The organism is Microbacterium sp. TNHR37B (assembly GCF_001620065.1).
In the GTDB taxonomy this organism is placed as follows: Bacteria; Actinomycetota; Actinomycetes; order Actinomycetales; family Microbacteriaceae; genus Microbacterium.
Genome location: NZ_LQGV01000001.1, coordinates 570,163 through 626,005 on the forward strand (window position 1 = coordinate 570,163; position 55,843 = coordinate 626,005).

Genomic DNA, 55,843 nt, shown 5'->3' on the forward strand with positions numbered 1-55,843 from the left:
TGCGCAACATCGGCGCCGAGACCGAGTCCACGACCGTCCGCACGACGCTTGCTCAGCTCCAGCTCGCGGCGAATTCGTACGTGGCACCCGCCGTCCGGGACACGTCGCGTCGGAAGGTCGCCGACGGCCTCTGGTCGCTCGCGCAGGCGGCAGCCCCCGGCAGTGACAGCCAGCTCCAGTTCGTCACGGCGTTCGCGTCGGCCGCGTCGACGGCTGAGCACTGGGATCGTGTCCGCGCGCTGCGAGCCGGCGAGCTCGTCCTCGACGGTCTCGCCGTCGACGACGATCTCTCCTGGGCTCTTCTGGTGTCCCTGGCAGCCGGTGGGGTCGCCAGCGCCGCGGAGATCGACGCGGCGCGAGCGGCAGACAACACCGCCAAGGGGGGCGAGTTCGCCGCGCAGGCGCACGCCGCACTTCCCACCGTGGAAGCCAAGCGGATCGCGTGGGCTTCGCTCATCGAGTCCAACGACCTCCCGAACACCGTCGTCCGCTCGGCGGCGCTGGGCTTCATCCACCCCGCCGGAACCGATGCACTCGCCGCGTTCGTCGACGACTACTTCGAGATGCTCCTCCCGATCTGGTCGACGCGGACGTATCAGATCGCGAACTATCTGATCACGGGGCTCTACCCCGCGCCGCTGGCCAACAGCGAGCTCCGCGACGCGACTCGAGGCTGGCTCGACAGTCACCGTGATGCACCCCCCGCGCTTCGACGCCTCGTGGCCGAGAACCTGGCCGGCGTCGATCGTGCTCTCGCGGTGCAGGAGCGCGACGCCCAGTAGGCGGACTCCCCCGCGGGCCGGCCTCCTCCTTCGGGCGGACGCCGGCCCGCGGCATCCGGTACCCCGGGCGGATGTGCGCCGAACGCCCGCTCAGTACCGTCGAAGCATGATCGTTGCAGAAGGCCTCACGAAGAGGTTCGGAGACAAGAACGCGGTGTCCGACGTCTCCTTCACCGTCCAGCCGGGGAAAGTCACGGGCTTCCTCGGCCCGAACGGTGCCGGGAAGTCGACCACCATGCGCATGATCGTCGGTCTCGACCGACCGACCGCGGGCCAGGTGACCGTCAACGGACACCCCTACCGCTCCTCGCGCGCACCGCTCACCGAGGTGGGCGTGCTCCTCGACGCCAAGGCGGTGCACACGGGACGGAGCGCGCAGGCGCACCTCCGGGCGATCGCCGCCACACACGGCATCGGGAAGAGCCGCGTCGATGAGGTGATCGAGCTCGCCGGTATCGGCTCGGTGTCCCGCAAGCGGGCCGGCAAGTTCTCGCTCGGCATGGGCCAGCGGCTGGGGATCGCGGCGGCCCTGCTCGGCGACCCGCACACCCTCATCCTCGATGAACCGGTGAACGGACTCGACCCGGAAGGCGTTCGCTGGGTGCGCCAGTTCGTCCGGTATCAGGCCTCGCAGGGGCGCACGGTGCTGCTATCCAGCCACCTCATGAGCGAGATGTCCCTGACCGCCGACCACGTGATCGTACTCGGCCGGGGACGGGTGCTCGCCGACGCGCCGCTGGCGGAGCTGGTCTCGGCGTGGACGGCGACCACGGTGCGCGTGCGCACGCCGCGTCCGAGCGAGCTCGTCGATGTTCTGGCGGGCGCGGGCGTCAGCGTCACGGCCGCGGAGACAGGCGTCCTCGACATCGAGGGCACCTCGGCCGCCGTGATCGGCGACGCTGCTGCCGCCGCGGGCATCCCCCTCCATGAACTGACCCCGACGACGGGCTCGCTGGAGGACGCCTATCTGGCGCTCACCGGCGAATCCGTCGAGTACCGCTCCAAGGAGATCTCATGACCGCCCCCACCCTCGAGGCCACCGCGGCTCCGGCCCCGCGTACGGCGACGCCCGCGGCGCACCTCACCTTCGCGCGGGTCCTGCGCGCGGAGACCATCAAGCTCGTCTCGCTGCGTTCCACGTGGTGGTCGATCGGGATCACCGCCGCGATGTCGGTCGGGATCTCGGCCCTCATGGCAACGGCCTCGAGGGACTTCCCCTCCGGGTTCCCGCCGGTCATGGCGATCACCGCCCCCATGCAGTTCACGATGCTGTTGGCGGGCATCCTCGGTGCGATCTCGGTGACCGGCGAGTACTCGACCGGCATGATCCGTTCCACCCTCACCGCCGTGCCTCGCCGTGGCGAGGTTCTGGCGGCGAAGGCCGTCGTGGTCGGGGGCTTCCTCGCGATCGCGTCGGCGATCATCTTCGGCGCCGCGGTCCTGGCGACCGCTCCGCTCCTGGCCTCGCCCATCGACTGGGCCGAGCCCGCCCAGTCGATCGTGCCGATCGCCTACAGCGTCATGTCGATGACCGTGTTCGCGCTGATCGGCGTGGGCTTCGGGTTCATCCTCCGAAGCGGCGCGGGAGCCATCGCGGCAACGGTGGGCCTGCTGTTCGTCCTTCCCATCGTCGTCGATCTGTTCCGTCTCTTCGGCCCGGCGTGGGCCTGGGTCGCCGACCTCGGCAAGCATCTCCCGATGAGCGCCGCGCAGGTGCTGACAGTCCCGGGCACGACGGACCCCGCGACTGCGGTCCTCACGCTCGCCGGCTGGGCGGCCGTGTGCCTCGGCGGCGCATGGGCCGTCCTCCGCGTCCGCGACGCGTAGAGTCGGGGCCGTGTCACCACGCAGCCGCAGCTCGTCCTCCGTCATGGACGACGAGCTGCGGCTGCCGCGTGTTCCCGGCGTCATCCGTCGGTTCTGGGCGCGACATCCGCTTCTCGCCGACATTCTGGTCGCCCTGATCTGCCTCGCGCTCAACCTGGTTCCCGCCGCGACGTTCCGGGTCCCGGCGGAGGCCGGCCGTGGACCGTCTCCGGCGGCGCTCGTGCTCGTCCCGCTGACGATCTGTGCCTGTCTCTTGCTCCTGCGTCGCCGTCAGTGGCCGACCATCGTGTTCATGGGCGCCCTCGTCCTCGACGTCGCCTTCCTTCTCGCGGGGACCGGCACCGGCTCCATGCTCGGTCTCGTGACGAGCTACTCGCTCGCGGTCTACCGATCGACGCGCGCCGCGTGGATGGGATTCGGTATCGGGGTCAGCGCGCTGGGAGTCGTGGCGTTCTGGCTCGGCTTCGCGGGACTCGTCGCGCCCTCAAACGGCGCGAACTCGGTCGTCGGCACCGGCGGCATGCTCCTGATCGGCACGCTGATCGGAGTCAATGTCGGAAACCGCAAGCGCTACGTCGAGGCGATCATCGCGCGCTCCCGCCAGCTCCTCGTCGAACGCGATCAACAGGCACAGCTGGCTGCCAGCGCAGAGCGATCGCGCATCGCGCGAGAGATGCACGACATCGTCTCCCACTCCCTGACGGTGATCGTCGCGCTGTCCGAGGGGGCGACGGCCACCCGAGACCAGGACCGCGCGCGGGCGGCGACTGCTCAGGTGGCCGACACCGCCCGGGCGGCGCTCCTGGAGATGCGAGCGATGCTCGGGGTCCTGCGCGATGACAGCGCGTCCGCTCCGCTCAGCCCGGTGGGTGACGACGCCGTCGCGACCGTCGTCGAGTCGGCGCGCGCAGCGGGCTATCCCGTCGTGATCCGGCAGGAATCGACCGCCGGCACGATCGCCGACCTACCGCGGTCGCTGCGGCTCGCCGTCGCGCGCATCGTCCAGGAGGGCGTCACGAACGCGATGCGGCACGCACCGGCCGCGCGGCGGATCGATGTTCTCCTTCAGATCGGTGCGCGTGAGGTCGTGGTGGAGGTGCGCAACGACGGCGTGGTGGGCCCGCCGTCCACCGGCGGGTATGGCCTCCGAGGGCTGCGGGAGCGCGTCGACCATGTCGGCGGCGAACTCGATGTCGGTCCGCTGTCCCCCAGCGGCTGGCGCGTCCGAGCTCGCCTGCCCGTCGACGTCGATCGTGCGCGTCCCGAACCCACCGACCTGCCGTCCCCCGAGGAGACACCGTGAGCAGCCCCATCCGTATCCTGTTGGTCGACGATCAGGAGTTGATCCGCGTCGGTTTCCGACTCGTCTTGGAAGCGGAGACCGACATCGAGGTGGTAGGAGAGGCCGCGGATGGACGGGAGGGCGTCGAAGCAGCCGTCCGTCTCGCCCCAGACGTCGTGCTGATGGATGTGCGGATGCCTCACATGGACGGGATCGAGGCGACGGCGAGGCTTCGAGACCTCCGTCCGGAGACGCGCGTGCTGGTGCTGACGACGTTCGATCTCGACGAGTATGCCTTCGGGGCGCTCGAGGCCGGCGCGAGCGGCTTCCTCCTCAAGGACGCACAGCGGGCGGAGCTGCTGGCCGCCGTGCGCGCGGTCCACCGCGGCGACGCCGTTCTGGCGCCGCGGGTGACCCGGCGCGTGATCGAGCAGTTGGCGCCCCGCGTGACGCCTCCTGCGGGGCCAGACCCGTCTGCCTCGCTCACGGAACGCGAACGCGACGTGTATCTCGCGATGGCGCGCGGGCGGACGAATGTCGAGATCGCCGAAGAGCTCTTCCTCGGCGAGTCCACCGTCAAGACGCATGTGGGGCGGGTCCTCGCCAAACTCGGCGCACGGGACCGCATCCACGCCGTCATCCTCGCCCACCGCTGGGGCCACGTCGAACAGAGCGCGGACTGAGCGCAGACTCCGCGGTCCCCGGGCAACGCTGAGGCGGCGCTCGTTAGGATCGAAGGGTGATGTTGGTTCCCTGGGAGGCGGGCGACCCCGCGCAGTGGTCATGGCCGTGGTGGCTGCGGACGTTCGGCGATATCGGCGTGAAGCTCCTCGTGATCGCCGCCATCATCGTCGGGGCATTGGTCGTGTCCTGGCTCCTGCGCGTCGTCATCAGACGCGTCGTCAATCGCATCGTCACCGGCGCGAAGTCGAAGGCCAAGGTGACCGACACACAGGCGCTCGATCGGTCGCCACTGGCCGCCGTCCGCCTGGTGCAGCGCACGCGCACGCTCGGGTCGATCCTCCAGAACATCGTCAACGTCGCCCTGGTGATCATCGCTGCACTCCTGATCGTGAACGCGATCGATCAGAACGTGCTCGGCTCGTTCGCGCTGCTGTCGGCGGCGATCGGCGCCGGTCTCGGTTTCGGGGCGCAGAACATCGTGAAGGACGTCCTGAACGGCATCTTCATCGTCGCCGAGGACCAGATCGGGATCGGCGACGTCGTCGATCTCGGTCTCGCGACGGGCATCGTCGAGTACGTGAGCGTGCGCATCACGCATGTCCGTGATGTGAACGGAACGCTCTGGTATGTGCGCAACGGTGAGATCACGCGAATCGGGAACATGTCGCAAGGGTGGTCGCGCGTCATCATCGATCTCGCGGTCCCGGTCGACGTCGTCATCGAAGACGTCGAGACCGCGATGCTCGAGACGGCGAAGAGTCTGGCGAAGGATCCCAAGTGGCGCACCCGGGTCATCGAGCAGCCGGAGGTGTGGGGCCTGGAGTCCGTCAGCGGCGACGCGCTCGTCATCCGGCTGGTCATGAAGACGCGCGCCAACGCGAAAGACGACGTGGCCCGCGAACTGCGGATGCGCCTCAAGCGGCGGATGGACGAGATGGGCATCACGCTGCCGCAGATGAACTCCATCATGCTCAGCGGACTGGAAGGGGCGCAGCGCGTGCGCGGCGCCAACCCTCCGCGGACGAAGCCCACCCCGGTCACCCCTGCCGACGACTCTGTCGCCCGACCGGTGTGGAAACCCAAGCGCAAGCCGCGTTCCTCGGGGTCCGAGGGCGACGGCAAGGGCGGTTCTTTGACCGACGGAGCACCGTCGTGAGCGACGCGACGCGCAGCTTCTACGAGGAGATCGGCCCGGACGCGTTCCGGCGGCTCGTCGACGCCTTCTACCGCGAGGTCGCCGCCGACGAGGTCCTCAAGCCGATGTATCCGGAAGAGGACCTCGGGCCGGCGAACGAACGCTTGCGGATGTTCCTCGAGCAGTACTGGGGCGGCCCGTCGACCTACAGCGAGAGACGCGGCCACCCGCGTCTGCGTATGCGGCATGCGGCGTTCCACGTGAATCCCGACGCCCGTGACCGCTGGCTGCGGGCCATGCGCGTCGCGCTGGACGAGGCGGAGCTCTCTCCCCTTCAGGACGCGACGATGTGGGACTACCTGGAACGGGCCGCTCACGCGATGGTGAACACGTTCGAGCCCTCCGGTATCGCGCCCGAGCGCCCGGCGTCCCGCCCCGGGCTCCCCCTTCATCCCCGATCCCCCGCGGCGCCCTGACGGCGACCGCTGAACACAGTCCCCTCGCGACGAAGGAGTCGACGGATGAACGCACGCACGACGCATCGGACCGATGTCCTCATCGTGGGCTGGGGGCTGGCCGGACTCGTCGCCGCCACCGAAGCGGTGGCGGCCGGCAAGCGGGTGGTGATCGTGGATCAGGAGCCGCGCACGAATCTCGGCGGTCAGGCGTTCTGGTCGTTCGGAGGCCTCTTCCTGGTGGACTCGCCGGAACAGCGCCGCCTGGGGATCTCCGACTCGATCGACCTCGCCCGGCAGGACTGGTTCGCCACGGCCGGCTTCGACCGGGAGGAGGACCGCTGGCCGCGAGAGTGGGCCGAGGCATACCTCCACTTCGCTCACCACGAGAAGCGGGCATGGCTGCGTGAGAAGGGGGTGAGATTCTTCCCCGTGGTCGGCTGGGCGGAGCGCGGAGGCTACACGGCGCTCGGTCCGGGCAACTCCGTTCCCCGCTTCCACATCACCTGGGGAACGGGGCCGGGGGTGATCGCGCCGTTCATCGCGGAGATCGCACGTGCGGAAGCGGCCGGAACCGTCACGATCCTCCCCCGCCACCGCGTCACGGCGCTCTCGACGCACGACGGTGTCGTCACCGGCGCCGTCGGTGACATCCTGGCCCCCTCGGGCGCGCCGCGCGGCGAGGCGACCTCGCGTGAGGTCGTCGATGCGTTCCAGGTCGAGTCGGGCGCGACAGTCGTCGCCGCCGGCGGCATCGGGGCCAATCACGACCTCGTGCGGGCCCAGTGGCCGTCCCGGCTCGGCGCCCCGCCGCAGGAGATGCTCTCCGGGGTCCCGGAGTATGTCGACGGGTCGATGCAGTCGGTGACGGCGGCGGCGGGGGCGCGACTGATCAACGGTGATCGCATGTGGCACTACGTGGAGGGCATCCGGAACTGGGACTCCATCTGGCCTCGTCACGGAATCCGGATCCTCCCCGGACCATCGTCTCTGTGGCTCGACGCGACCGGAGAGAGGCTGCCGGCGCCCCTCTTCCCCGGCTTCGACACGCTCGGAACGCTCGAGCATCTCCGGCGGACCGGTCACGACCACTCCTGGTTCGTGCTGTCCCGCGCGATCGTCGAGAAGGAGTTCACCCTGTCCGGTAGCGAGCAGAACCCGGACCTCACCGGAAAGAACCTGCCGCTCCTGCTGAAGTCCCGCCTCGGCAAGGGCGCCGCCGGCCCCGTGCAGGCCTTCCTCGACCACGGTGCCGACTTCGTCGTGCGCGACGATCTCGATGCCCTCATCGAGGGGATGCGCGCGCTCCCGGGCGGCGAGGTCCTCGACGGCGCGCGGGTACGGGAGGAGGTCGTTGCGCGTGACCGCGAGATCGGCAACGCGTTCACGAAGGATGCCCAGATCGCCCTGCTGCGATCGGCCCGCGCCTACCGCGGAGATCGGCTCGTCCGCACCGCCCGACCGCACCGGATCCTCGACCCGGCATCCGGTCCGCTCATCGCCGTCAAGCTCCACGTGATCACACGGAAGTCCCTCGGTGGCATCGAGACCGATCTGTCGGCGCGTGCCCTGGACCCTGCGGGCGTGCCGATCCCCGGCCTGTATGCGGCGGGCGAGGCCGCAGGCTTCGGCGGCGGGGGCCTCCACGGGTACCGCGCGCTGGAGGGCACCTTCCTCGGCGGATGCTTGTTCTCCGGTCGTGTCGCGGGGCGGGCGGCGGCAGCGGCCGCGTAGTTCAGGCGGGCGCGCCCGTCGGCCGCACCGGCGTGAGGCCACTGCGCACGATCGTGCGCGTCAAGACGTGCCCCCGGACGAGGCTGACACGCGTCCACGGGCCGAGCTGGTGGATCGTCGCCTCTTCCTCGCCGCGGATGAAGCCCAGCGCGAATGCGGCGAAGGCGACGCCGCTCGGCAGTCCGTTCATGGTCTCGTCGGGCTGTCCCCAGACGTCCGAGCGAATGGCGTGAACCACCTCCTCGCCCGCGTCCGTCGGCATCCGCTCGGCGACCGCGGCGATACCGCCCTGCGCGCGAGCGGCCAGCCGGGCGGCGGGAACCTGTCCGACGGCGGTCCACCCCGCCCGCGGAGGCGAGACGCCGGCCCATGCGGCGGTGACAGCCGTCGCGGGCAGGGAGACGCGGGACGGGTCCTCGCCGGGAGCGAGCGTCGCCGCGTCGACGACGAGGTCGCACACCAGTTCGGGATCGGTCCGCACCGCGCGGAGGCCGAGGATCGTCGGTGTCGGTTCCCCCAGGGCACGCGGCGCGAGCGGGGCACACGTCAAGGTCAGCGTTCCCCGATCCGCGTGCAGGCGGACGGTGCCATCTCCCAGACGCGCCGCCCGTTGCGCGAACGTCAGCGCATCGGATGCGGCGCGGGGATCGGGGAAGAGGAGCGAGGCGGACACCCGCTCTAAGCTAGCAAGGTCAGTCCGGACCGCGGAGGGAGTAGGCGTGCCAGAGGTTCCCGACCCGGTTGCTCTCATGCTGGACGTGCTCGATCTGTCTTCCAGCGATGCGCGGACGACGGAAGACATCTTCACGGGTCGCTCCCATCCGATGCCGAGCGGTCGGATCTTCGGAGGCCAAGTGCTCGCGCAGGCCATCCTCGCCGCCGACCGCACCACGTCGGACGATCGGGTGCCGCACTCGATGCACGGGTACTTCCTCCGTGCAGGCGACGCCTCGGCGGGGCTGACCTTCTCGGTGGATCGTATCCACGACGGCCGTTCCTTCTCCACGCGTCGCACGCAGGCCTTCCAGGACGGGCTCCCGATCTTTTCCATGATCGCGTCATTCGAGAAGGAGGATCCCGGACTCGAGCATGATGCGCCGATGCCGGTGGGCATCGACGATCCTGAGACGATACGGCGCCGCCGGGACGCCGCTTCCCGCCACCCGGCTTCCGGCCGGCTCCTCGACCAGATCCCGATCGAGATCCTGCATACGGCGGGCGATCTCTATACCGAGCCGGCAGCCGATCGCACTCCGGGGCAGGCCGTGTGGATGCGGACGCGACGGTCCATCGGCGATGATGCCGCGCTGCACCGCGCGGTCCTGGCCTACATGACGGACATGACGATCCAGGAACCGGTGCTGCGGGCCCACGGCGTGGCGTGGTCCTCGCCCGGCCTGAAGGTCGCCAGCCTCGATCACGCGATGTGGTGGCATCGACCGGCACGCGTGGACGACTGGTTGCTCTACGTCCAGGAGTCGCCCAGTGCCCGCGGTGGCCGCGGGTTCAGCACAGGTCGAATCTACTCACGCGAGGGCGCGCTGGTCGCCTCGGTGGCACAGGAGATCATGGTGCGGGTTCCCGACCCGCATCGCGTCATCGACGATGCGTGAAGGCGGGCGGTTCGCCGAGGTACGGTGACCACGCGTCCCGCATCTCGTCGGTCAGGCGCTGCGGACGCCCCGTTGCGGCATCGACCATGACGACGACCGAACTCGCCCGGGCGTACAGCGTCCGTTCCGGGTCACTCGCCGGGGAGAACACCTCGTAACAGACCTCGATGCTGGAGCCCCCGAGCTTGCTGAACCACAGCTGCACGTCGAGTGGCTCCCGGCGATACGGCACCGGCGCGAGGTACTCGATCTCCTGACGGGCGATGAGCGTGAGCGCGCCGGCGTCCAGCCCGCTCTCGATCACGGCGGTGCTGGGCGCAGTATCGCCCGCCTCTGCGACCCAGAACGCCCGCACACGAGCCTCTTCGAGAAGCTTCAGCATCGAGGTGTTGTTGACGTGGTTGAACGCGTCCAGATCGCCCCACCGCAGGTGGATCGGAACGTGAAGACGGCGGTCCGCCGCGACGCCTCCCTGCCCCTCAGTCACGCGTGAGCTTGCGGTAGGTGGAGCGGTGCGGCGTGGCGGCGTCGGGTCCCAGCCGCTCGATCTTGTTCGCCTCGTAGGCCTCGAAGTTTCCCTCGAACCAATACCACCGGTCGGGGTGCTCGTCGGTTCCCTCGTAGGCCAGGATGTGGGTCGCGATCCGGTCGAGGAACCATCGATCGTGCGTGATGACGACGGCGCACCCCGGGAACTCCAGCAGCGCGTTCTCCAACGACTGGAGCGTCTCGACGTCGAGGTCGTTCGTGGGCTCGTCCAGGAGCAGGAGGTTGCCCCCCTCCTTGAGCGTCAGCGCGAGGTTGAGGCGGTTGCGCTCACCCCCCGACAGGACACCGGCCTTCTTCTGCTGGTCGGGGCCCTTGAAGCCGAACTTGGACACGTACGCACGGGAGGGGATCTCGGTCTTGCCCACCGTGATGATGTCCAAGCCGTCGGAGACGACCTCCCAGAGGGTCTTCTGCGGATCGATGTTGGAGCGGCTCTGGTCGACATAACTGATCTTGACGGTGTCGCCGATCTTGAGGTCACCCCCATCGAGCGGTTCGAGGCCGACGATCGTCTTGAAGAGCGTCGTCTTCCCGACGCCGTTCGGACCGATCACTCCGACGATGCCGTTGGGCGGCAGGCTGAAGCTGAGTCCGTCGATCAGGGAGCGGTCCCCGAAAGCCTTCTGAAGCTTCTTCGCCTCGATCACGACGCTTCCCAGTCGCGGCCCCGGGGGGATCTGGATCTCTTCGAAGTCGAGCTTGCGGGTGCGCTCTGCCTCCGCCGCCATCTCCTCGTAGCGCGCGAGACGGGCCTTGGACTTCGCCTGGCGCCCCTTGGCGTTCGAGCGCACCCAGTCGAGCTCCTCGGCGAGCCGCTTGGCGAGCTTCGCGTCCTTCTTTCCCTGCACCTCGAGACGCTCGGCCTTCTTCTCCAGGTACGTGGAGTAGTTGCCCTCGTAACCGATGAGCCGCCCGCGGTCCACCTCTGCGATCCACTCCGCGACGTTGTCGAGGAAGTACCGGTCGTGAGTGATCGCGATGACAGCGCCGGCGTACTTCTGGAGATGCTGCTCGAGCCACAGCACGCTCTCGGCGTCGAGATGGTTGGTGGGCTCATCCAGGAGCAGCAGGTCGGGTTTCTGCAGCAGGAGCTTCGTGAGCGCGACGCGACGCTTCTCCCCTCCGGAGAGGTTGCTGACGGATGCGTCACCGGGCGGCGTGCGGAGCGCATCCATCGCCTGCTCGAGTTGGGAATCGAGGTCCCAGGCGTCGGCGGCGTCGATCTCCTCCTGAAGTGTGCCCATCTCGGCCAGCAGTGCGTCGAAGTCGGCGTCGGGGTCGCTCATCAGGCCGGAGATCTCATTGAAGCGATCGACCTTCGCCTTGATGGCGATTCCCTCCTGGATGTTCTCCAGGACCGTCTTGGACTCGTCGAGCTCGGGCTCCTGCATGAGGATGCCGACGGAAAACCCCGGCGTCAGCTTGGCATCACCGTTGGAGGGAGTGTCCAGCCCCGCCATGATCTTGAGGATCGTCGACTTTCCCGCGCCGTTCGGACCGACCATGCCGATCTTCGCACCCGGCAGGAACGACATCGTGACGTCGTCGAGGATCAGCTTGTCCCCCACGGCCTTTCGGGCGCGGACCATCTGATAGATGTACTCAGCCATGTCGTTTCACAATCTCCAAAGGGGTGACGTCGTCAGCCTCCCAGCCTAACGCCGCTGCGCGAGAAGCGACGCCGACGGAGCACCTGCGCGGTCCCTCTCCGGGGAACCTGTGGCTAGCCCCCGGGAGTCCAATCGATCTCTCGCGTCTCGCCCACGAGACAGCGCTCGTCGGGCAGAGCGGGAAGGACGACGGCAGTGGGCTTCTTGGTGGAGGGGCCGACCTGTCCGACGAGGCACTCGTCCTTCCAGAGCACCGAGAACTGGATGCTGTCCGCCGGGTTGCCCACGCTCGTCTCGTCGCGGGTCACCTGCATCGTCTGCACGTCGAACCCCGCCTCCGCGAGCGCATCGATGTACGCGCGCCCCTTCACCTTGTCGTCGGTCTTCCACACGGCGCGCATGACAGCTGTGAAGAGGGGCAGGTTGTCTTCCGCATCGCCATCGGGCTTCAACGTCGCTCCGCTGGCGGTCGGTGTGGGCGATGCCGCGGACGGACTCGACGGTGCCGGAGGTGGTGTGTCGGCGGGTGTGCACGCCGTCGCACCGCCCGTCAACGCGGCGATGAGGAGTGCGGCGACGATGAGACGACCGGGCGTTCGGGACACCCGTCGATTGTAGGTGCGATGCACGGTCGTCCGTGCGGCGACTGTGCAGGGAACGTGAGGGACTCGCCGTCGGCATGTCAGAACGGAGAGTCCGACGCGCCCGCGTAGGCATGCTCGTCCGGTGGCGACGCAGAAGGGGCGGCGTCGTCGCGCAGCCCGGTGACGGGAGTGACCGTCTGAGGCGCGGACTCACTTCGCCGGTACTCCGTTGTCGCCCACAGGAGGTCGTGCCCCACGGCGGAGGCCTCGATCTCGGCGGAGGTGCCCTGTTTGCCGGCGGACTCCCACTGCCGCAGGCGGAAGGAACCGACCACGATCACGCGCTGGCCCTTGCCGAGCGACTGCAGCACATTCTCCGCGAGGCTCCGGTACGCCGAGATGGTGAACCAGTTCGTGTGACCGTCGACCCAATTGCCCGAGGCCTCGTCGCGCCTGCGTTCGGTGCTGGCGAGGCGGAAGCGGGCGACGGTGTGTCCGCCCGCGGTCTGGCGGCGCTCGGGATCTCCGACGACGGTGCCGATGACGGTGATGTGTTCGCTCATGTCGGTGACCTCCTCGGTCTTCAGGACTCGGTCGCATCAGCCTCGCGTCTGTCCTCGGCCGTAGGGCTGCCGCACCTCGTGATCCGTGTGCAATCGACTCGTTGCAGTTGCTGGGGAGGAAGCAGTGCCGTGTCGGTGCTCGAAGCTATGTTCGAAGCATCAAGAAGGCGAGAGGAGGCCGACATGTCCACGACGAGCGATACCCGAGCGATGGCAGACCCCTTCGACAGGTCCTCGCAGGGACGGTTCCGGGTGGGCGGTGCCGACCTGCTTCGAGTGTCTGAGCGATGCTGGCGGGCGATGGACAGGTCGGGACGGGTGTTGGGGCATATCCAGGCGCGCGGAGAGAGCGACGCGCGCAGATACGTCGCGCGTCGGTTCCTGACGTCGCGAAACGCCTACCGTGATCTCGGCGAGTTCTGGACCCTGCGCGAGGCCGTCGACTGCGTCCGGTTCTCCCGCTGACCGCTCCGCTCGAGGGTGCCCCCGACGCGGTCCGCCCGTCTACACGAGGGTCGCCAGGTCGTCGGGTACGCCCCGCGGCGCTGCCGCCTTCACCAGCGGCCAGATGTCGGCAATCTGATCGATGCCGCGTCGCAGCAACTGCGGTGATGCGGTGAAGGGGATGCGTAGGTTGCTCTCGTGCGTGCCCTCCGGGGCGAACCGCGAACCCGAGGACAAATGGACACCCCGAGGACGGAGTGCCATGACAAGCCCTGCGCTGAGTGGCGCATCCAGCCGCACCCAGAGGGACACTCCGCCCTGGACCTCCGGGATCCCCCACTCCGGCAGTCGCGTCGCAAGAGCGTCCCTCAGGGCGGCGTGACCCTCGGCGAGCAGTGCGGCACGCTGCGAGAGGATCTCCGGCATGCGCTGCAGAAGCCGGACGGCAACTGCCTGTTCGAACTCCGGCGTTCCGAGTTCGCGGGATGGGCGGGATGCGACGAGACGGCGGATGACGTGCGGCTGTGCGCGAATCCATCCGATGCGCAGACCGCCCCAGACCGTTTTCCCCAACGAGCCGATCCGGAGTGCGGGCACGCCGACGAGCGCCGGATCCGGCATGGCACTCTCGTCGAGCGTCAGCTCCGCCGTCGTCTCATCGAGCACGAGCATGCATCCCGACTCGGCTGCCGCGCGGGCGACGACGTCCTGTTCTTCGCGGGTCATCGATCGGCCCGTCGGGTTCTGAAAGGTCGGCATCAGGTAGGCCAACGTCGGCGCCGTTCGAGAGAAGACCTGCTCGGCGCGCTCGAGATCCCAACCGGCCGACGCCGACACCGGAATGCTGACCAGACGCGCGTCCGCGTTGCGGAATGCCTCGGCGGCGTGCGGGTAGGTGGGCGTCTCGATGACGATCCGATCGCCCCGGCGCACGAGAGCACTCGCCACGAGATGGATCGCACTTTGCGCACCTGTCGTGACCAGGATCTCTTCCGGCCGGGTGGGGAGGCCTCGTTGGTCGTAACGGGCAGCGATCGCTCGACGCAGCTCCCGCGAGCCGACGATGTCGTACCCCGGCCGGGAGAGGAGCGAGGCCGCTTCGGAGGCGGCTTCGGTCAGCGTTCCGGCGAGCCCGGGCCACGCCGCGGGGCTCGCCTGTGTCAAGTCGATCTCGTCGGCGGCGCGTACCGGCGGCGCCGACTCGCGGTGCCGGGCAGGGAGAGTGACGCTGCCCGATCCCCGCAGGCTCTCGATGTGCCCCGTCTCACGCAGGCTTCGGTAGGCGGCCGCCACCGTGGTCCGGCTGAGCCCCAGGGCGGCGGCGAGCTCTCGCTCTGCCGGAAGCGCGGTCCGCGGTGCAAGACGATTGTCCAGACACAGCAGGCGGATGGCGTCCGCGAGCGCTTCGTAGGCCGGGTCACGCGTCCGCCACCCCCCGAGTGCGCGCTGGAGGCTTCGAGCAGTGACTCGCGAATGCATGTGGCCACGATAGTGGAATTGGACTGTGTCGAGACGTCCAATCCTGGGGTTGAATGATCACGTGGCTCTCCGTCTTCTCCAACTCCTCGTCGGACTCGTGCTCTTCGGCGCGGGGTGCGCGGTCATGGTCCAAGCCGGAATCGGCCTCGACCCGTGGACCGTGTTCGCTCAGGGCCTCTCGCGCCAGACGGGAGTCGGGATCGGGTGGGTGACCAACCTGGTGGGATTCCTTGTCCTGCTTCTGTGGATCCCGCTCCGGCAACGGCCAGGGATCGGCACGATCGCCAACATCCTGCTCGTGGGAACGAGCATGCAGCTCACCCTGTGGGTCCTGCCCAGCGTCCAGGGGTTTCTCCTCCAGGTCTTGGTGTTCCTCGCGGGAACGGCACTGGTCGCGGTGGCCTCTGGCCTCTACATCGGAGCCCGCTTCGGGCCCGGCCCCCGCGACGGCCTCATGACCGGCATGCACGAACGATTCGGGTGGCCGATCTGGACGGCGCGGCTGACTGTCGAGGCGACCGTGCTGCTATTGGGATGGCTTCTCGGCGGGACCGTCGGTCTCGGCACCGTTCTGTTCGCTGTCCTCATCGGACCGCTCGTCCACGTCACGCTCCCCTGGTTCGATACGCGAACGCGCGCGTCGCGGTCGCGTATCGGACGGCGGACAGCCCCTGCACCCGGAGCCTGACCTCGCGCGTCAGTGCTCGCCGAACCGAGGCCAGTCCGATCCCGGGGCTAGATGGGCGTGAAGAGCGCTCTTCGCGATCTCCATCGTCGGATAGCTGCCCAGTTCGGCGGAGGCTCCGGCCATCGCTACGGTGTAGCTCTCCTCGGCGGCGCGGATCGTGCCCACGACCCGGCCGTCGGCACCGTAGGCGATCCAGACCCGAGTCCGTGTGGTTGTCGTCATCGTCGACTCCTTCCCAAATCCGACCGTACGCTGCCGACGTGCGTCGCACCATGGGGTCGTCGGGGAGGTCACGGCGCCCCCGGCAGGATTCGAACCTGCGACCAACGGATTAGAAAGCCGATGCTCTTCCTCTGAGCTACGGAGGCTGAACCTCCAGATTACTGAATCGCGCAACCGGAGAGAGCGCACAAGCGGACCGCGCGGGTGGAGACCGCGCGCCGGTGCGTCCGACCCCCTCGTTAGGATGTCCCCATGGTGGGTGCTGCAGAGAACGACCGTCTCGTCTGGATCGATTGCGAGATGACGGGACTCGATCTCTCGGTCGATCAGCTCGTCGAGATCGCCGTCGTCGTCACCGACTACGAACTGACCATCCTCGACCCCGGATTCCAGGTCGTCATCAAGCCCGACGCCTCGGCGCTCGACAACATGAACGACTTCGTCACCGACATGCATCGCACGTCGGGCCTCCTCGACGAGATCCCGCACGGCGTCAGCGTGGCCGAGGCGGAGTTCCAGACGCTCGAGTACATTCAGCGCTTCGTCCCAGAGGGCAAAGCTCCCCTCGCAGGCAACACGATCGGGACCGACCGGATGTTCCTCGCCAGGTACATGCCGCGGGTGGATCGCTGGCTGCACTACCGGAACGTCGATGTGTCGAGCATCAAGGAACTCTCGCGCCGGTGGTACCCCCGCGCGTACTTCCACGCCCCGGGGAAGGACGGCGGGCATCGCGCTCTCGCGGACATCCGCGAGTCGATCCGCGAGCTCGCCTACTACCGGCAAGTGGTCTTCGTCGCCCCTCCCGGGCCCACGAGCGACGAGGCACGCGACGCCGCGACTGCCCTCGTGTCGTCGTTCGGGTCCACCCTGTAATACAATCGTGTGGTTGCCCGCTCACACGGGCGCATGGTGGGTATAGCTCAGTTGGTAGAGCACCTGGTTGTGGTCCAGGGGGTCGCGGGTTCAAGTCCCGTTACTCACCCCATGTCTTCGCTGCACGATCTGCTGTACCCGGCAGATCGTCGATGCGGTCACGGGTAGGCTTTCCCGAGTGGGGTGCAGGCCATGATCGAGATGGACGAGACGGACTTCGAGTCCCTCGTTGCGGAAGAGCTCGATCAGCTTCCTCACGAGATGACAGCCGGTCTGGATAACGTCATCTTCGTGGTCGAGGATCGCCCCGAGGACGGCTCCCTCGATCTCTTCGGTCTCTACGACGGGCTCGCCCTGACCGAGCGCGACCGGTACGGGCTCGGTGAGCTGCCGGATCGCATCATCGTGTATCGCGAGCCGCATCTCGATGCCTGCGACGACGTGGATCAGCTGCGTGATGAAGTCCACACCACGCTCGTCCACGAGATCGCCCACTTCTACGGCATCGATGACGCGCGCCTGCACGAGCTGGGTTGGGCATGACACTGCCGCTCGAAGACGTGCGCCTGGACGCCGACACGACGGCCTCGCCGCCCTGGCAGACGGTCGTGTGGAATGACCCCGTCAACCTCATGAGCTACGTGACGCATGTCTTCCGGGAGTACTTCGGCTACTCGCGCGACCACGCCGAGAGCCTGATGCTCGCTGTGCACCACGATGGGCACGCCGTCGTGGCCGAAGGCGCGCGTGAGCAAATGGAACTGCACACCCAGGCGATGCACGACTACGGGCTCTGGGCGACCGTTCGAAAGGCACCCTCGTGACCGGCCAGACCCTCCTCATCGATCTCGCCGCGTTGGAGATCGCCCACCTGCGCGATCTCCTCGACCAGTTCGCGGCGTTGCTCGAAGCTCAGACCGAACCCGTCACGCCGGATGACCCGGCCATCGCACGACTCGTCCCCGACGCCTACGCAGAGGACCGCCACGCCGCGCGAGAGTTCCGCTCACTCACCCAGAGCGATCTGCTGGCGCGGCGCATCGACGACGCGCGGCTCATGTCGGCTTCCCTCGCCGCCGCCGTGGGAGGCGATGCATCTGGCGCGGCGCCCGACAGTGCCGTGCTCGTCACTCTCGACGCCGATGCCGCCGCTGCCTGGCTGCGCACTCTCGCTGCTCTTCGACTCGTGCTGGCGTCGCGTCTGGGAATCACCGAGGAGGCGGACGGGGATGTGGAGGATCCCCTCTACGGGGTATACGAGTGGCTGGGATTCCGCCTCGACAGTCTGCTCAGTGCTCTGGAGGCGTGACCAGCGTCACGGAACGCGGACGGTCACGGTGGCGAGCTGGTCTGGTCGGTGGGCCGCCAGATGGGCCTCTTCCTGAGCCGCCCACCGATTCCAGTGGGGACGATAGGTGTCACCGTCTCGATCGAGGGCACGTTGCTTGCGACTGCGCGGCGGCGAGTCGATCCACACCGACACGTCCGCGAGAGCCGCCGACCTCGGGGTGAGGATGCCCGAGCCCTCCACGATCAGGGGCGAATGCGGATCGACGTCGTGAGGTTCCGCTGCTTCGCCCCGCAGCCAGTCCCACCGCACCCACCGACCGGCGCGACCGAGCGACCTCGGTTCGAGCACTCCCTCGATGACCGCGTCCGCGCCTGCGCGGAGACCATCCCACCCCGGATAGACGCTGTCGAGACCCAGGACCTCCGCCTCGAGAAGCCGTGCGACTATCGCCGCCAGCGTGCTCTTCCCTGCGCCAGACCGCCCGTCGATCACCACGACAGGGCGCGAGAGTTCTCCCACCAGGAGTGCGACGCTCTCGGCGGCGTCGCGGAGCGTGCGCTCGATCTCAGCGTTTGAGGGCACGGATGATGCGGCTGAGCGCCCTGCCGGCTACCCAGACGAACGGGATGCCGACAGCCACGAGCGAGACGAGGTTCGGATCAAACCGAAGGTCGTCTCCCCTGCGGATGTACGCACCGACCGGAATCGCCACCCCGCCGCCACCACCCCCGCTTCCTCGTTCGGGGTCCTCGCCGGCGCCGAAGCCCGACCAGGAGATCGCCACGGGGATCACCCGCACGCCATCCACATCCTGCTGTTCGCCATAGACGCTGCGGACACCGAGTGACGCAGACTGCTTACCGAGTTCGAGTGCGAGATTGGGCATGGCTCCACCGTAGTCGCCGTCACCGCGATGTGAAGGGGGGTCTCACTCGTCGACGGGGAGTCGCGGGTTGGTGGGGAGCGCATTGACGTCGCGCCGGGGACCCAGGGTGCTCGCACGTGTGACGGCAGCACGACCGAATCGCGCCCGCGCCCCGTCGAGCGCTTCGTCGACGGCGCGCCACTCCGCATCGTCATCCCAGAGCGGCGTGGGACCGCCGCCAGCCCCCACGAGGCGCTCCCCCCGCACACCGATCAGTCGAACGGGCTGCGTGAGCGGCAGCTCGTCGAGCAGCGACAAGCCCACCTCCCCGATCCGTTGGCCGACGTTGGTGGGTTCGGGAAGGGTCAGCGAACGCGACACGGTGGTGAAGTCGGCGTAGCGGAGCTTGAGAGCGATCGTTCGCGCTTCCCACCCCGCGGCGCGAAGACGTGAGGAGACCCGGTCCGCCAGTCGATGAACCTCGGTGCGCAGCACGACGGGATCGGTGACGTCTTCGAGGAACGTCTCCTCGTGGCCGACACTCTTCTCCACGTGCGTCACCTCGACCTCACGCGGATCGACTCCCCGAGCCAGGTGCCAGATGCGCTCCCCCATCGCCTTCCCGAGGGCGCGATCCAGGACGGAGCGTGGTGATGAGAGAACGTCGGCGACGGTGCGGATGCCTCGGCTCTCGAGCGACTCCGCGGCACGAGGACCGACGCCCCACAGGGCCCGCACGGGTCGCGCCGCTAAGAACGCCCCCGTGTCGGGGAGGGAGACGATCAAGAGACCGTCGGGCTTGGAGAGGGTGGAGGCGATCTTCGCGACGTGCTTCGTGGCGGCGACGCCGATGCTGCACGTGAGCCCCGTCTTCGCGAGAACCCGTGCCCTCAGATCGCGCGCGATCGTGCCGGGACTCCCCCACAGCCGCCGCGCGCCGCTCACGTCGAGGAAGGCCTCATCGATGGAGAGCGGTTCGACGAGGGGCGTGACCTCGTGGAAGAGCTCCATGACGCTGCGCGAGGCCGCCGCATACCGATCGAAGTGCGGGGTGACGACCACGGCATTCGGGCAGAGACGTAGTGCCTGCCCCACCGGCATCGCGGCCCGCACCCCGTAGCGTCGCGCCTCGTAGGAAGCGCTGGAGACCACCCCCCGCCCTTCGGCACCGCCGATGATCAGCGGCCGCCCCCGAAGCGAAGGGTCGTACAGTACCTCGACCGACGCATAGAAGGCGTCCATGTCGACGTGGAGGATTCGGGTTCCCGTGTCGTCGGCACCGTCAGGCGACACGACCCGCCCCGTGCCGTCTCCGCGCCCCATGTGTCCATTCTGCGACGCGCCACCGACACCGGCTCGACGCCGGTGACGGCCGCCTGTGCCCCGCCCTAGGCGCTCGCTCGCTCCAGCACCAGCTCGCGCACTCGCGCCGCATCCGCCTGTCCGCGCATCGCCTTCATGACCGCGCCGATCACAGCACCGGCGGCCTGCACCTTGCCATCGCGGATCTTGGCGAGCACGTCGGGCTGGGCGGCCAACGCCTCGTCGATGGCCGCGATGAGGGCGCCATCGTCGGAGACCACCGCGAGTCCCCGCGCGTCCACGACCTGCTGCGGCGTGCCCTCGCCGTCGATCACTCCTTCGAGGACCTGGCGGGCGAGCTTGTCGGTCAGCGTGCCGGCGTCGATGAGTTGCTGGAGCGCCGCGACCGACTCAGGCTCCACCAGTGACGACGGCTCCACGCCACGCGCGTTGGCGATGCGGGAGATCTCGCCCGTCCACCACTTGCGGGCCGCGCTGGGGGTCGCCCCGGCGGCGACGGTCGCTTCGACCTCGGCGACGAGACCGCCGTTCGCGACATCCTGGAACTCGAGATCGGTGAACCCCCACTCCGCCTTCAGTCGCCGGCGACGGGCCGCCGGCGCCTCCGGAAGACCCGCCCGCAACTCCTCGATCAACGAGGGAGCCGGCACGACGGGCAGGAGATCGGGCTCAGGGAAGTACCGGTAGTCGTCGGCATCGGACTTGGGACGACCGGGCGACGTACGGCCGGTGTCCTCGTGCCAGTGGCGGGTCTCCTGCACGATCGTGCCGCCGGAGGCGAGGATCGCGGCCTGCCGCTGGATCTCGTAGCGGACGGCACGCTCCACGGAACGCATGGAGTTGACGTTCTTCGTCTCGGTGCGAGTGCCGAGCTTCTCCTGCCCGCGCGGGCGCAGCGACACGTTGGCGTCGCATCGCAGGTTTCCCCGCTCCAGACGCGCTTCGGAGATCCCCAGGGCGAGCACGATGTCGCGGATGGTCGCGACGTAGGCCTTCGCCACCTCCGGCGCCCGGTGCTCGGCTCCGAAGATCGGTCGGGTGACGATCTCCACGAGGGGAACACCAGCCCGGTTGTAGTCGACCAGCGAGTACTCCGCCCCCTGGATGCGCCCGGTGGCACCACCCATGTGCGTGAGCTTGCCGGCGTCCTCCTCCATGTGGGCGCGTTCGATGGGCACCGTCATGCGCGTGCCATCGCTGAGCTCGATCTCCACCTCGCCGTCGAACGCGATCGGTTCGTCGTACTGCGAGATCTGATAGTTCTTCCCCAGGTCGGGGTAGAAGTAGTTCTTGCGGGCGAAGCGGCTCGACGGAGCGATCGAGCACCCCAGGGCCAGACCGAGACTGATCGAGTGCCGGACGGCCACCTCGTTGACGACGGGAAGCGCGCCGGGCAGTCCCATGTCGACGGGGGCGACGAGAGTGTTCGGCGCGGCCCCGTGATGCGACTCGTGCGCGGGGTTACCGGCCGAGGAGAACATCTTCGTCTGCGTGTTGAGCTCGACGTGCACCTCGAAGCCGAGCACGGGCTCGAACAGCTCCAGTGCTTCGTCGAAGTCCATCAGTGCAGCCTTGGCCATCACAGCTTCCCTTCCCGTCGCGGGGCCCGATCCAGCAGCGGCCCGCCCCATTGGTCTACGAGGAGCGCCTCCAGCGCCGCACCCACGCGGTACAAGCGCGCGTCCTCTCTCGCGGGGGCCAGGAACTGAACGCCGACCGGCAGTCCGTCCTCATCAGCCAGACCCGAGGGCACCGAGATCCCCGGGACTCCGGCGAGGTTCGCCGGGATCGTCGTCACGTCGTTGAGGTACATCTGGAGCGGATCGTCGATCTTCTCCCCGAGCCGGAACGCCGTCGTCGGCGCGGACGGCGTGGCGATGACGTCGACGGCGCGGAATGCGGTGTCGAAATCGCGCTGGATGAGCGTGCGGACCTTCTGGGCAGACCCGTAGTACGCGTCGTAGTAGCCGGCAGAGAGCGCATAGGTGCCGAGGATGATGCGACGCTTCACCTCGTCGCCGAAACCGGCGTCACGTGTCACGGCCATGACGTCTTCGACCGTGCCTCCGGGCACATCGACCCGGAGGCCGAAACGCACGGAATCGAACTTCGCGAGGTTGCTCGACGCCTCAGCCGGGAGGATCAGGTAGTACGCGGCGACGCCGTATTCGAAGTGAGGCGCGCTCACCTCGACGATCTCCGCACCATGAGCCTCCAACAACGCCAACGCCGCGCGGAACGACGCCGAAACACCGGCCTGGAAGCCCGAGTCGGGAAGCTCGGAAATGACGCCGACCCGCAGTCCACGCAGGACCTGACCGGTGGCGCCCTCCCGCGCGGCCGCCGCGAACGACGGCCACTCCTCCTGCAGGGACGTGGAGTCGTGCGGGTCGTGCCCACCGATCACGTCGTGCAGGAGCGCGGAGTCGAGCACCGTGCGCGAGACCGGACCGACCTGATCGAGGCTCGACGCGAGGGCGATCGCTCCGTACCGGCTGACACCGCCATACGTGGGCTTGACCCCCACCGTGCCGGTCACGTGGGCGGGTTGGCGGATGGAACCGCCGGTGTCGGATCCCAGCGCGAGCGGTGCTTCGAACGCGGCGACCGCCGCCGCCGAGCCGCCACCGGATCCCCCGGGGATACGGTCCAGATCCCACGGATTGTGCGTCGGCCCGTAGGCCGAGTGCTCGGTGGAAGACCCCATCGCGAACTCGTCCATGTTGGTCTTGCCGAGCGGGATCATTCCCGCGGCCCGCGCCCGCGCGACGACCGTGGCGTCGTACGGGGACATGTATCCCTCGAGGATGCGCGAGCCGCTCGTCGACGGCATGTCCGTCGTGACGAGAACGTCCTTGATGGCCAGGGGAACGCCCGCCAGCGGGCCGAGGGATTCACCGGCGGCGCGACGGCGGTCCACCTCAGCAGCCGCGTCGAGAGCGTGCTCGTTCACATGCAGGAAGGCGTGGATGTCACCGTCGACGTCACCGATGCGATCGAGGTGCGCGCGCGTCGCCTCGACGCTGGACACGTCCCCCGCGCTCAGCCGGGCCGAGAGCTCGTCCGCGGACAGGCGGATCAGGTCGCTGCTCACTGTTCCTCCCCCAGGATGGCGGTGACACGGAAGCGGCCGTCGACGGCGTCGGGCGCGTTCTGCAGCACTTGCTCGGTGGTGAGCATGTCGCCGGCCACATCCGGGCGGAACACGTTCTCCAGCGGGATCGGGTGGCTGGTGGCGGCGACCTCGGGCGTGGCCACTTCGGACACCTTGGCGATGTTGTCGACGATCACCGACAACTGCTGGGTGAGCCGGTCCACCTCCCCGTCGCTCAGCTGGATTCGGGCGAGCGCACCGAGATGGCGCACGAGTTCTGGGCTGATTTCCGACACCAGGTCATTCTAGTTGCGACGTGTGCGGCTCATCGTCCGCGTCATAGGCTGGGCGCGTGACGACCTACCACCCGCCCCGCCCGTGGATCGCCAGCTATGCCGAGGGCGTGCCGGAGGATCTCCCCGCCGTTTCGGGATCGCTGCTGGACATCGTCGAAGCATCCGCGCGGGACTATCCCGATGCGGCTGCGCTCCAGTTCTTCGGACGCGAGACGAGCTACCGGGAGCTGGAGGAGGCGATCGAACGGACGGCGGCGGGCCTGCGCGCCCTGGGCGTCGCCGCGGGCGATCCCGTGGCGATCGTCCTTCCCAACTGCCCGCAGCACATCATCGCTTTCTACGCCGTCCTGCGTCTGGGTGCGGTGGTGGTCGAGCACAACCCGCTCTACACGCCGAGAGAGATGCGCAAGCAGTTCGAGGACCACGGCGCGAAGATCGTCATCGCGTGGAGCAAGGTCGTCTCCACGATCCAGGCCTTCCCCGAGGACGTCGCGGTGTCGCGCATCGTCTCCGTCGACATCACCGAGGCGATGCCACTCAGGCTGCGATGGGCGCTCCGTCTTCCGATCGCGAAGGCGCGCGAGTCTCGCGAAGCCCTCACCGCACGGGTCACCGGGGTGACGCCGTGGAGCCAGCTGGTGCGCAGCGAGCGTCTGCCGGAGACGCATCCGCGCCCGAGCACGGACGATCTCGCGATCATCCAGTACACGAGCGGCACCACGGGGAGCCCGAAAGGGGCGATGCTCAGCCATCGCAATCTGCTCGCGAACGCGCGGCAGGCGCAGGCCTGGGTGCCGTCGATCCAGCGGGGGAAAGGGTGCGTCGTGTACGCGGTGCTCCCGATGTTCCACGCGTACGGGCTCACCCTGTGCCTGACGTTCGCGATGTCGATGGGCGCCCGCCTGGTGCTCTTCCCGCGGTTCGAGCCCGATCTCGTGCTCGAGGTCACCAAGAAGCACCCGGCCACCTTCCTTCCCTTGGTGCCGCCGATCGCGGAACGGCTCCTGTCCGCCGCGCAGTCCGCCGGGGTCTCCCTGCAGGGGACGGACATCGCCATCTCGGGAGCCATGGCGCTCCCCCACGAGCTCGTCGTGCCGTTCGAACGGGCAACCGGCGGATACCTCGTCGAGGGCTACGGACTGTCGGAGTGCTCTCCCGTCCTCATGGCGAACCCCGTGGCCGCCCACCGTGTACCCGGCACCGTCGGCCTCCCGCTTCCCGGCACGGAGTGCCGCGTCGTCGATCCGGACCGGCCGGACCAGGACGTTCCCGCCGGAGAGCGTGGCGAGCTTCTCGTGCGCGGGCCGCAGGTGTTCGCGGGGTACTACGGGCGTCCGGAGGAGACAGAACAGGTGTTCGTCGACGGCTGGTTCCGTACCGGCGACATCGTCACCATCGACGAAGCTGGCTTCGTCCGCATCGTGGACCGCATCAAGGAGCTCATCATCACCGGCGGCTTCAACGTCGCGCCCACCGAGGTCGAGAACGCTCTTCGCCAGCACCCGTACGTCGATGACGCCGCCGTCGTCGGACTCCCGAGCGAGCACTCCGGTGAGGAGGTCGTGGCGGCGGTGGTGCTCTCCAAGGATGCTCCCGCCCCCGATGTGGAGGACATCCGTGCGTTCGTTCGCGGTCTGCTGACGCCGTACAAGGTGCCTCGCCGGGTGTTCGTCGTCGATGAGTTGCCGAAGTCTCTCATCGGCAAAGTGCTACGGCGCCACGTGCGAGACAGCCTGTTGCAGCTGACACGGCCCAGCGGGGCATGATCAGTCGCCGTCGGCGGGAGGCAAGGCGTCTGGGCCCTCAGTGACGAGCAGGGCGAACTGAGCCGCGTCGATGATGCGGACACCGAGTTCTTCGGCACGGGCGAGTTTGGAGCCGGCTCCAGGACCGGCCGCGACAAAGTCGGTCTTCTTCGAGACGCTCGAGGCCGCCTTACCTCCGGCGGCGATGATCGCCTCTTGCGCGCCTTCGCGCGTGAAGCCCTCCAGGCTGCCGGTCGCGACGACCGTGATCCCCTCGAGCACCCCACCGCCGTCTGCCGCCGCGCCGGGGCCCGGGTGACCCGGAATCTCCAGACGCGCTCCCGCCGCTTGCCAACGCTCGACGATCTCGCGGTGCCAGTCGATCTCGAACCACGCGATCAAGGAGTCGGCGATGATCTCACCGACGCCGTCTACGGCCGCCAACTCATCACGGCTCGCGGCACGGATCGCTGCCATCGAGCCGAACCACTGCGCGAGTGCACGTGCGGCCACCGGTCCGACATGCCGGATGCTGAGGGCCACGAGGAACCGCCAGAGATCCTTGGTCTTCGCCTTCTCCAGTTCGGCGAGGAGCTTCAGGGCCGCCGCAGACGGCTGCGGGCCGTCCCGACCGTCCCGCTTCTCCGCGGCGCTCGGCTGACGCTGGAACGGCGCGCGCGTCTTGACCACACCGTCACCGTCCTCCTTCGGCAACCCCGTCTCCGCATCTCGCACGATCACCCGGATCGGCACGAGTTGCTCCAGCGTGAGCTCGAAGAGCCCCGCCTCCGTCTCCAACGGCGGTACGGCCGGCGACTCCGGCTGAGTGAGAGCCGCCGCCGTCACCTCGCCCAGCACCTCGATGTCGAGCGCGCCACGCGAACCGATGTGCTCGACCCGGCCCCGCACCTGCGCCGGACATGCACGCGTGTTGGGGCAGCGGAGGTCGATGTCGCCCTCCTTCGCCGGAGCCAGCGGCGACCCGCATTCTGGGCAGTGGGAGGGCATGACGAAGGCGCGCTCGCTACCGTCGCGGAGCTCGGCGACGGGGCCCAAGACCTCGGGGATCACATCCCCCGCCTTGCGCAGCACCACCGTGTCGCCGATGAGGACGCCCTTGGCGACGACGACCTCTTGATTGTGGAGCGTCGCCTGCCGCACGACGCTTCCTGCCACCCGCGCGGGGGCCATGACCGCAAACGGCGTGGCCCGGCCCGTGCGACCGACGGATACGACGATGTCGAGCAGCTTCGTGTTGACCTGCTCGGGCGGGTACTTGTAGGCGATCGCCCATCGCGGAGCGCGACTGGTCGCCCCGAGCTCGTCGTGCAGGGCGAGCTCGTCGACTTTCACGACGACCCCGTCGATCTCGTGCTCGACGTCATGGCGGTGTTCGCCGTAATGGTCGACGTAGCCGATGACGCCCTCGATGTCATCGAACGTGCGGAAGTAGGGGCTGGTGGGCAGGCCCCAGCTCTTCAAGAGCCCGTAGACCTCACTCTGCGATGCGACCGGCGGGTCGGGCCACGCTCCGATGCCGTGCACGAACAGTCGCAGCGATGCGAGCCGCGCGTCACCGGCTTCGCGTTCGAGTCCCGACTTCTTCTCCAGCTGCTGGCGCAATCCGCCGCTGGCGGCGTTGCGAGGGTTCGCGAACGCGGGGAAACGGCGGATCGCACTGCGCTCGGCCTTCTCGCGGTCGCCGCCTTTGGCCAGCGCCTCCTCGAGGACGCGCGCGCGCAGATCTGCTTGGAGCCGGTTGAGCGCCTCGAACGCCACGACGGGGATGAACACTTCTCCCCGCACTTCGACGATCGTGGGGTGGCCCGAACCGGCCAGGCGCGCGGGGATGCCCGCGACGCGCAACGCGTTGACGGTGACGTCTTCGCCGATGCGACCGTCGCCCCGCGTGGCCGCTGAGACGAGCACGCCGTCCTCGTAGCGGAGACTGATCGCCAGTCCGTCGATCTTGAGCTCGGCGAGCCAGCGGATGTCACGGCCCGCGGCGCCGCGAGCCTTGGCGCACCATTCCCTCAGTTCATCGGTCGTGAAGACGTTGTCGAGACTGAGCATGCGCTCGGCGTGCTCGATGGGAGCGAACATCGTGCTCTCGGCCGCGCCGACGCTCTGCGTCGGCGAGTCCTGACCCTGCAACTCGGGATGCTGCCGCTCGATCTCCTCGAGCCGGCGCATCCAGCCGTCATACGTGGCGTCGTCGACGAGTTCGGCGTCTCTGCCGTAGTAGGCCTCGCGCGCGTCGAGAATCCAGCCGGTCAGCTGCGCCGCTTCCTCCCGCGCGTGCTCCAGCGACACGTCTTGCGACACCTCTGCGCCCTCTGCATCCGTCACCCGGTCAGTCTAGGTTCCGGCTCCGACATTCGCGTCGATGGTGGCAGGGCCGCGTCAGGCCTCCACCGGCACCGCGGAGACCGTGCGCGCGATCGTGAACTGGCCGAGAACCCGAGTGCCGTCATAGAGCACGGCGGTCTGCCCCGGCGCCACTCCGTCGAAGGGGTTCTCGGGGATCACCGTGATCGTGCCGTCCCGTACGCTCGCGCGGGCGGGGACGGGCTCGGCATGTGCCCGGATCTGCACGTGGCAGGCGAAATCGGCGTCCTCCGGCGCGCGGCCCGCCCAACTGTGCCGCTCCCCCGCGATCTCCGCGGTGGCCAGCGCCTCCTTCGGCCCGACGACGACGGTGTTGGTCACGGGGCGCACTTCCAGGACGAACCGCGGCTTGCCGTCGGGAGCGGGAACACCGAGCGACAGCCCGCGCCGCTGACCCACCGTGAAGGCGTGAGCGCCCTCGTGCTGCCCGACGACGGTTCCCGTGCGATCGACGACGTCGCCGGTCGCCGCTCCGACCTTGTCGGCCAGCCATCCCCGCGTATCCCCATCGGGGATGAAGCAGATGTCGTGACTGTCGGGCTTGTGCGCGACGGTGAGCCCTCGCCGCTGGGCCTCGGCACGGACCTCGGCTTTCGAAGGCGTGTCGCCGAGCGGAAAGTAGGAATGCGCGAGCTGTTCGGCGGTGAGCACACCGAGAACGTACGACTGATCCTTCGCTGCATCCGATGCGCGGTGGAGCTCCCGCCCCTCGGGCGTGTCGACCAGGATGGCGTAGTGCCCGGTGCAGACGGCGTCGAAGCCCAGCTCCACGGCACGTTCGAGCAGAGCCGCGAACTTGATCTTCTCGTTGCAGCGCATACACGGATTCGGCGTGCGGCCGGCGCGGTACTCCTCGATGAAGTCGTCGATGACGTCGTCGCGGAACCGTTCCGAGAAGTCCCAGACGTAGAAGGGGATGCCCAGGAGATCCGCCGCGCGGCGGGCATCCATCGCATCCTCGATCGTGCAGCATCCGCGACTTCCCGTCCGGAGGGTTCCGCCGGCCCGAGAGAGTGCGAGATGGACGCCGACGACCTCGTGTCCCGCGTCGACGGCACGCGCCGCGGCCACGGCGGAATCCACGCCTCCGCTCATCGCGGCGAGAATCTTCATCCGTCCAGTCTACGAACGCGCGCCCCGGCTGAGGGCCGTGTCACCGTCAGCCACCCGCAGCTGCCCGTGCGCGCGCGTACGTGACCGGGAGGAGGTCGGCGAGGGCGTCGACGTCGGCGCGCGTGGTGGTGCGTCCCAAGGTGATCCGCAGTACAGAGCGCGCCGCGCGTTCGTCACGTCCGAGCGCGAGAACGACATGAGAGGGCTCAGTGATCCCCGCCTGGCAGGCCGCGCCCGTCGAGACCGAGATCTGCTCCTGGTCCAGGAGGAACAGGAGCGTCTCACCATCTGCACCGGGAAACCGCACGTGCACGTTACCGGGCAGACGCTCGATGCGGTCGCCGAGGATCTCCGCATCCGGGAGCTCCGCGTCGATCCGGGTCATCAAGTGGTCTCGGAGCGCCGCGAGCCGACGCGATTCCGCCTCTTGCTCGGCGGCCGTCGCTGCCAGCGCGGCCGCCATCGCCACGGCACCGGCGACATCGGCGGTGCCGGGACGGAGGCTCCGCTGTTGCCCGCCCCCGTGGATCAACGGAGTGAGCGACGCGTAGCGGGACACGACGAGCGCGCCGATTCCGGCGGGCCCACCGACCTTGTGACCGGACATGCTCAGGGCGACGAGACCCGCGCGTGCACGGGAGGGCCCCCGCCATCGACGAAAGGACACCTCCAGCGCCCCGACGGCTCCCACGGCGTCGAGGTGAAGCGGCACCCCCGCTGCCTCTGCGGAGCCGACGAGCGCGGGCACATCGGTCAGAGTTCCCACCTCATTGTTGGCGACCAGCGCCGTGGCCACCGCGGCGCCGGGAAGCGCTGTGGCGAACGCGGAGGGGTCGGGCGCTCCGTGCGGTGTCAGCGGCACCGCACGCACCTCCGCCCGCTCCGTCTGCCGGAGCCAGTCGACGGCCTCGGTCGTGGCGTGATGCTCGCCCTCGGGCATCACGATCGCGGAGCGGCCGGGCTCACGCGACCACCAGAGCCCCTTCACCGCCAGGTTGATCGACTCGGTGCCGCCGGAGGTGAACAGCACCTCGATGGGATCGCAGTCGAGCGTCGCCGCGACCGATTCCCGAGCCGTCTCCCACAAGCGACGCGCAGCTTGGCCGTGACCGTGGACCGAGGCCGCGTTTCCCACCGTGTCGACGGCCTCCAGCCACGCCTCCCGCGCCTCCGGTCGGAGCGGGGTCGTTGCGGCGTGATCCAGATAGACCGGCATACCTCTCCTCGAGCCCCTGCGCCGTCAGGAGGCGCCGCGGAGCGTTACTACTGTAGATCGCATGTCATCGACTGCGGCCCTCGCGACCACCTCGATCCTGTCCCCGGACTTCGATGATCTCGGTGTGCAATCCGGGCCCGATGGCGGAACCCTCACAGTGTGGTCGCAGCACGCGACGAGTGTCGAACTGGTGCTGTTCGACGCCGACGATCTGGACTGGATCACCGATTCGCTGCCGATGACGCGCGACAGCGCGGGGTGCTGGCGCGCGACCAGCCCGGCCCTCGTTCCGGGGACGCGCTACGCGATCCGCGTGGACGGGCCTCACCGCCCCGGCGACACATTCAATCCGGAGACACTCTTGATCGATCCCTACTCTCGTGGGCTCGTCTCGGGCGGCGTCGGCGATTGGCGGTCCGTCGTCGTCGACACCTCTTTCGACTGGCAGGGAACGGTCAAGCCCGCCGTCCCGTGGGATCGGACGGTCATCTATGAAGCGCACCTGAAGGGGCTGACCAAACGCCACCCCGACATCCCCCCGGCGCTTCACGGCACGTATGCGGGTCTGGGTCACCCCGCGATGACCGACCACCTCGTGTCGCTCGGGATCACCGCGGTCGAGCTCCTGCCCGTTCACGCGTTCGAGCCCGAGCCGCGGCTCCGCCAGCTCGGACTGACCAACTACTGGGGCTACAACTCGGTGGGCTTCTTCGCACCCCACGCCGACTACGCGACGGCGCGGAGCATCGCGGAGGGGCCGGACGCGGTTCTACGCGAGTTCAAGGAGATGGTCAGATCGCTCCACGCCGTGGGGATCGAGGTGATCCTCGACGTCGTCTACAACCACACATCAGAGGGCGAGCTCGGTGGTCCGCGCTCGGGCTTCCGCGGCATCGACGACCGTGCGTACTACCGGCAGCACGACGACGGTGCGTACATCGACGTCACCGGCTGCGGGAACGCCGTGGACACCTCCACGCCCGCCGTCTCCCGCCTCATCCTCGACTCGTTGCGCTACTGGGCGCAGGACGTGCAGATCGACGGCTTCCGATTCGACCTCGCCGCGACACTCGGACGCGACGCACGTCACGAGTTCCGCCCCGACCACCCGCTGCTTCGCGCGATCGTCGAGGATCCCGCTCTTCGCGGCGTCAAGATGATCGCCGAACCCTGGGACGTCGGGATGGGCGGGTGGCAGACCGGGAACTTCGGCACCGGCTGGGTGGAATGGAACGATCGCTACCGGGACCGGGTCCGCAACTTCTGGCTGAGCGACATCGACTACGCGCGTCGCGCGGGCACCGCGCCGGTCGGGATCGGTGGGTTCGCGACCCGGCTCGCGGGCTCGTCCAACACGTTCTCATCCGAGCGAGGTCCGCTGGCCGGCGTCAACTTCGTCACGGCCCACGACGGGTTCACCTTGCGCGACCTCGTCTCCTACGACGTCAAGCACAATCTGGGCAACGGCGAGCACAATCGCGACGGCGCGGACATGAACCGGTCCTTCAACCACGGCGCCGAAGGCCCGACAGAAGACCAGAGCATCCTGGCCCGCCGGCGCAAAGCGATGCGCAACCTGCTCGGGACGTTGCTGTTGTCGGCGGGTGTGCCGATGCTCACGGCCGGCGACGAGTTCGGACGTACGCAGCGCGGCAACAACAACGCCTATTGTCACGATTCCCCGCTCACCTGGCTCACCTGGGAGCACGCCCCGTGGCAGCAGGATCTGGCCGAGCACGTCCGTCGGCTCACTCACCTCCGGCAGGAGAACCCGGCTCTACGCCCCGTGCGCTTCGCACACGAGGAGCAGACCGTCCCGGGGGCATCGGTGATCGACTGGTACGACGAGCACGGGCGGACGATGTCTCACGAGCGCTGGTCCGACCCGGCGCACCGCACCCTGCAGTACGTCGCGCAGTCGACCCCCGAGTACGAAGCACCCAACCGCGTGCTGCTGATCGTCCACGGGACCGAGCGGCCCGTCGATGTCGTCCTGCCCCACATCGAGGGTGTCGCGCGGTATGTGGCGCTGTGGTCGAGCGTCGACGAGCGTCCATCGGAGCCGGGCGACACCTTCCTGCCCGGCGACGTCGTCTCCCTTCCCGACACCGCCATGCAGCTCTTCCGGGTCGAGGACCGTGGCACGGAGGACCCCAGCTGAACCACTCACGCCCGAGCGCGCCGATAGGCGCGCGCCCCGCGGAGAGGTAGGTTCGAGACGTGGCCACGACGACGCAGTTCACCCCCTCCGTGCGCAGCACCGCACCGATTCCCGTCCGCCCGAGCCAGCCCGCGCAGGAGTCGACGGACACGCGCATGGGCCGTATTCCCCTGGTGCTGCCGCGGCCCTCCGTACCGGGCGGACTGTTCGCCCCACGCGCGTTCGTCGGCGAGGCGGTCCCTTTCCAGATCACCGCCTTCCGGGAAGGGCACGACGTCATCGGCGTCCACCTTCGCCTCGTCTCGCCTTCGGGCGTGGAGAGTCTCCACCGCCTCTCTCCCCTCAACAACGGCTTCGACCAGTGGCGCGTCCTCGTCGCGCCGCTGGAGCGAGGTCGATGGAGCTTCCGGTTCGAAGCGTTCGCCGACGAGTTCGCGACGTGGGAGCACGCCGCGGCCCTCAAGATCGCGGCGGGGGTCGACAGCGCGCTGATGCGCGAGATCGGCGCCCGGCTGTTCACGCGCGCCGCCGCGGAGAAGGGCCGCCCAGCCGCCGACCGGAAGCGTCTGGAGGCCGCAGCGGAAGGGCTCCTCTCGCCCGCGCGCGATGACGACGACGCGTTGGAGATCGTCCGCGACGAGGCGATCGCCAGCCTGTTCGCGGCGCGTCCGCTTCGGGACCTCGTCACCCACTCCCGCGAACACACCCTGATCGTGGAGCGTGAGCGCGCCGGGGTGGGGGCCTGGTACGAGTTCTTTCCGCGGTCAGAGGGCGCCCGGCGGCTCAAGGACGGCAGCGTCAAGAGCGGCACGTTCCGCACCGCGATCAAGCGGTTGCCGGCGGTGGCCGACATGGGATTCGATGTCGTCTACCTCCCGCCGATCCATCCGATCGGCGAGGTCAACCGGAAAGGCCCGAACAACGCTCTCTCCGCCGGTCCGGGCGACCCCGGCTCCCCCTGGGCGATCGGCTCGCGGTTCGGCGGCCACGACGCCGTCCACCCCGACCTCGGCACCCTCGCGGACTTCCGGGCCTTCGTGCGTGCCGCGTCGGCACAGGGGCTGGAGATCGCCCTCGACCTCGCACTGCAAGCCGCGCCCGATCATCCGTGGGTCCGGGAGCATCCGGAGTGGTTCACGACGCTTCCCGACGGCTCCATCGCGTATGCCGAGAACCCCCCGAAGAAGTACCAGGACATCTATCCGATCAACTTCGACAACGATCCCGAAGGCATCCGTGAGGAGGTGCTCCGGATCGTCCGTCACTGGATCGCTCAGGGCGTCCGGATCTTCCGTGTGGACAACCCGCACACCAAGCCTCTGCAGTTCTGGGAGTGGTTGATCGCCACCGTCACGGCGGAGACCCCCGACGTCGTGTTCCTCGCCGAGGCCTTCACCCGGCCCGCTCCCCTCCAGGCCCTCGCCTACAGCGGCTTCCAGCAGAGCTACTCGTACTTCACCTGGCGCAACACGAAGGCCGAGTTGGAGGAGTTCTTCACCTGGATCACCGACGAGACGGCCGACTTCATGCGTCCGAACCTCTTCGTGAACACACCCGACATCCTCACCGAATACCTCCAGTACGGCGGACGCCCGGCCTACAAGGTGCGCGCCGCGCTCGCGGCGACGGCAGGGGCGAGCTATGGCGTCTACGCCGGCTACGAGCTCTACGAGAACGTCGCCCGGCCGGGCTCGGAAGAGAACATCGACAACGAGAAGTACGAGTACAAGATTCGAGACTGGGAAGGTGCCGAGGCGCGAGGGGACTCCCTGCGCCCGTATCTCACTCGTCTCAACGAGATCCGCCGCGCCCACCCGGCGCTGCGGCAGTTGCGTGGACTGACGATCCACTGGAGCGATGACGATGCGATCCTCGTGTACGTCAAACATCTCCCCGCCGCCCTCAGTCCCGACGGGACCGCGGACACGATCATCGTCGTCGCCAACGTCGACCCGCACTCCGCGCGCCAGACGATGGTCCACATCGACAGCGCCGTCTTCGGAGTCCACCCAGGGACCGACTACGACGTCGAAGACCTCCTCACCGGTGCGCGGTGGACCTGGAACCGCGACAACTTCGTTCGCCTCGACGCCTTCCAGGAACCCGTGCACATCCTTCACGTCAGGGGCCACTCATGACCGCCGTCGCCGATTCCGTTCTCGATGCCGTCGCCGCGGGCGCGTACCACGCGCCCCACGACGTTCTCGGGCTCCATCCTGACGGAGATACGTGGACCGTCCGGGTGCGCCGCCCCCTGGCGCACAGCGTGACGGTGATCACGGAATCGGGCGACCGTGTCGACCTGACGCACCGACGCAGCGGGATCTGGGAGGCGCGCGTCGACGTCGCCCCCGAGAGCTACCGCATCGAGACCCTGTATGACGACGGCGGTGGCTTCACCGAGGACGACCCGTACCGCCATCTCCCGACGCTCGGCGACATCGACCTGCACCTCATCCGCGAGGGCAGGCACGAGCAGCTCTGGACGGTGCTGGGGGCGCGTGTGCGTCATTTCCCTGGGGCCGACGGCGTGTCGTTCGCCGTGTGGGCCCCCAACGCTCGCGCCGTCCGCGTGGTCGGCGACTTCAACGGGTGGGACGGTCGCGGGCACGCGATGCGCTCGCTCGGATCCAGCGGTATCTGGGAGCTCTTCGTGCCGGGTGTCGGCACCGGCGTCACGTACAAGTACGAGATCCTCACCCCGGACGGTCAATGGATCCTCAAGGCCGATCCGATGGCACTGCGCGCCGAGGTCCCCCCGGCCACGGCATCGGTGGTGACCGAGAGCGCCTACGAGTGGAACGACGGCGCGTGGATGACCGATCGTGCCACTCGCACGCCGCTGGATCAGCCGATGTCCACCTATGAGCTGCATCTGGGCTCATGGCGTCCCGGTGCCGGCTACCGCGACGTCGCCGATCCGCTCATCGACTACGTGACGGCGCTCGGGTTCACCCACGTGGAGTTCCTTCCCCTCGCCGAGCACCCTTTCGGCGGCTCGTGGGGCTACCAAGTGAGTGGCTACTACGCTCCGACCAGTAGGTTCGGCACGCCCGACGACTTGCGCTACCTCATCGATCGCCTGCACCAGGCGGGTATCGGCGTCATCATGGATTGGGTGCCGGGCCACTTCCCGAAGGATGCGTTCGCGCTCGCCCGGTTCGACGGCCGTCCCCTCTACGAGCACCCCGACCCGCGTCGCGGAGAGCACAAGGACTGGGGGACGCTCATCTTCGACTACGGCCGGAACGAAGTGCGGAACTTCCTCGTCGCCAACGCGCTGTACTGGTTCGAGGAGTTCCACGTCGACGGTCTCCGGGTCGACGCGGTAGCGTCCATGTTGTACCTCGACTACTCCCGCGAGGCCGGTGAGTGGGAGCCCAACATCCACGGCGGTCGCGAGAACCTCGAGGCCATTCGCTTCCTGCAGGAGGTCAACGCGACCTCCTACAAGCGCTACCCCGGGATAGCCATGATCGCTGAGGAGTCCACCAGCTATCCCGGCGTCACGGCACCCACCGACCACGGCGGACTCGGCTTCGGCTTCAAGTGGAACATGGGCTGGATGAACGACTCACTCGTCTACATCTCCCGGGACCCGATGTACCGCGCCCACCACGACGGCGAGCTCTCCTTCTCGTTCGTCTATGCCTTCAGCGAGAACTTCGTGCTCCCGATCAGTCACGACGAAGTCGTGCACGGCAAGGGGACCCTCTTCACCCGCATGCCGGGCGACCACTGGCAGAAGCTTGCCAACATGCGCGTGTTCCTGGCCTACATGTGGGGGCACCCGGGTAAGCAGCTCCTGTTCATGGGGCAGGAGTTCGGGCAGATGTCGGAATGGTCGGAGTCCCGGAGCCTCGACTGGTGGATGCTCGACCAGCCGCCGCACCAGCAGCTCCACGGGTTCGTCGGTGCTCTCAATCACGCGTACCGAGACAACGCTCCGTTGTGGTCGCGCGACAGTGACCCCGACGCCTTCACGAGGCTGGGAGGCCCGAGCTGGAACCCGAACGTCGTCGCCTTCGCTCGCCGCGATCACCACGGCAACGTCGTCGCGGTGATCGCCAACTTCTCCGGCGTGCCGATCCACGATTACCGACTGGCGCTTCCCGAGCGCGGGCGATGGCGTGAGATCCTCAACTCCGACGCGCAGGAGTACGGCGGATCCGGCGTGGGCAACCTCGGCGGAGTGGAGACCGACGACCGGGCCGAGGCCACCCTCGTGCTGCCGCCCCTCGGCGCACTCTGGTTGTCCCACGAGCACGACGTTCGCGGCTGAGCACGTCAGCGCTGGTCGTCCCGGCCGGACGGGGTCAGAACAACAGGCTCGCCAAGCGTGACCGCGCCTGGAGCACGCGGGCGTCGGCGTCGCCGATCAGACCGAACAGTTCCAGCAGGCGTTCACGGACAGCGATGCGCTCGTCGGCGGGAAGCTGCGCGAAGAGGTCGAGCAACCGGCCGAACGCATCCTCCACGTGACCGCCCGCGACGTCGAGGTCGGCAACGGCGAGTTGCGCCGACACGTCGAGCGGATCAGCGGCAGCGGCCGCCCGGACCTCGACGGAATCCGTCCCCTGAACCCGATGCAACAGCCGCACCTGACCGAGCCCGGCGCGAGCGTCGTCGTCACGGGGGTTCTCCGCCAAGGCGGCTTCATACGCGGTGATCGCCCGCGCATAGTCGCCCGCCTCGATCGCGTCGAACGCTTCCTGGTGCAGGGGCGGCAGCGCCGGCTCGTCGACGGCGTCGTCGGCCGGAGCATCCTCCCCATCGGTCGGCATCGTGCCGGTCACCCCGTGCTGCGCCGCCAACTGCAGCAGCTGCGCGAACACCTCACGCACCTGCTGCTCGGGCACCGCTCCGGTGAAGAGCGGGACCGGCTGCCCCGCGATGAGCGCCACGACCATGGGAATGGACTGCGCGCGGAACCCCTGAGCGAGCTGGGGGTTCGCGTCGACGTCCACCTTGGCCAGCACGACGCGGCCCGCCAACTCCCGCACCACCTGCTCGAGCACGGGACTGAGCTGCTTGCACGGTCCACACCATTCGGCCCAGAGGTCGACCACGACGGGAACCGTGCGCGAGAGCTCCAGCACCTGCCCGAAGTTGGCATCCGTCGCGTCGAAGATGAGACTGCTCGCCGGAGCCTGCGCCTGCTCGCCCTCGGGCGCCGCCGCAGGACGGTTGCGGAGCGAGGAAAGGTCGACGGCGCCGCGGAGCACCGCGCCGGAAGTGGGGTCGGTCACTTCTTCTTCACCACCTTGGCTGAAAGGATGTCGGAGGAGTACCCCAGGAATCGGATGCGTTCCGTGGAGCTTTCGGCGGGGATGAAGAAGAACAGCTGGTCGCTGTAGGTCGTCGTGAACCCCGTCGAGGACTGGGTGACCCCCGTCAGCGTCTTCACGACGGGGTTCCCGGGCTTGCCGTCCACCTTGATGACGGCGTCGTCGTTGGTCGGAGTGACCGTGACGTTCTCGTCGACGGTCACCGCCACGATCGCGCCGCTGTCGACCGTCGACATGGCGATCGGCTCATCGTCGCCGGCGGAGGCGGTGAAGGCCATCTTGCCGGTCTTTGCACCCGTCTTGTTGAACTGCTCCAAGATGGTCGCGCGGTTCTCCTCGACGGAGGCGCGGAAGGAGTCGGTCTCCTCATCGAAGAGCTTCGCGTACGTGCTGTCCTCACCCTTGTCGAGGACATCTGCGTACGCGGCAGCGAGCTCTTGCGGAGGAAGAAGCAGGAACGGCGAATCAGGCTGGACACGCCGCGCGCCGAGATACTCGGGCGCCACGTTCAACTCCGCATCGGCGACGAGGGTGGCGACGTAGGAGAGCTTGTAGTCGGCCCACGGATCCTGCTGAGTCAGCGTCATGATCGTCGCGAGGCTCGTGGACGGATCCTCCACGACGGCGAAGAAGGCGCGGGGCCAGCCGGTGAATGCTTCCGGAAGGAGGATCTCGAGGTCCTTGGTGGGAATCGCCGCGAGCGGCTTCTGGTCGTCCAGGTCATCGCGGAGCTTGTAGTTCGTCTTGCGCACGGCCAGCGCCGCCCCGGTGAGGCGCTTCTCCGCCTCCTTCGCGCTGCTCTTCTCATCGGCCGTCGCGACCTGGGCTGCGACCTTCGTGAGGATGCGCTCGGCTTGCGCGGGCGTCACAGCCGGCGGATCGTCCTGCCCCTCGGGCACGATGATCGTCGTGCTCGAGGTGGGCGTCGGCCCCGCCGGCATCTGAGGCCACGAATCCGCGGAACATCCCGCGATCGCCAGTGCAGAGGCCGTGACGAGGGGAAGGGCGAGGAAGGCGCGCTTGCCCGCCGAGAGCTGACGTCGAGTCGGGGTCGCGCTGATCACGCCCTTCTCCGCCGCCTCGTCCGCGAGATCGATCGGTTGCGTCTCCAACATGGGCAGCCCCTTGCGGCGCGGCCCGCGCGAGCGACGCGCATGACGCACCCCGAGGACGTAGAGCACGATCCCGACCGCGAGCATGATGCTTCCGCCGACGATCAGCGGACCTGCCCAGGGCGTCGTCACCCCGGTGGGCCAGGTCACCGAGAGCGTCGCCGGTGCCGGAGACGTGCCGTCCCGGGCGACCAGAACGCTCATGTCGGCCGGAAGCTGGAGTGTCTGGATGAGGACGTCGTCCTGGGAGAACTCGTCGAGCCACAGGTCTGATCCGGACGGGTCGAGCGGTGGCTCCTCAGTCCCGTCTGCGTCGGCGGGAGGAGCCTGCGCAGCGACCCGGGTGGTGGTGACGTCGCCGCCCTTCTGTTGCACGTGCACGTAGTCGGAGCGCGCGAGCCACGCCAGCACGTCATCGGTACGGCCGTACGCCGCGAAGATCTCTCCGTCGCCCTGAGCACGCAGCGTCTGCGCGCCCGGGTGATGGGCCAGCACGGCACCGTCAATGAGGACGTACGGCGCGGAATCGTCAATCGCGATCGACTGCGTCTCCGTCTTGGGGCCCTGGAGGACGGTGCGCTGCGCGATGCCCGCGCCGATCATCACCGTGGCCAGCACGAATGCGGCCACCGCCCAGACAAATCGCACGGATCACCTTCCCGCGCCCGGGATGCCCAGCGAAGCGCTTTCGGGACGTGCTCGGGCGCACAATCGACGTTCCAGACTAGCGAAATCTCCTGAATGTCGCCCGGGAGGGGGTGGCGGCGGGCACAGGCGGCGCGGCCGTGCGTATCCTGATCGTCAACCACCTCGGCAGAAGGCAGATCCGTGAAGCTCCAGCATCCATTCCGCACCGCGCTCGTGGCTACTCTCGGCGTGGGAGTCGGTCTGATGCTGATCTCGAGCGTCCAGACTCTGTCCACCGTCCTCCTCTATGTCGGCACCGCCCTCTTCCTCGCCCTGGGCCTCGACCCCCTCGTCTCCTGGCTGGAGCGCCGGGGACTCCCCCGGTGGGGGGCGCTGGTGGTGACCTTCGCCGCCGTGCTCGCCGCCTTCGCGGGCATCATCTTGATGGTGGTGCCGATCATCGTCGGCCAGATCACGCAGCTCATCAACGAGATCCAGAAGCTCATCGCGCAGCTCGTCAGTCAGCAATGGGATCCGATCACCGACACCAAAGAGTGGCTGCACACCACGTTCCCGCTCCTCGATGTCGATCAGGTGTTCGACTACCTCTCCGACTGGTACCAGTCCATCAACGTCGGAGGAATCGGGACCAGCATCGGAGAGAGCCTGGTCACCATCGGGGCATCCATCATCGCGGGGTTCACCGGGGCGATCATCGTCCTGATCCTGACGATCTACTTCACGGCCTCCACGCCGTCGCTGAAGGCCGCGGTCTACCAACTCGTCCCCGCCTCGAAGCGGGCGCGCTTCATCGACCTGTCGGAGCAGATCACCGCTTCCGTCGGCTACTACGTCATGGGACAGGTCACTCTCGGCGCCGTCAACGGCGTCCTGAGTGCGATCTTCCTCACGGTCATCCAGGCGCCCTTCCCCGCCGTCCTGGCGGTCGTGGCTTTCTTCTTCTCGCTGATCCCTCTCGTGGGCACCCTCACGGGATCGATCATCATCGTGCTGACATGCCTGATCCCCGGTCTCGGTTCGCCGCTCACCGCCATCGTCGCGCTCGTCTGGTACGTCGTCTACATGCAGGTGGAGGCGTACCTGATCTCGCCGAGGATCATGAACCGCGCGGTCGCCGTTCCCGGTGCCGTCGTGGTCATCGCGGCACTGGCGGGTGCGTCCCTGGGTCAGCTGCTCGGTGCCCTCGTCGCGATCCCGGTCGCCGCGAGCATTCTCATCATCTACCGCCAGGTCGTCATCCCCCGGCAGAACGAGCTATGACGCCGGTCGTCCCTCCGGGCCGTCCCAATCCTCGGGCAGCGGGAGAGCGTCGGGGTTGACTGCCGCGACGATCTCCGTCAGCACGCGCCGGGTCTGGTTCTCTCCCACCCACAGATGTTTACCGCCCTCGACGGCGACGAGCGTCGCATTCGGAAGGACCCCGAAACGGCGCCGAGCCTCGTCGGGCCGCAGGTAGTCATCGAACTCCGGAACGAGGACGACGAGCGGCCGCGGATCATCCCGCCAGGCCGCCACCTCCTCGTCGGTGGTGCGATGTAGTGGCGGTGAGAGCAGGATGACACCCGCGACGTCCAGATCGCGCCCGTACTTGAGGGCGAGCTCCGTACCGAAGGACCAGCCCACGAGCCACGGGCGTGGCAGTCCTCGGTCTGCGACGAAGGCCACCGCTGCGGCGACGTCGAACGCTTCGGAGGCTCCCCCGTCGAACGTCCCCTCGCTCGTCCCTCGCGCCGACGTCGTTCCCCTCGTGTTGAAGCGCAGGACGGCGATGTCGGCCAGCGCCGGCAATCGCCCCGCCGCCTTCCTCAGGATGTGTGAATCCATGAAGCCGCCGGCGGTGGGCAACGGGTGAAGCGTGACGAGCGTGGCCACGGGAGGCCGCTCGAGTGGCAGCGCCAACTCTCCGACAAGCGTCAGCCCGTCGAGGGTGTGCAGCTCGATGTTCTCTCGCTCTGCGGGAAGCAGGATCGGTCCGCGGATCTCCATGTCAGCCTCTCGCCCAGCATCCGGTGTGCCAGTGTCGTCGCGCCGCCAGATCAGCGGCGTCTCCCAGGATCCCATCGGCGCGCCACACGACCACGTGTGCGGTTCCTGGCGACACCTCCCCCGCGCACCCGGGGCAGGTGTAGCTCTTCAGCGCCTGCGGCGCGGAGACGGGCTGGATGGTCCATTCACGGCCATGGCGCACCTCGGTGCGCTTCCAGCCCGCGAGCAGGCGCTCGAAGGACGCGTCGCCGGCCGAGGAGTCCCGTCGGCGGCGATGTGACCGGGGCATACGATCAGTACCAACCTCGGCGTTGCGAGTGGTCCCAGGCGCCACAGGGCGAGCCGTAACGTCCCTTGATGTAGCCGAGGCCCCACGTGATCTGGGTGGCCGGATTGGTCTCCCAGTCGCTGCCGACGCTCGCCATCTTCCTGCCGGGGAGGGCCTGCGGGATCCCATAGGCACCGCTGGACCTGTTGTAGGCGTTGACCCGCCAGCCCGATTCCTTCTTCCAGAGCGCCACGAGGCAGGCGAACTGGTCGTCTCCCCATCCACGCGCCGTCACCATCTCGTAGGCGATGGCCTGCGCGCTGCCGGGGTTCGGAGTGACGAACGGGGGCCGCCAGGAGGATCCGGACCCGCCTGAGGGGGAACCCGTCGCCGTGTCTCGGGTGGCCGTCGGGGTGGGTTTGGGCTTCGGCTTGACGTAGGCCGTGAAGTTCATCCCGTCGCGACCGAGCCCATCTTCGTCATCGGCGTGGGTGACGATGTACGCCTGCGCATCCTCGATCGTGCTCGCATACAGCGAGATCGGATCCGGCTCCGCCGCCTGCGCGGGAGAGATCGTGGCGGTGAGAGGAAGGACGTAGGCCCCGGCGAAAGCCGCCGTCGCGAAGACAGCGAACACGGACACGAACCGGCGCCTCCGCGTCCAGGCCTTCGGCTCCGACGGGCTCCGGCCCCGCGTCGCCGAACGTCGCGCGGACGCCGGTGGTCTCGGAGACGAGACGGGGATCACGGCGCGGTCAGGACTCACAATGCGCTCGATCCTACCGGTCCCGCCGCGCAGATGCCACGCCCGCGCCGTCCGCAGGGCTATCCGACGGCGAGCATCACCTCGACGACGGCGTCGAGCACCGCGTCGACCTGAGCCTCGTCGTAGCCGTTGCGCTGCATGCGGAACGCCACGGTACGCACCTGTTCCGCCGTGAGCGGCTCCCCCGACTCGAGATACCCCGCGATGCGATCCGCAACGATGTCGACCTCGTCGATCCGATAGCCGAAGTGCAGGTATCCCGCCCGGCGAAACCGCTGTCGCGGCTCCCTCGACAAGCGATCAAGGATCTCCTGGGCAAGTCGGCGTGACGCGCTCACCCATGCCCGAGCACCCGCCTGCGACAGCGCCGATTCGCGTTCCCGGGCCGCAAACGCGTCCTCGATCCGCCCGAGAGCGGAGTCGACGGCAGCGACCTGATATCCCTGTTGGACGAGGGGAAAGGCCGTCTGGCGCACGTCCGCGGAGCGAAGCGGAGCCTCCGAGGCGGACGCTTCGAACGCCTCGCGCGCCTGCGCAAGGAAAGCGTCGACCGCCTCGGGGTCGTAGCCCTTGGTACGGCCGGTCGTTCGAGGGAACGGGCGAACATCGGTGTCGGTCATGAGCCACCTGCCAACGGAGAGAGGATGAAGTAGAGGCCGAGCGTCACGGCGGCGGACGGGAGGATCGAATCGAGCCGATCGAGGACACCGCCGTGACCGGGCAGCCAGGAGCTCATGTCCTTGATCCCGAGATCCCTCTTGATCATCGACTCCCCCAGGTCTCCGACCGTGGCGGTCACGAGGATCACGAGACCCACGAGCAGTGCGGCCCAGATCGGGATCTCCAGCAGGAAGATTCCCGCGAGAACCGCGGCGACCACGGCGAACACCGCTGCGCCCGCAAAGCCCTCCCAGGTCTTCTTGGGGCTGATGCGCGGAGCCATCGGGTGTTTGCCGAAGGCCAGCCCCGACGCGTAGGCGCCCGTGTCCGAAGCGACCACGACCACGATCATGGTGAGAAGCCAGTACTGCCCGGACTCCTGCCGGAGCAGGACGAGGGTGAGGCTGGCGAGGAAGGGAACGTAGATCGGTATCAGGCCGGCGACGAGCAGGTCGGACACGACCTCCCCGTAGCGCCGTCCATCCGCGAGGGCCATCTGGGCCACCATGCGCCAGACGATCAGCACGCTGACGCCGGAGAAGGTGACGACCCAGTGGGTCCAGTGCCCCTCCAGGAAGCCCGCCACCAGAATCAGGGTGCCGATGACGATCTGGGGCCAGACGTCGACCCGGCGACCCGCGCCCTGGAGCGCCCGGGAGAACTCGAAGATGCCGAGCACGCACACCGGGATCGCGAAGATGAGGAACAACGACTTGATGAACAGCAACGACCCCAACACGGCCGCACCGATGGCCAGACCGATCAGCACGGCCAGGAGGAGATTGCGTCCCGTACGTTCGTTGATGCGCTCGTTGACCTGCTCGAAGTCCGCGCGCGCCCGACCGATCTGGTGTTCGAACTCGGATCGCGCGGCGCGCACGTGCGACTGCAGCGACGACGGATCGGCCGAAGCGCCGCGACGCGCGTCACCTCTCGTCGGCGGGTCAGCCGGAGCCGGTCCCGACGCGGCCGAAGGGTCGTCGGTCATGGGGTGTCAGACCTCGAGGAGCTCGGCCTCTTTGCGCTTGAGCGCCTCGTCGATCTCGTCGACGTGCGCACGCGTGATGGCGTCGAGCTCCTTCTCGGCACGAGCGAGATCGTCCTCGCCGACCTCGCTCTTGAGACCGTCGAGCTCGTCCTTGGCCTTGCGCCGGATCCCACGGAGGTGCACCTTGGCATCCTCGCCCTTGGAGCGCACGAGCTTCACGTACTCCTTGCGACGCTCCGCGGTGAGCTCGGGCATCGTCACGCGGACGATGTTCCCGTCGTTGGTGGGGTTGGCCCCGAGGTTCGGTGTGTCACGAATCGCCTGCTCGATCGCCTTGAGCGCCGACTTGTCGTAGGGCGTCACGACCAGCGTCCGCGCCTCCGTGTTGTTCAGCGACGCGAGCTGTGCGAGCGGGGTCGGCGAGCCGTAGTAGTCCACCAGGATCTTCTGGAACAACTGCGGGTTGGCCCGCCCCGTCCGTACGGTGGCGAAGTCGTCCTTCGCAGCCTCCACGGCACGGTCCATGCGCGCGGTCGTGTCAGCCAGAGTCTCGGCGATCACGGTCACTCCATTCGTTGTTGCGTCTGGTCCAGTCTAGTGCGGCGGCTGCGCGGCACTCAGACGGTGACGAGCGTGCCGATCGACTCGCCCAGGAGGGCGCGGGTCACGTTCCCGCCGGGTTCCATCCCGAAGACGCGCATGTCGATCCCGTTGTCCATGCAGAGACTGAACGCGGTCGAATCGACGACCTTGAGTCCGCGCTGGAGCGCGTCGGAGTAGGTCAGTCGGTCGAGCTTGATCGCATCGGCATGCCGGTGGGGATCGGCCGTGTAGACGCCGTCGACACCGTTCTTCGCAACGAGAACCTCGTCGGCGCCGATCTCCAGCGCACGCTGGGCGGCGACGGTGTCGGTGGAGAAGTAGGGCAGGCCAGCTCCGGCACCGAAGATCACCACGCGTCCCTTTTCCATGTGACGCTCAGCCCGTCGGGGGATGTACGGCTCGGCGACCTGGGTCATCGAGATCGCCGACTGCACGCGAGTGGCCGCTCCGGCCTGCTCGAGGAAGTCCTGCAGCGCGAGAGCGTTCATCACCGTGCCGAGCATCCCCATGTAGTCGGCGCGCCCGCGGTCCATACCCCGCTGACTGAGCTCGGCACCGCGGAAGAAGTTGCCGCCCCCCACGACGATCGAGATCTCGACCGTGTCCACGGCCTCGGCGATCTCGCGCGCAATCTGGCTGACGACGTCAGGGTTCACCCCGAGCTGCCCGCCCCCGAAGGCCTCTCCGGACAGCTTCAGGAGGACGCGCCGGCGTCCGGTGGTCTCAGTGGGCATGGGGTTCCTCTCGTCGGTTGCAGACTATCCAACAGCGGGCATCGAAAAGGGGCCCGCATCGCGATGATGCAGGCCCCCTTCGACGATTACGCGCCGACCTTGAATCGGGCGAAATCGGTGATCGTGATGCCGGCCGCCTTCGCGACCTGCTGGACGGACTGCTTGTTGTCCTTCGCGTAGTCCTGGTCGAGCAGGGCGACCTGCTTGAAGAACGCTCCGACACGGCCCTCGACGATCTTGGGCAGGGCGGCCTCGGGCTTGCCCTCGTTGCGCGAGATCTCAGTGACGATCTGACGCTCCTTCTCCACCTCGTCCTCCGGAACGTCCTCACGCGAGAGGTAGGTCGGGTTGGCGAACGAGATGTGCTGAGCGATGCTTCGGGCGGTCTCGGCGTCGGAGCCGGTGTAGGCCACGACGACACCGATCTGCGGAGGAAGATCCTTGCTCGTCTTGTGCAGGTAGATCTCGAAGGCGTCACCGGTCAGGGTGCGCACGCGTCGCAGTTCGACCTTCTCACCGATGATCGCTGCTTCGTCCGAGATGAGCTCGGCGACGGTCTGTCCACCGGCGTCGGCGGCCAGCGCTGCCTCGGCCGAGTCGGCGCCGGCGGCAGCAGCAGCATCGAGCACCTTGTCCGCGAGAGCGATGAACCGCTCGTTCTTGGCGACGAAGTCGGTCTCCGTGTTGAGCTCGATGATCGTGACCTTGCCGTCACGCTCCGCGGCGGCGACGAGTCCCTCGCTGGTCGAACGGTCGGCCCGCTTGGCGTTGCCCTTCGCCCCCTTGAGGCGCAGGATCTCGACGGCCTTCTCGAGGTCGCCATCGGCCTCCTCGAGCGCCTTCTTGGTGTCGACCATGCCCGTGCCGAGCTGCTCGCGCAGGGCCTTGATGTCGGCGATCGTGAAGTTTGCCATGGGTAGTGGCTCCTAGTCGTGTGTCGTGAGGTGCCGGGGAGCCGCGATCGGCGACTCCCCGGCGAAAGCGGATTACTCGGCAGCGCTCGAGTCGGTGCTGGTCTCGGCGGCCGGGGCCTCAGCAGCCTCAGCGGCCGGCGTCTCGGCGGCGGCCTCGGCACCCGCCTCGTCGGCAGCGGATTCGGTCGCAGCGGTCTCCACGGCGGCCGCGTCCGGCGTCTCCGCCGCGGGCTGCTCCAGCAGCTCGCGCTCCCAGTCGGCCAGCGGCTCGGCGTCAGCGGACTCCTCGGAGGGCTGGTGCCGCTGGATGAGTCCCTCGGCGGCGGCGTCGGCGATGATACGCGTCAGCAGACCGACCGAGCGGATCGCGTCGTCATTTCCGGGGATCGGGAACTGGAACTCGTCGGGGTCGGCGTTGGTGTCGAGGATTCCGATCACCGGGATGCCGAGCTTCTTGGCCTCGTCGATGGCGAGGTGCTCCCGCTTGGCGTCGACGACCCAGATGGCCGACGGCGTCTTCTGCAGGTTGCGGATGCCGCCGAGGGACTTGTGCAGCTTGTCGAGCTCGCGCTTCTTGAGCAGCAGCTCCTTCTTCGTGAAGCCGCTCTCCGCGGGGTTCTCGAAGTCGAGCTCTTCCAGCTCCTTCATGCGCGCCAGGCGCTTGCTGACCGTGGAGAAGTTCGTGAGGAGACCGCCCAGCCAGCGCTGGTTCACGTACGGCTGGCCGACGCGGGTCGCCTGCTCGGCGATCACTTCCTGCGCCTGCTTCTTGGTCCCGACGAAGAGGATCGTGCCGCCGTGGGCGACGGTCTCCTTCGCGAACTCGTACGCCTTGTCGATGTACGACAGCGACTGCTGGAGGTCGATGATGTGGATGCCCGAACGCTCCGTGAGGATGAAGCGCTTGACTTTCGGGTTCCAGCGCCGAGTCTGGTGTCCGAAGTGGACGCCGCTGTCGAGCAGCTGGCGAATGGTGACGACGGCCATGGCCGTTCTCCTGTTCTTTGGGTTGTCTTCGACGGCCGGACGGCCGCGAACCTGGCGCCCAGGCACACATCCACCCTTCGTGAAGGGACCGGGGATGTGCGACCTTGAATGGGCACGCGTAGTCACCCCGACGAGCGGGATGCCCTTCCAGCCTACCAGCTGCGCCGCCTTCTCCCCCGCCACCGCGGGCGGTGCACTTCTCACATTCGCCATGACATCGCCGACCCGCGATGACCGCGCCGCACACACTGTCCGCATGCGTGCCCTCACCTCTGCGATCCTCCTACTGGTCGCCCTCGCCTGCGCGCCCTCAGCTGCCCCCACCGCGCCGTCGCCGCCCATAGATCCCCCCTCGATCGTCTGGCGCTGGCCCGCCACGCCGTTGCGGATCATCGCGCCCTTCGCCGAGCCCGCCCATGCCTACGCGGCAGGGCATCGCGGCGTCGATCTCGCCGCCACACCGGGACAGTCAGTCCTCGCCCCGGCCGATGGAGTCGTCGCGTTCTCCGACTCCGTGGCAGGTCGTGGTGTCCTCACGATCGACCACGGCGACGGATGGGTGACCACGCTGGAGCCGGTATCGGGCGCCGCTCCGGCGGGGACGTCGGTAGCGAGGGGATCGGGTGTGGCCGTTGTCGGCTCCGGCGGCCACGCTGACGGAACCCTGCACTTCGGCGTTCGACGCTATGACCGGTACGTCGACCCGGCCGCGCTCATCGGCAGCGTGCCGCCCGCCGTCCTTCTCCCCTGCTGCTGACTGATCGGCTAGGCGCGGGGGTGAGCCAGGCGATAGCTCTGCGTCAGCTTCTCTGCGGAGACATGCGTGTAGATCTGGGTGGTTCCGAGACTCGCGTGGCCCAGCATCTCCTGCACGGCGCGAAGGTCAGCACCGCCGTCGAGAAGATGCGTGGCCGCCGAGTGCCGCAACGCGTGCGGGCCGAGCGCCGCGGCACCGACGGCGGGCCCCACCTTGCGGCTCACGACGTCGTAGACGGCACGGCTGCCGATGCGGCTGCCACGCGCTCCGAGGAAGAGCGCCGGCGTCCCCGTCCCACGGGCCACGAGAACCGGACGCCCCGAGGCGAGATAGCGGTCGATCGCCAGCTGCGCGGGCCGGCCGTAGGGGGCGGTTCGCTGCTTGGCTCCCTTGCCCGTCACGCGGACCGTCCCGCGTTCCTGGTCCAGATCGTCGAGGTCGATCCCGCAGAGCTCCGAGACGCGCAACGCTGATGCGTAGAGCAGCTCGAGGACAGCAGCGTCCCGGAGCGCGACGGCGTCGCCGTGATCCGCGGCCACCCGCGCCGCGTCGAGCACGGTGCTCATCGCATCGGCAGAGGCCACGCGCGGAAGTGGACGGCCCCGTTTGGGAGACTGCAGGCGTGCGCTCGGATCCGACAGGAGGTGCCCGGCGCTCACCGCCCAACGGAAGAACGAACGCGCCCCCGCTGCCCGACGGGCGATGGTGGAGCGGGCATCGCCGCGCTGAGTGGCCGTCCACAACCACTCGCGCAGGTGCTCGATGTCGATCTCCTCGAGGGTGTAGCCCTGGTCGAGATCACGCAGATCGGCCGTGTACGCCCGGACCGTGGCCGGAGAGAGTCTCCGCACATCGGTGAGGTGGCGCGCGAACTCCTCGATCGCGTCGGTCATCTGCATGCGTCCACCATGCCTCCCGACACGGCGGACGCTCGTCCGACTCACCGCGATGCCCGTCGCCAGCCCTTCGGTCCTTCCGCGACCCGCCCCTCGAGGGCGAGAAGTCCGAGCGCCGCAGACACCTCGTCGGCACGCAGACCGGTCCGCTGAGAGAGCTCAGCAACGCCACGTGGGGCGGTGGCGTTGAGCGCCGCGATCAGTCGATCAGCCGGGTCCGTCGACGACACGGCGGCGACCTCCCGGGCGTCAGACGCGCGGGAGTCGTCGAGGGAGCCCATCAACTCGAGCACGTCATCGACGCCCGTGACGCACTGTGCACCGTACTCCCGCAGCAAGCGGTGACAGCCGGCCGAAGCCGCACTCGTCACGGGGCCGGGCACTGCACCCAGAGGTCTTCCCAGCTGCGCGGCATGTCCGGCCGTGTTGAGAGAGCCGCTGCGCCATCCGGCCTCCACCACCACCGTCGCCACCGACGACGCCGCGATCAGACGGTTCCTCGCCAGGAACCGCCATTTGGTCGGCGACGCGCCGCAGGGAACCTCGGCAACGACCGCGCCTCCCTCTCCGACGATGCGTTCGATGAGGTGGCGGTTGCCCGCGGGATACGGGCGGTCGACGCCGCCTGCGAGCCATGCGACGGTGGGACCCTCCGCCAGCAGGGCGTTTCGATGACCGACGGCGTCGATACCGTAAGCGGCGCCGGAGACCACGACCGCGCCTCGGCCGGCAAGACCGGCCGCGAGCTCGGCGGTGACGTGTTCGCCGTAGGCGGTCGACGCGCGAGCTCCCACGAGAGCGACGCTCCGCGGCAGGCGCAGAACCTCTGCGCTCCCCCGCCACCACAGGCACACGGGAGCGTGGACACCCAGGTCGTCGAGTCGACGCGGCCACGATTCGTCTTCTGGCGTGAGGGGCATGACTCCAGCCGCACGTGCGCGCGCGACGGCAGTGGTCGCCTCATCGACCCGCGCCATCCAGCGCCGACGGCCCTCCCGGATGTCGTCGGATCGCACACTCGGGAGCTCGCGCGCACCCACGGCGATCTCGAGGGCTGCGCGAGGTCCGTAGGCGGCGATCAGCGCGCCGGCGACGCCGTCGCCCGGTTCGATGAGAGCGGACCAGAGCATCCGTGCATCGAGCGACCGCAGGGCGTCATCGTCCGTCACGTCCGCCCGGAGCACACCCGATCGTCGTCGGGCAGCCTCTGTGGAGAGATCGATCATGACGCCGCGGATCCCTTCTTCAAGAAAAGCGCACGGCCCACGTCGCCGACCACGAGGCGATCACGGCCGTCGAGATCAGCGAGCGTCCAGGCCACACGCAGCACACGGTCGTAGCCGCGCAGGGTGAGCACGCCGCGCTGAAGGGCCGCATCCAGTGGAGCTCGGACGTCCGCCGACGGAGCCTGCGGGCCGCCTCGGAGCCACGTCCCGCTCGCTCGGGCGTTCGTCCTCCACGGCAGCCCCTGCAGGCGGTGCTCCGCTCGAGCGCGCGCCTCCGCCACGCGCTCGCGTGCGCTCGCGCTGCTGACCGTCCCTTCGCCACTGCGCAGTCGGGCCAGTGACACGCGCTGCAAGGAGAGCTCGATATCGATCCGGTCGACGAGCGGACCGCTCAATCGGCTGAGGTAGCGCCGAATCGCCAGCGACGGACAGGAGCAGGCGCCGCCGGGAACCCCGTACTGGCCGCAGGGACACGGATTGGTCGCCAGCAGCAGTTGAAACCGCGCCGGGAACCGGGCATGGAAACCCGCTCTGTGGATGGAGATCTCCCCGGTCTCCAGCGGCTGGCGCAGCGCATCGAGCGCGTGGGCGGAGAACTCCCCCGCTTCGTCGAGGAACAGCACTCCGCCTGACGCACGCGCGATCGCCCCGGGTCGCACATGCCTGCTTCCTCCCCCCACGAGGGCAGCCGCGCTCGCGGAGTGATGGGGAGCTTCGAAGGGTGGCGTCCGATCGAGGCGGCGGACGGGGCGTCCGGCGAGGGACCGCAGCGATGCGACCTGCAGGGCCTCATCGTCGGCCAACGGGGGAAGGATGCCGGGAAGACGCCGCGCCAGCATCGTCTTCCCGGCCCCCGGCGGCCCACTCATCAACGCGTGGTGTCCTCCTGCTGCGGCAACGATCATCGCCTCCACCGCTTCGGGCTGACCGATCACCTCACGAAGGTCGATCTCCTCCGGCGGAGAGTCGACGGTCGGAGACTCGCCCCCGGGGAGCGGCACAGGCTCCTGGGAAGTGTCGACGACGTCCAACCCGTGAAGTCGCGCCACGTCGCGAAGACTCACCGCAGGGACCACACGCACGTCGGCCACCAGTTCGGCCTCGTCACGGCAGGCGGCCGGCACCACCACGACGCGGAACCCGGCGCGGGCAGCCGCCGCCACGGCGGGGAGGATACCTGGCACGGGTCGAAGCCGTCCATCCAGACCCAGCTCGCCCAGATGCACCGTAGCCGCGAGCGAGGCCGGGTCGAGGGGCAGTTCCGTCGCCAGCGCGGCGGTCGCCATGGCGACATCGAGGCCGGTGCCGTGCTTGGGCAGACTGGCGGGCGAGAGATTGACCACGACATGTCGTCGGGGCAACGGCAGGTCGCTGTTGCCGCACGCGTTACGTACGCGCTGGTGGGCCTCCCCGATCGACTTGTCCGGGAGACCGATCACCGTGAACCTCGGAGTCTGCGAAGCGAGGTCAGCCTCCACCTCGACAACGTCGCCGACGAGACCCGTGAGGACGACCGTCCACGTCCGACCGATCGTCATCGGACGTCTTCGAGGTGTTCGAGAATGGCGGTACGGGGGTCTTCCCCCGTGATTCCGATGATGTCGAGTTGCAGCCGGCGACCGCGCGCCACTGGCTCGTGGGTGCGAGTCCATGCAGCCCCGAGGCGCCACAGGCGCGCGGCCTTACGTGCATCGACCGCTTCGAAGGGGTGTCCGAACCATGCCGTCCGCCGGGTCTTGACCTCCACGATGACCAGGCTCGCCCCGCGCGTCGCCACGATGTCGATCTCGCCCTCGGAACACCGCCAGTTTCGGTCGACCACCCGGTAGCCCGCGGCGAGCAGATAATCGGCCGCGCGATCCTCACCGTCGCGACCGCGTATGTCTTTCAGCGCCATGCGACGATCGTGACGCCCGGCGACGAAGCGCACTTCGCCCGGCACCCTCAGATGGGGATGAGCCGCACCTCTCGCACGGCGTGGAGGAACCGGCGCTCAGGAGTCGAGCGACAGCTCGTCGGGGATCTGGAAGTCCCGCCGCTGCAGCTCCTCGACGTTCACATCCTTGAACGTGAGAACGCGCACCGACTTCACGAACCGGTCCGCACGGTAGATGTCCCACACCCACACGTCGTTCATCGAGATCTCGAAGTAGAAATCGTGCTCGGTGTCGCGGCGCACGACGTTCACCTCGTTCGCGAGGTAGAAACGCCGCTCGGTCTCGATGACGTACTGGAACTGCGACACGACGTCGCGGTACTCCTTGTAGAGCGCCAACTCGAGTTCGCGGTCGTAATCCTCGAAGACTTCGTCATCCATGGTGACTCAATCCTATGGCCGCGACGCGACGGCGACGTCCCTAGAACAAGGTTGGCGCATCCGCGATCGCCCACGACGATCGATGGTGAGGGCTGAGGCCGTGAGAGCGGATCGCGGCACGGTGGTCCGCGCTCGCATATCCCTTGTTCCGCGCCCACTGGTAGACCGGGCTCTCCTCGTGGAGACGCGCCATGAGCTCGTCCCGCGCGACCTTCGCGATGATCGACGCCGCGGACGCCGACGCGCAGTCTCGGTCCGCTTTGATCACGGGACGGACGGTGAGGGTCGCCGACCCCGCCGCGGAAATGTAGTCGTAGTTGCCGTCGAGAAGCACGAGCGCTTCCTCGACAACGACCCCCGCCGCGCGCAGGTCCGCGATGGCACGCTGGGCCGCCAACCCCAGCGCGCGCATGATCCCCACCCGATCGATCTCCCCGGCATCGGCCCACCCGACGGACGAGGCTCGCACCCATTCCTTCGCACGCTCGGCGACCTCCGGCCGCCGAGCTTCCGCGACGAGCTTCGAATCACGCAGTCCCGGAGGGATCCGGCGCCGCGCGCCAGCGGCATCCATGACGGTCGCCCCCACCGCCACGGGTCCTGCCAGGGCTCCACGGCCGACCTCGTCGCACGCGATGATGAGCGGGTGCTCCTTGAGGAGGCGCCGCTCGAGACCAAGGCGAGGCGCGACGACGGTCATTGCGCCTCGGGCTCCGGAACGCCCGCGAACACGTCGTGGTGGAAGTCGATGAGACCGAACCGCGGCAGCGGCCACGTGATGAGGAACGCACGTCCGACGACGTTATCGAGCGGGACGAAGCCGCTTCCCGGTTGGTCCATGTTGTACCGCGAGTCTCGGGAGGAGTCGCGGTTGTCCCCCAGCACCCAGAGCGAGCCCTCGGGCACCGTCACGTCGTACGAGACCACGTTGGGGGCGCTCTGGCCCTCGGCGAGATTGAGGTACGAGGACTCGTCGATGGGGACACCATTGACGGTCACCTGTCCCATGGCGTTGCAGCAGACGACGTGATCACCCGGAACGCCGATGATCCGCTTGATCAGATGATCTTTGCTGTCCGGCGCGGAGATACCGACCACGGAGAGCAGCCAGTCGACAGCCTCGACCAGCACCGACCGAGCCGGAGTGGGCTCGCTGGGCAACCATCCGCCGGGATCGCGGAAGACGACGACGTCGCCTCGGGAGTATCCCCCGAAACGCGGGGTGAGTTCATCCACGAGAATGCGGTCCTGCACTTGCAGGGTCTGCTCCATCGAGCCCGACGGGATGTAGAACGACCGGACGAGGAACGTCTTGACGAGGAAGGACACCAAGACCGCGATGACGATGATGACGAGGATGTCGCGCATCAGCGGCCACCAGCCTCGGCGAGACCGCCGTCGTGAGCGCAACGATGCTTCGGCCGCCCCTGCGGCGGTCTCTTCGGACGTCATGCGAATCCTTCGTCTCGGCGGCAGGGGCTGATCCCGCCATGCTCACTGCACCCCTCAAGGTTCGCACACCCCGGCCTCGTCTCCGCGTCGCGGCGCACGCTCAAGGCACCGGATCCGCCAAGATGCACCCCCCGGGAAACACGAATGCCCCGGGAAGAGACCCGGGGCATTCGCGGACGAGCGCGTCAGTTGTCGCGCTTCTCCTTGATCTTGGCCTTCTTGCCGCGCAGCTCACGCAGGTAGTAGAGCTTGGCGCGACGGACGTCACCGCGGGTGACGACCTCGATGTGATCGATGGACGGGCTGTGGACGGGGAAGGTCCGCTCCACACCCACCTGGAAGCTGATCTTGCGGACGGTGAACGTCTCACGAACGCCATCGCCCGAACGGCCGATGACGACGCCCTGGAACACCTGGATACGAGAGCGGTTGCCCTCGGTGATGTTCACGTGCACCTTGACGGTGTCGCCGGGCGAGAAGGTCGGGATGTCGGAGCGGAGCGAAGCCGCATCGACGGAGTCGAGGATCTGCATGATCGTCACTTCCTGCGACCGCCACAGGTCGATCGCGAGAGTCAAAGGTGAATGAGGTGTACCCGGGACGCCGATTGGTTCAGCGCCGTGCTCCCCTGAGGCAGAGACCGGTCAGGGCACAAGTGTCTATTCTGCCACGGACGGACACGGTCGCCAAACCGCGTCCCCGTGGACCCGGCCAGGCACGTCAGGGCGTCGGCGGGCGGTTCTCACGAACGATGAGCACGTCGGGATCGACTCGCCCGGACGCGGGCTCGGGTGCCGGAGGAATGTAGCCGACGCCGTCACTCGTGCGTAGCAGGAAGGACGATGGCCGCGCCTCTCGCCACAGCTGAGACAGCGAGGTGCAGAACGCGGCAACGCCCACGGCGACCGTCACCGCGAGGGTCGGCCACCACCATCGCCCGTCGAAGACCCCCAGAGCGATGATGAGCACGTGCCAGGCGCCGATGACGCCGAGATCGGTCCAGGACACGGCCCGATCGGTGCGCACCGTCCCGCGGGCGCGGATGAGAAGGGTCAGCACGATCTGGCCAATGAAGACAATGGGAGCCGACACGAGCACCCACAGGAGCGCCCACGGGTTCGCGCCGAAGACGATCCACCCGACCACGAGCCACAGCGGCAGGACGACCGCCGCGGGAATCAGCCATCGGAAGAACGCCTGTCGTACCCACATGACTCCGATGCTACGCCTGTCCGTCAGAATGGAACCTGAGGAAAGGATCCACATGATCGAGTTGCGCACGCCCGCAGAGATCGACCAGATGCGACCCGCGGGGCGCTTCGTCGCCGAGGTTCTCGCCACGCTCCGGGACGAGACCACCGTGGGGACGAACCTCCTGGCGATCGACCGGCGTGCCCACGATCTCATCCGTCGAGCGGGCGCGGAGTCGTGCTACATCGACTATCACCCCTCGTTCGGCGCGAGTCCTTTCGGCAAGGTGATCTGCACCTCGGTCAACGACGCCGTCCTGCACGGCTTGCCCCACGACTACGATCTGCGCGGCGGGGATCTCGTGAGCCTCGACTTCGCCGTCTCCGTCGACGGTTGGGTCGCCGATTCGGCCGTGTCCTTCGTCGTAGGTACCGCGCGCGACGAAGATCTCGCCCTCATCGACACGACCGAGCGGGCGCTGGAAGCCGCCATCGCGCATGCTCGCGTCGGCAACCGTATCGGCGACATCTCTGCCGCCATCTCTCACGTGGCCACGACCGACGGCTACCGCATCAACACCGACTTCGGTGGCCACGGAGTCGGGCGCACGATGCACGGTGACCCGCACGTACCCAACGATGGCAAGGCCGGTCGCGGATACCCACTGCGACCGGGTCTCGTCCTCGCCCTGGAACCGTGGTTCCTGCAGACCACGGATGGCCTGGTCACCGACCCCGACGGCTGGACGCTGCGCAGTGTCGACGGTTCTCGCGGCGCACATTCGGAGCACACGGTGGCCATCACCGAGGAAGGACCGATCGTCCTCACCGATCGTTCCTTCCTCGGTGTCGACTGAGGCCTCGACGTGCCCCTGGACCCCTACTTCGCGGAGCGGCTCCGGGTACACCGTCGCTACCTTCTGCGCCCGGCTGGGAAGACCCTGCGCACCGCCCTCAGCACCCTGCGCATGCGACTTCTCGGCCTGCTGCGGTGGTGGCCATCGCCGCCGCGGCGCGACGACTTCCGGTCCC

The 55,843-nt window shown here is 68.4% G+C and carries 59 protein-coding genes and 2 tRNA genes (2 of these 61 running past the window's edge); 24 read left to right on the forward strand and 37 right to left on the reverse strand.

All coding sequences use genetic code 11. The annotated features are described in order from the left end of the window. The 8 genes from pepN to AVP41_RS02760 form a co-directional block, all read left to right on the forward strand. Positions 1–782: the 3' end of an aminopeptidase N gene (gene pepN / locus AVP41_RS02725; protein WP_067160416.1), read on the forward strand. 1,765 nt of this gene lie to the left of the window's left edge; the window shows 782 of its 2,547 coding nt (coding positions 1,766–2,547); the start codon falls outside the window, past its left edge; it ends in the stop codon at positions 780–782. A 106-nt stretch (positions 783–888) separates the two neighbouring features. Further along, on the forward strand, positions 889–1,800 hold the full coding sequence (locus AVP41_RS02730; protein ID WP_067160421.1) for an ABC transporter ATP-binding protein: 912 nt from the start codon (positions 889–891) through the stop codon (positions 1,798–1,800). Beyond that, the gene (locus AVP41_RS02735; protein ID WP_067160422.1) at positions 1,797–2,609 is read left to right on the forward strand and encodes an ABC transporter permease; all 813 of its coding nucleotides are present in this window, start codon (positions 1,797–1,799) and stop codon (positions 2,607–2,609) included. Before AVP41_RS02730 ends, AVP41_RS02735 begins: the two co-directional genes overlap by 4 nt. A 10-nt stretch (positions 2,610–2,619) precedes the next feature. After that, on the forward strand, positions 2,620–3,912 hold the full coding sequence (locus AVP41_RS02740; protein WP_157532368.1) for a sensor histidine kinase: 1,293 nt from the start codon (positions 2,620–2,622) through the stop codon (positions 3,910–3,912). Then, complete coding sequence (locus AVP41_RS02745; protein ID WP_067160427.1) at positions 3,909–4,574, forward strand: response regulator; 666 nt, start codon at positions 3,909–3,911, stop codon at positions 4,572–4,574. The genes AVP41_RS02740 and AVP41_RS02745 overlap by 4 nt, the downstream gene beginning before the upstream one ends. Positions 4,575–4,633: 59 nt before the next feature. Then, positions 4,634–5,731, forward strand: a complete 1,098-nt coding sequence (locus AVP41_RS02750; protein WP_067160430.1) for a mechanosensitive ion channel family protein — start codon at positions 4,634–4,636, stop codon at positions 5,729–5,731. Further along, complete coding sequence (locus AVP41_RS02755; RefSeq protein WP_067160433.1) at positions 5,728–6,186, forward strand: globin; 459 nt, start codon at positions 5,728–5,730, stop codon at positions 6,184–6,186. Before AVP41_RS02750 ends, AVP41_RS02755 begins: the two co-directional genes overlap by 4 nt. A gap of 45 nt (positions 6,187–6,231) precedes the next feature. Then, positions 6,232–7,899: an FAD-binding dehydrogenase gene (locus AVP41_RS02760; RefSeq protein ID WP_067160436.1), complete on the forward strand. Its 1,668-nt coding sequence runs from the start codon at positions 6,232–6,234 to the stop codon at positions 7,897–7,899. 1 nt (position 7,900) lies between these two features. On the opposite strand, the gene AVP41_RS02765 is transcribed toward AVP41_RS02760, so the two are convergent. After that, positions 7,901–8,572 carry a hypothetical protein gene (locus tag AVP41_RS02765; RefSeq protein WP_067160439.1) on the reverse strand — a complete coding sequence of 224 codons (672 nt, stop codon included), beginning with the start codon at positions 8,570–8,572 and terminating at the stop codon, positions 7,901–7,903. Positions 8,573–8,648: 76 nt separating this feature from the next. On the opposite strand from AVP41_RS02765, the gene AVP41_RS02770 reads away from it, so the two are divergent. After that, a complete protein-coding gene (locus tag AVP41_RS02770) occupies positions 8,649–9,512 on the forward strand; it encodes an acyl-CoA thioesterase (RefSeq protein ID WP_067160441.1) in 864 nt (287 codons plus the stop codon). Here the strand turns inward: AVP41_RS02770 and AVP41_RS02775 are convergent. The 4 genes from AVP41_RS02775 to AVP41_RS02790 form a co-directional block, all read right to left on the reverse strand. After that, positions 9,496–9,999, reverse strand: coding sequence for an acyl-CoA thioesterase (locus AVP41_RS02775; protein ID WP_067160444.1), 504 nt, complete (start codon positions 9,997–9,999; stop codon positions 9,496–9,498). The two genes, AVP41_RS02770 and AVP41_RS02775, sit on opposite strands and share 17 nt — an antisense overlap. Beyond that, positions 9,992–11,671, reverse strand: coding sequence for an energy-dependent translational throttle protein EttA (gene ettA / locus AVP41_RS02780; RefSeq protein WP_067160447.1), 1,680 nt, complete (start codon positions 11,669–11,671; stop codon positions 9,992–9,994). Before ettA ends, AVP41_RS02775 begins: the two co-directional genes overlap by 8 nt. A gap of 113 nt (positions 11,672–11,784) precedes the next feature. Further along, positions 11,785–12,276: a DUF6993 domain-containing protein gene (locus tag AVP41_RS16900; protein WP_231902644.1), complete on the reverse strand. Its 492-nt coding sequence runs from the start codon at positions 12,274–12,276 to the stop codon at positions 11,785–11,787. Positions 12,277–12,353: 77 nt separating this feature from the next. Further along, positions 12,354–12,818, reverse strand: coding sequence for a single-stranded DNA-binding protein (locus tag AVP41_RS02790; RefSeq protein WP_067160450.1), 465 nt, complete (start codon positions 12,816–12,818; stop codon positions 12,354–12,356). A 183-nt stretch (positions 12,819–13,001) separates the two neighbouring features. Here AVP41_RS02790 and AVP41_RS02795 point away from each other — a divergent pair, with 183 nt between their 5' ends. After that, positions 13,002–13,283: a hypothetical protein gene (locus AVP41_RS02795; protein ID WP_067160453.1), complete on the forward strand. Its 282-nt coding sequence runs from the start codon at positions 13,002–13,004 to the stop codon at positions 13,281–13,283. 39 nt (positions 13,284–13,322) lie between these two features. Here the strand turns inward: AVP41_RS02795 and yczR are convergent, their stop codons facing one another. Beyond that, a complete protein-coding gene (gene yczR / locus AVP41_RS02800; protein ID WP_067160456.1) occupies positions 13,323–14,741 on the reverse strand; it encodes a MocR-like transcription factor YczR in 1,419 nt (472 codons plus the stop codon). A 61-nt stretch (positions 14,742–14,802) separates the two neighbouring features. On the opposite strand from yczR, the gene yczE reads away from it, so the two are divergent. Then, on the forward strand, positions 14,803–15,429 hold the full coding sequence (yczE, locus tag AVP41_RS02805) for a membrane protein YczE (protein ID WP_067160459.1): 627 nt from the start codon (positions 14,803–14,805) through the stop codon (positions 15,427–15,429). A 9-nt stretch (positions 15,430–15,438) separates the two neighbouring features. On the opposite strand, the gene AVP41_RS02810 is transcribed toward yczE, so the two are convergent. Together AVP41_RS02810 and AVP41_RS02815 are read right to left on the reverse strand one after the other, a co-directional pair. Further along, the gene (locus tag AVP41_RS02810) at positions 15,439–15,651 is read right to left on the reverse strand and encodes a methyltransferase (protein ID WP_067160462.1); all 213 of its coding nucleotides are present in this window, start codon (positions 15,649–15,651) and stop codon (positions 15,439–15,441) included. Between the two features lie 74 nt (positions 15,652–15,725). Continuing rightward, a tRNA-Arg gene (locus AVP41_RS02815) sits at positions 15,726–15,797 on the reverse strand. Positions 15,798–15,903: 106 nt separating this feature from the next. Between AVP41_RS02815 and orn the strand changes: the two genes are divergently transcribed. The 5 genes from orn (at position 15,904) to AVP41_RS02840 (ending at position 17,836) form a co-directional block, all read left to right on the forward strand. Continuing rightward, positions 15,904–16,527 (forward strand): oligoribonuclease, encoded by a 624-nt coding sequence (gene orn / locus AVP41_RS02820; RefSeq protein WP_067160466.1) that lies wholly within the window; start codon positions 15,904–15,906, stop codon positions 16,525–16,527. A gap of 36 nt (positions 16,528–16,563) precedes the next feature. Continuing rightward, a tRNA-His gene (locus tag AVP41_RS02825) sits at positions 16,564–16,639 on the forward strand. Between the two features lie 80 nt (positions 16,640–16,719). Beyond that, positions 16,720–17,070, forward strand: coding sequence for a metallopeptidase family protein (locus AVP41_RS02830; RefSeq protein ID WP_067162714.1), 351 nt, complete (start codon positions 16,720–16,722; stop codon positions 17,068–17,070). Beyond that, a complete protein-coding gene (gene clpS, locus AVP41_RS02835) occupies positions 17,067–17,351 on the forward strand; it encodes an ATP-dependent Clp protease adapter ClpS (protein WP_067160469.1) in 285 nt (94 codons plus the stop codon). Before AVP41_RS02830 ends, clpS begins: the two co-directional genes overlap by 4 nt. After that, a complete protein-coding gene (locus AVP41_RS02840) occupies positions 17,348–17,836 on the forward strand; it encodes a DUF2017 family protein (RefSeq protein ID WP_067160472.1) in 489 nt (162 codons plus the stop codon). Before clpS ends, AVP41_RS02840 begins: the two co-directional genes overlap by 4 nt. A gap of 6 nt (positions 17,837–17,842) precedes the next feature. On the opposite strand, the gene AVP41_RS02845 is transcribed toward AVP41_RS02840, so the two are convergent. The 6 genes from AVP41_RS02845 to gatC all read right to left on the reverse strand — a co-directional run bounded on the left by AVP41_RS02845 (position 17,843) and on the right by gatC (position 23,396). Next, the gene (locus AVP41_RS02845) at positions 17,843–18,400 is read right to left on the reverse strand and encodes a hypothetical protein (RefSeq protein WP_067160475.1); all 558 of its coding nucleotides are present in this window, start codon (positions 18,398–18,400) and stop codon (positions 17,843–17,845) included. Continuing rightward, a complete protein-coding gene (locus tag AVP41_RS02850) occupies positions 18,384–18,704 on the reverse strand; it encodes a hypothetical protein (protein ID WP_067160478.1) in 321 nt (106 codons plus the stop codon). The genes AVP41_RS02845 and AVP41_RS02850 overlap by 17 nt, the downstream gene beginning before the upstream one ends. Before the next feature lie 42 nt (positions 18,705–18,746). Then, positions 18,747–20,006, reverse strand: a complete 1,260-nt coding sequence (locus tag AVP41_RS02855; RefSeq protein WP_067160481.1) for a DNA polymerase IV — start codon at positions 20,004–20,006, stop codon at positions 18,747–18,749. A gap of 65 nt (positions 20,007–20,071) precedes the next feature. Next, positions 20,072–21,586 carry an Asp-tRNA(Asn)/Glu-tRNA(Gln) amidotransferase subunit GatB gene (gene gatB, locus AVP41_RS02860; RefSeq protein ID WP_067160484.1) on the reverse strand — a complete coding sequence of 505 codons (1,515 nt, stop codon included), beginning with the start codon at positions 21,584–21,586 and terminating at the stop codon, positions 20,072–20,074. Continuing rightward, entirely contained in the window at positions 21,586–23,100 is a 1,515-nt protein-coding gene (gatA, locus tag AVP41_RS02865) for an Asp-tRNA(Asn)/Glu-tRNA(Gln) amidotransferase subunit GatA (protein WP_067160487.1), read from the reverse strand. The genes gatB and gatA overlap by 1 nt, the downstream gene beginning before the upstream one ends. Further along, positions 23,097–23,396: an Asp-tRNA(Asn)/Glu-tRNA(Gln) amidotransferase subunit GatC gene (gene gatC, locus AVP41_RS02870; RefSeq protein WP_067160489.1), complete on the reverse strand. Its 300-nt coding sequence runs from the start codon at positions 23,394–23,396 to the stop codon at positions 23,097–23,099. Before gatC ends, gatA begins: the two co-directional genes overlap by 4 nt. A gap of 56 nt (positions 23,397–23,452) precedes the next feature. Here gatC and AVP41_RS02875 point away from each other — a divergent pair, with 56 nt between their 5' ends. Further along, positions 23,453–25,162 (forward strand): long-chain-fatty-acid--CoA ligase, encoded by a 1,710-nt coding sequence (locus tag AVP41_RS02875; RefSeq protein ID WP_067160492.1) that lies wholly within the window; start codon positions 23,453–23,455, stop codon positions 25,160–25,162. On the opposite strand, the gene ligA is transcribed toward AVP41_RS02875, so the two are convergent. Genes ligA through AVP41_RS02890 form a run of 3 tightly spaced genes read right to left on the reverse strand, consistent with a single transcriptional unit; the run spans position 25,163 to position 29,858 of the window. Beyond that, entirely contained in the window at positions 25,163–27,490 is a 2,328-nt protein-coding gene (gene ligA / locus AVP41_RS02880; RefSeq protein WP_067160495.1) for an NAD-dependent DNA ligase LigA, read from the reverse strand. Between the two features lie 54 nt (positions 27,491–27,544). Further along, complete coding sequence (gene mnmA / locus AVP41_RS02885) at positions 27,545–28,642, reverse strand: tRNA 2-thiouridine(34) synthase MnmA (RefSeq protein WP_082828986.1); 1,098 nt, start codon at positions 28,640–28,642, stop codon at positions 27,545–27,547. Between the two features lie 46 nt (positions 28,643–28,688). Next, on the reverse strand, positions 28,689–29,858 hold the full coding sequence (locus AVP41_RS02890; RefSeq protein ID WP_067160498.1) for a cysteine desulfurase family protein: 1,170 nt from the start codon (positions 29,856–29,858) through the stop codon (positions 28,689–28,691). Between the two features lie 61 nt (positions 29,859–29,919). Between AVP41_RS02890 and glgX the strand changes: the two genes are divergently transcribed. The 3 genes from glgX to glgB all read left to right on the forward strand — a co-directional run bounded on the left by glgX (position 29,920) and on the right by glgB (position 36,301). Then, positions 29,920–32,019 carry a glycogen debranching protein GlgX gene (gene glgX / locus AVP41_RS02895; RefSeq protein ID WP_067160501.1) on the forward strand — a complete coding sequence of 700 codons (2,100 nt, stop codon included), beginning with the start codon at positions 29,920–29,922 and terminating at the stop codon, positions 32,017–32,019. Positions 32,020–32,174: 155 nt separating this feature from the next. Continuing rightward, positions 32,175–34,157: an alpha-1,4-glucan--maltose-1-phosphate maltosyltransferase gene (locus AVP41_RS02900; protein ID WP_067162718.1), complete on the forward strand. Its 1,983-nt coding sequence runs from the start codon at positions 32,175–32,177 to the stop codon at positions 34,155–34,157. Then, complete coding sequence (gene glgB, locus AVP41_RS02905; RefSeq protein ID WP_067160504.1) at positions 34,154–36,301, forward strand: 1,4-alpha-glucan branching protein GlgB; 2,148 nt, start codon at positions 34,154–34,156, stop codon at positions 36,299–36,301. The genes AVP41_RS02900 and glgB overlap by 4 nt, the downstream gene beginning before the upstream one ends. A 34-nt stretch (positions 36,302–36,335) precedes the next feature. Here glgB and AVP41_RS02910 read toward each other — a convergent pair whose 3' ends face one another. Together AVP41_RS02910 and AVP41_RS02915 are read right to left on the reverse strand one after the other, a co-directional pair. Further along, a complete protein-coding gene (locus AVP41_RS02910) occupies positions 36,336–37,268 on the reverse strand; it encodes a tetratricopeptide repeat protein (protein WP_067160507.1) in 933 nt (310 codons plus the stop codon). Further along, positions 37,265–39,067, reverse strand: a complete 1,803-nt coding sequence (locus AVP41_RS02915; protein ID WP_067160509.1) for a glycosyl transferase — start codon at positions 39,065–39,067, stop codon at positions 37,265–37,267. Before AVP41_RS02915 ends, AVP41_RS02910 begins: the two co-directional genes overlap by 4 nt. A gap of 180 nt (positions 39,068–39,247) precedes the next feature. Here AVP41_RS02915 and AVP41_RS02920 point away from each other — a divergent pair, with 180 nt between their 5' ends. Then, on the forward strand, positions 39,248–40,327 hold the full coding sequence (locus tag AVP41_RS02920) for an AI-2E family transporter (RefSeq protein ID WP_067160511.1): 1,080 nt from the start codon (positions 39,248–39,250) through the stop codon (positions 40,325–40,327). On the opposite strand, the gene AVP41_RS02925 is transcribed toward AVP41_RS02920, so the two are convergent. From AVP41_RS02925 to rpsB, 9 genes are all read right to left on the reverse strand, one after another. Next, entirely contained in the window at positions 40,322–41,053 is a 732-nt protein-coding gene (locus AVP41_RS02925) for an alpha/beta hydrolase (protein WP_067160516.1), read from the reverse strand. The two genes, AVP41_RS02920 and AVP41_RS02925, sit on opposite strands and share 6 nt — an antisense overlap. Position 41,054: 1 nt before the next feature. Further along, positions 41,055–41,342, reverse strand: coding sequence for a hypothetical protein (locus tag AVP41_RS02930; RefSeq protein ID WP_067160519.1), 288 nt, complete (start codon positions 41,340–41,342; stop codon positions 41,055–41,057). Between the two features lie 4 nt (positions 41,343–41,346). Further along, on the reverse strand, positions 41,347–41,964 hold the full coding sequence (locus AVP41_RS02935) for a lytic transglycosylase domain-containing protein (protein ID WP_067160522.1): 618 nt from the start codon (positions 41,962–41,964) through the stop codon (positions 41,347–41,349). 182 nt (positions 41,965–42,146) lie between these two features. Then, the gene (locus AVP41_RS02940) at positions 42,147–42,707 is read right to left on the reverse strand and encodes a DivIVA domain-containing protein (RefSeq protein ID WP_067160525.1); all 561 of its coding nucleotides are present in this window, start codon (positions 42,705–42,707) and stop codon (positions 42,147–42,149) included. After that, complete coding sequence (locus AVP41_RS02945; protein ID WP_067160528.1) at positions 42,704–43,735, reverse strand: phosphatidate cytidylyltransferase; 1,032 nt, start codon at positions 43,733–43,735, stop codon at positions 42,704–42,706. Before AVP41_RS02945 ends, AVP41_RS02940 begins: the two co-directional genes overlap by 4 nt. A 6-nt stretch (positions 43,736–43,741) precedes the next feature. Beyond that, a complete protein-coding gene (gene frr / locus AVP41_RS02950; RefSeq protein ID WP_067162720.1) occupies positions 43,742–44,296 on the reverse strand; it encodes a ribosome recycling factor in 555 nt (184 codons plus the stop codon). A 56-nt stretch (positions 44,297–44,352) separates the two neighbouring features. After that, on the reverse strand, positions 44,353–45,072 hold the full coding sequence (gene pyrH / locus AVP41_RS02955) for a UMP kinase (protein WP_067160531.1): 720 nt from the start codon (positions 45,070–45,072) through the stop codon (positions 44,353–44,355). An 86-nt stretch (positions 45,073–45,158) separates the two neighbouring features. After that, a complete protein-coding gene (tsf, locus tag AVP41_RS02960; RefSeq protein ID WP_067160534.1) occupies positions 45,159–45,986 on the reverse strand; it encodes a translation elongation factor Ts in 828 nt (275 codons plus the stop codon). A gap of 72 nt (positions 45,987–46,058) precedes the next feature. Continuing rightward, entirely contained in the window at positions 46,059–46,973 is a 915-nt protein-coding gene (gene rpsB, locus AVP41_RS02965; RefSeq protein WP_067160537.1) for a 30S ribosomal protein S2, read from the reverse strand. A gap of 256 nt (positions 46,974–47,229) precedes the next feature. On the opposite strand from rpsB, the gene AVP41_RS02970 reads away from it, so the two are divergent. Further along, complete coding sequence (locus AVP41_RS02970; protein ID WP_067162722.1) at positions 47,230–47,730, forward strand: murein hydrolase activator EnvC family protein; 501 nt, start codon at positions 47,230–47,232, stop codon at positions 47,728–47,730. A gap of 8 nt (positions 47,731–47,738) precedes the next feature. On the opposite strand, the gene AVP41_RS02975 is transcribed toward AVP41_RS02970, so the two are convergent. From AVP41_RS02975 to AVP41_RS03015, 9 genes are all read right to left on the reverse strand, one after another. After that, the gene (locus AVP41_RS02975) at positions 47,739–48,629 is read right to left on the reverse strand and encodes a tyrosine recombinase XerC (RefSeq protein ID WP_067160541.1); all 891 of its coding nucleotides are present in this window, start codon (positions 48,627–48,629) and stop codon (positions 47,739–47,741) included. A gap of 41 nt (positions 48,630–48,670) precedes the next feature. Further along, positions 48,671–49,852 (reverse strand): DNA-processing protein DprA, encoded by a 1,182-nt coding sequence (gene dprA, locus AVP41_RS02980; RefSeq protein WP_067160544.1) that lies wholly within the window; start codon positions 49,850–49,852, stop codon positions 48,671–48,673. Further along, entirely contained in the window at positions 49,849–51,390 is a 1,542-nt protein-coding gene (locus AVP41_RS02985) for a YifB family Mg chelatase-like AAA ATPase (protein WP_067160547.1), read from the reverse strand. The genes dprA and AVP41_RS02985 overlap by 4 nt, the downstream gene beginning before the upstream one ends. Beyond that, on the reverse strand, positions 51,387–51,749 hold the full coding sequence (locus AVP41_RS02990; protein ID WP_067160550.1) for a YraN family protein: 363 nt from the start codon (positions 51,747–51,749) through the stop codon (positions 51,387–51,389). Before AVP41_RS02990 ends, AVP41_RS02985 begins: the two co-directional genes overlap by 4 nt. Positions 51,750–51,845: 96 nt before the next feature. Beyond that, positions 51,846–52,169, reverse strand: a complete 324-nt coding sequence (locus AVP41_RS02995) for a DUF2469 family protein (RefSeq protein ID WP_067160553.1) — start codon at positions 52,167–52,169, stop codon at positions 51,846–51,848. Between the two features lie 40 nt (positions 52,170–52,209). After that, on the reverse strand, positions 52,210–52,869 hold the full coding sequence (locus AVP41_RS03000) for a ribonuclease HII (protein WP_067160556.1): 660 nt from the start codon (positions 52,867–52,869) through the stop codon (positions 52,210–52,212). Beyond that, complete coding sequence (gene lepB / locus AVP41_RS03005; RefSeq protein ID WP_067160559.1) at positions 52,866–53,621, reverse strand: signal peptidase I; 756 nt, start codon at positions 53,619–53,621, stop codon at positions 52,866–52,868. Before lepB ends, AVP41_RS03000 begins: the two co-directional genes overlap by 4 nt. 185 nt (positions 53,622–53,806) lie before the next feature. After that, a complete protein-coding gene (gene rplS, locus AVP41_RS03010) occupies positions 53,807–54,154 on the reverse strand; it encodes a 50S ribosomal protein L19 (RefSeq protein WP_067162723.1) in 348 nt (115 codons plus the stop codon). A gap of 187 nt (positions 54,155–54,341) precedes the next feature. After that, the gene (locus AVP41_RS03015) at positions 54,342–54,833 is read right to left on the reverse strand and encodes an MFS transporter permease (RefSeq protein ID WP_067160563.1); all 492 of its coding nucleotides are present in this window, start codon (positions 54,831–54,833) and stop codon (positions 54,342–54,344) included. Between the two features lie 52 nt (positions 54,834–54,885). Between AVP41_RS03015 and map the strand changes: the two genes are divergently transcribed. Together map and AVP41_RS03025 are read left to right on the forward strand one after the other, a co-directional pair. Further along, positions 54,886–55,668, forward strand: coding sequence for a type I methionyl aminopeptidase (map, locus tag AVP41_RS03020; RefSeq protein ID WP_067160566.1), 783 nt, complete (start codon positions 54,886–54,888; stop codon positions 55,666–55,668). Between the two features lie 9 nt (positions 55,669–55,677). Next, on the forward strand, positions 55,678–55,843 hold the 5' end (the start) of the coding sequence (locus AVP41_RS03025) for an alpha/beta hydrolase fold domain-containing protein (RefSeq protein WP_067160567.1). It continues 968 nt past the right edge of the window; 166 of the gene's 1,134 nt are visible here — the first part of the coding sequence; it begins with the start codon at positions 55,678–55,680; the stop codon falls past the right edge of the window.

Excerpts from the sequence above, each read along its gene's own strand:
- AVP41_RS02730 (WP_067160421.1), top strand. The coding sequence starts at position 889 with ATGATCGTTGCAGAAGGCCTCACGAAGAGGTTCGGAGACAAGAACGCG.
- AVP41_RS02735 (WP_067160422.1), top strand. The coding sequence starts at position 1,797 with ATGACCGCCCCCACCCTCGAGGCCACCGCGGCTCCGGCCCCGCGTACG.
- AVP41_RS02750 (WP_067160430.1), top strand. The coding sequence starts at position 4,634 with ATGTTGGTTCCCTGGGAGGCGGGCGACCCCGCGCAGTGGTCATGGCCG.
- AVP41_RS02760 (WP_067160436.1), top strand. The coding sequence starts at position 6,232 with ATGAACGCACGCACGACGCATCGGACCGATGTCCTCATCGTGGGCTGG.
- AVP41_RS02770 (WP_067160441.1), top strand. The coding sequence starts at position 8,649 with ATGCTGGACGTGCTCGATCTGTCTTCCAGCGATGCGCGGACGACGGAA.
- ettA (WP_067160447.1), bottom strand. The coding sequence starts at position 11,671 with ATGGCTGAGTACATCTATCAGATGGTCCGCGCCCGAAAGGCCGTGGGG.
- AVP41_RS02790 (WP_067160450.1), bottom strand. The coding sequence starts at position 12,818 with ATGAGCGAACACATCACCGTCATCGGCACCGTCGTCGGAGATCCCGAG.
- AVP41_RS02795 (WP_067160453.1), top strand. The coding sequence starts at position 13,002 with ATGTCCACGACGAGCGATACCCGAGCGATGGCAGACCCCTTCGACAGG.
- yczR (WP_067160456.1), bottom strand. The coding sequence starts at position 14,741 with ATGCATTCGCGAGTCACTGCTCGAAGCCTCCAGCGCGCACTCGGGGGG.
- AVP41_RS02810 (WP_067160462.1), bottom strand. The coding sequence starts at position 15,651 with ATGACGACAACCACACGGACTCGGGTCTGGATCGCCTACGGTGCCGAC.
- orn (WP_067160466.1), top strand. The coding sequence starts at position 15,904 with ATGGTGGGTGCTGCAGAGAACGACCGTCTCGTCTGGATCGATTGCGAG.
- AVP41_RS02830 (WP_067162714.1), top strand. The coding sequence starts at position 16,720 with ATGATCGAGATGGACGAGACGGACTTCGAGTCCCTCGTTGCGGAAGAG.
- clpS (WP_067160469.1), top strand. The coding sequence starts at position 17,067 with ATGACACTGCCGCTCGAAGACGTGCGCCTGGACGCCGACACGACGGCC.
- AVP41_RS02850 (WP_067160478.1), bottom strand. The coding sequence starts at position 18,704 with ATGCCCAATCTCGCACTCGAACTCGGTAAGCAGTCTGCGTCACTCGGT.
- AVP41_RS02855 (WP_067160481.1), bottom strand. The coding sequence starts at position 20,006 with ATGGGGCGCGGAGACGGCACGGGGCGGGTCGTGTCGCCTGACGGTGCC.
- gatB (WP_067160484.1), bottom strand. The coding sequence starts at position 21,586 with ATGGCCAAGGCTGCACTGATGGACTTCGACGAAGCACTGGAGCTGTTC.
- mnmA (WP_082828986.1), bottom strand. The coding sequence starts at position 28,642 with ATGAAGATTCTCGCCGCGATGAGCGGAGGCGTGGATTCCGCCGTGGCC.
- AVP41_RS02890 (WP_067160498.1), bottom strand. The coding sequence starts at position 29,858 with ATGCCGGTCTATCTGGATCACGCCGCAACGACCCCGCTCCGACCGGAG.
- glgX (WP_067160501.1), top strand. The coding sequence starts at position 29,920 with ATGTCATCGACTGCGGCCCTCGCGACCACCTCGATCCTGTCCCCGGAC.
- AVP41_RS02900 (WP_067162718.1), top strand. The coding sequence starts at position 32,175 with ATGGGCCGTATTCCCCTGGTGCTGCCGCGGCCCTCCGTACCGGGCGGA.
- glgB (WP_067160504.1), top strand. The coding sequence starts at position 34,154 with ATGACCGCCGTCGCCGATTCCGTTCTCGATGCCGTCGCCGCGGGCGCG.
- AVP41_RS02925 (WP_067160516.1), bottom strand. The coding sequence starts at position 41,053 with ATGGAGATCCGCGGACCGATCCTGCTTCCCGCAGAGCGAGAGAACATC.
- AVP41_RS02930 (WP_067160519.1), bottom strand. The coding sequence starts at position 41,342 with ATGCCCCGGTCACATCGCCGCCGACGGGACTCCTCGGCCGGCGACGCG.
- AVP41_RS02940 (WP_067160525.1), bottom strand. The coding sequence starts at position 42,707 with ATGACCGACACCGATGTTCGCCCGTTCCCTCGAACGACCGGCCGTACC.
- AVP41_RS02945 (WP_067160528.1), bottom strand. The coding sequence starts at position 43,735 with ATGACCGACGACCCTTCGGCCGCGTCGGGACCGGCTCCGGCTGACCCG.
- pyrH (WP_067160531.1), bottom strand. The coding sequence starts at position 45,072 with ATGCCCACTGAGACCACCGGACGCCGGCGCGTCCTCCTGAAGCTGTCC.
- tsf (WP_067160534.1), bottom strand. The coding sequence starts at position 45,986 with ATGGCAAACTTCACGATCGCCGACATCAAGGCCCTGCGCGAGCAGCTC.
- rpsB (WP_067160537.1), bottom strand. The coding sequence starts at position 46,973 with ATGGCCGTCGTCACCATTCGCCAGCTGCTCGACAGCGGCGTCCACTTC.
- AVP41_RS02970 (WP_067162722.1), top strand. The coding sequence starts at position 47,230 with ATGCGTGCCCTCACCTCTGCGATCCTCCTACTGGTCGCCCTCGCCTGC.
- AVP41_RS02975 (WP_067160541.1), bottom strand. The coding sequence starts at position 48,629 with ATGCAGATGACCGACGCGATCGAGGAGTTCGCGCGCCACCTCACCGAT.
- dprA (WP_067160544.1), bottom strand. The coding sequence starts at position 49,852 with ATGATCGATCTCTCCACAGAGGCTGCCCGACGACGATCGGGTGTGCTC.
- AVP41_RS02985 (WP_067160547.1), bottom strand. The coding sequence starts at position 51,390 with ATGACGATCGGTCGGACGTGGACGGTCGTCCTCACGGGTCTCGTCGGC.
- AVP41_RS02990 (WP_067160550.1), bottom strand. The coding sequence starts at position 51,749 with ATGGCGCTGAAAGACATACGCGGTCGCGACGGTGAGGATCGCGCGGCC.
- AVP41_RS02995 (WP_067160553.1), bottom strand. The coding sequence starts at position 52,169 with ATGGATGACGAAGTCTTCGAGGATTACGACCGCGAACTCGAGTTGGCG.
- AVP41_RS03000 (WP_067160556.1), bottom strand. The coding sequence starts at position 52,869 with ATGACCGTCGTCGCGCCTCGCCTTGGTCTCGAGCGGCGCCTCCTCAAG.
- lepB (WP_067160559.1), bottom strand. The coding sequence starts at position 53,621 with ATGACGTCCGAAGAGACCGCCGCAGGGGCGGCCGAAGCATCGTTGCGC.
- rplS (WP_067162723.1), bottom strand. The coding sequence starts at position 54,154 with ATGCAGATCCTCGACTCCGTCGATGCGGCTTCGCTCCGCTCCGACATC.
- AVP41_RS03015 (WP_067160563.1), bottom strand. The coding sequence starts at position 54,833 with ATGTGGGTACGACAGGCGTTCTTCCGATGGCTGATTCCCGCGGCGGTC.
- map (WP_067160566.1), top strand. The coding sequence starts at position 54,886 with ATGATCGAGTTGCGCACGCCCGCAGAGATCGACCAGATGCGACCCGCG.